The organism is Streptomyces sp. NPDC017095, assembly GCF_044332325.1.
Taxonomy (GTDB): Bacteria; Actinomycetota; Actinomycetes; order Streptomycetales; family Streptomycetaceae; genus Streptomyces.
Map to the genome: position 1 here is coordinate 1 of NZ_JBIROU010000009.1, position 54,392 is coordinate 54,392.

The 54,392-nt window shown below is 72.5% G+C and carries 56 protein-coding genes and 5 pseudogenes (1 of these 61 running past the window's edge); 33 read left to right on the forward strand and 28 right to left on the reverse strand.

The annotated features are described in order from the left end of the window. Window positions 1-110 precede the first annotated feature (110 nt). From ACH4OA_RS18850 to ACH4OA_RS18890, 9 genes are all read left to right on the forward strand, one after another. On the forward strand, window positions 111-755 hold the full coding sequence (locus tag ACH4OA_RS18850; protein ID WP_397969848.1) for an HAD family hydrolase: 645 nt from the start codon (window positions 111-113) through the stop codon (window positions 753-755). A 93-nt stretch (window positions 756-848) separates the two neighbouring features. Then, the gene (locus ACH4OA_RS18855) at window positions 849-1,598 is read left to right on the forward strand and encodes a VC0807 family protein (RefSeq protein ID WP_397969850.1); all 750 of its coding nucleotides are present in this window, start codon (window positions 849-851) and stop codon (window positions 1,596-1,598) included. An 86-nt stretch (window positions 1,599-1,684) separates the two neighbouring features. Next, window positions 1,685-2,917: an MFS transporter gene (locus ACH4OA_RS18860; RefSeq protein ID WP_397969852.1), complete on the forward strand. Its 1,233-nt coding sequence runs from the start codon at window positions 1,685-1,687 to the stop codon at window positions 2,915-2,917. Beyond that, window positions 2,868-4,040: an acetoin utilization protein AcuC gene (locus ACH4OA_RS18865; protein ID WP_397938540.1), complete on the forward strand. Its 1,173-nt coding sequence runs from the start codon at window positions 2,868-2,870 to the stop codon at window positions 4,038-4,040. The genes ACH4OA_RS18860 and ACH4OA_RS18865 overlap by 50 nt, the downstream gene beginning before the upstream one ends. Before the next feature lie 154 nt (window positions 4,041-4,194). Further along, the gene (locus tag ACH4OA_RS18870) at window positions 4,195-5,010 is read left to right on the forward strand and encodes a phosphatase (protein WP_397969853.1); all 816 of its coding nucleotides are present in this window, start codon (window positions 4,195-4,197) and stop codon (window positions 5,008-5,010) included. 128 nt (window positions 5,011-5,138) lie between these two features. Further along, window positions 5,139-5,351 carry a helix-turn-helix domain-containing protein gene (locus ACH4OA_RS18875; RefSeq protein WP_397938558.1) on the forward strand — a complete coding sequence of 71 codons (213 nt, stop codon included), beginning with the start codon at window positions 5,139-5,141 and terminating at the stop codon, window positions 5,349-5,351. Window positions 5,352-5,485: 134 nt separating this feature from the next. Then, on the forward strand, window positions 5,486-5,584 hold the full coding sequence (locus tag ACH4OA_RS18880) for a 30S ribosomal protein bS22 (protein ID WP_003948845.1): 99 nt from the start codon (window positions 5,486-5,488) through the stop codon (window positions 5,582-5,584). A gap of 204 nt (window positions 5,585-5,788) precedes the next feature. Beyond that, window positions 5,789-6,850, forward strand: coding sequence for an NAD-dependent epimerase/dehydratase family protein (locus ACH4OA_RS18885; protein WP_397938536.1), 1,062 nt, complete (start codon window positions 5,789-5,791; stop codon window positions 6,848-6,850). A 14-nt stretch (window positions 6,851-6,864) separates the two neighbouring features. Continuing rightward, the gene (locus tag ACH4OA_RS18890; RefSeq protein ID WP_397938534.1) at window positions 6,865-7,917 is read left to right on the forward strand and encodes a lysophospholipid acyltransferase family protein; all 1,053 of its coding nucleotides are present in this window, start codon (window positions 6,865-6,867) and stop codon (window positions 7,915-7,917) included. 89 nt (window positions 7,918-8,006) lie between these two features. Here ACH4OA_RS18890 and ACH4OA_RS18895 read toward each other — a convergent pair whose 3' ends face one another. The 3 genes from ACH4OA_RS18895 to ACH4OA_RS18905 form a co-directional block, all read right to left on the reverse strand. Then, a complete protein-coding gene (locus ACH4OA_RS18895; RefSeq protein WP_397938532.1) occupies window positions 8,007-9,239 on the reverse strand; it encodes a DUF5667 domain-containing protein in 1,233 nt (410 codons plus the stop codon). A gap of 227 nt (window positions 9,240-9,466) precedes the next feature. Next, a complete protein-coding gene (locus ACH4OA_RS18900; RefSeq protein ID WP_365942099.1) occupies window positions 9,467-10,255 on the reverse strand; it encodes an ECF subfamily RNA polymerase sigma factor, BldN family in 789 nt (262 codons plus the stop codon). Window positions 10,256-10,562: 307 nt separating this feature from the next. Continuing rightward, complete coding sequence (locus tag ACH4OA_RS18905; RefSeq protein WP_397938529.1) at window positions 10,563-11,477, reverse strand: HAD family hydrolase; 915 nt, start codon at window positions 11,475-11,477, stop codon at window positions 10,563-10,565. A gap of 117 nt (window positions 11,478-11,594) precedes the next feature. Between ACH4OA_RS18905 and ACH4OA_RS18910 the strand changes: the two genes are divergently transcribed. From ACH4OA_RS18910 to hemB, 6 genes are all read left to right on the forward strand, one after another. Then, on the forward strand, window positions 11,595-11,876 hold the full coding sequence (locus ACH4OA_RS18910) for a glutaredoxin family protein (RefSeq protein WP_397938527.1): 282 nt from the start codon (window positions 11,595-11,597) through the stop codon (window positions 11,874-11,876). A gap of 280 nt (window positions 11,877-12,156) precedes the next feature. Further along, entirely contained in the window at window positions 12,157-12,933 is a 777-nt protein-coding gene (locus tag ACH4OA_RS18915; RefSeq protein WP_397969855.1) for a redox-sensing transcriptional repressor Rex, read from the forward strand. Next, window positions 12,930-14,612: a glutamyl-tRNA reductase gene (locus ACH4OA_RS18920; RefSeq protein ID WP_397969857.1), complete on the forward strand. Its 1,683-nt coding sequence runs from the start codon at window positions 12,930-12,932 to the stop codon at window positions 14,610-14,612. The genes ACH4OA_RS18915 and ACH4OA_RS18920 overlap by 4 nt, the downstream gene beginning before the upstream one ends. Further along, on the forward strand, window positions 14,609-15,604 hold the full coding sequence (gene hemC, locus ACH4OA_RS18925) for a hydroxymethylbilane synthase (protein ID WP_365873430.1): 996 nt from the start codon (window positions 14,609-14,611) through the stop codon (window positions 15,602-15,604). The genes ACH4OA_RS18920 and hemC overlap by 4 nt, the downstream gene beginning before the upstream one ends. Next, a complete protein-coding gene (locus tag ACH4OA_RS18930; protein WP_397938520.1) occupies window positions 15,601-17,313 on the forward strand; it encodes a uroporphyrinogen-III synthase in 1,713 nt (570 codons plus the stop codon). Before hemC ends, ACH4OA_RS18930 begins: the two co-directional genes overlap by 4 nt. A gap of 161 nt (window positions 17,314-17,474) precedes the next feature. Beyond that, complete coding sequence (gene hemB / locus ACH4OA_RS18935) at window positions 17,475-18,467, forward strand: porphobilinogen synthase (protein ID WP_397949251.1); 993 nt, start codon at window positions 17,475-17,477, stop codon at window positions 18,465-18,467. An 11-nt stretch (window positions 18,468-18,478) separates the two neighbouring features. On the opposite strand, the gene ACH4OA_RS18940 is transcribed toward hemB, so the two are convergent. Further along, window positions 18,479-19,201: a DUF4232 domain-containing protein gene (locus ACH4OA_RS18940; RefSeq protein WP_397969859.1), complete on the reverse strand. Its 723-nt coding sequence runs from the start codon at window positions 19,199-19,201 to the stop codon at window positions 18,479-18,481. Between the two features lie 191 nt (window positions 19,202-19,392). Between ACH4OA_RS18940 and ACH4OA_RS18945 the strand changes: the two genes are divergently transcribed. After that, window positions 19,393-20,769 (forward strand): helix-turn-helix domain-containing protein, encoded by a 1,377-nt coding sequence (locus ACH4OA_RS18945; protein WP_397969861.1) that lies wholly within the window; start codon window positions 19,393-19,395, stop codon window positions 20,767-20,769. Between the two features lie 13 nt (window positions 20,770-20,782). Here ACH4OA_RS18945 and ACH4OA_RS18950 read toward each other — a convergent pair whose 3' ends face one another. The 4 genes from ACH4OA_RS18950 to ACH4OA_RS18965 are packed head-to-tail and all read right to left on the reverse strand — an operon-like array spanning window position 20,783 to window position 23,008. Continuing rightward, window positions 20,783-21,607, reverse strand: a complete 825-nt coding sequence (locus tag ACH4OA_RS18950; protein ID WP_397938513.1) for a DUF4253 domain-containing protein — start codon at window positions 21,605-21,607, stop codon at window positions 20,783-20,785. Between the two features lie 46 nt (window positions 21,608-21,653). Beyond that, window positions 21,654-21,959, reverse strand: coding sequence for a DUF397 domain-containing protein (locus ACH4OA_RS18955; RefSeq protein ID WP_397969862.1), 306 nt, complete (start codon window positions 21,957-21,959; stop codon window positions 21,654-21,656). Window positions 21,960-21,983: 24 nt separating this feature from the next. After that, the gene (locus ACH4OA_RS18960) at window positions 21,984-22,226 is read right to left on the reverse strand and encodes a DUF397 domain-containing protein (RefSeq protein ID WP_397969864.1); all 243 of its coding nucleotides are present in this window, start codon (window positions 22,224-22,226) and stop codon (window positions 21,984-21,986) included. Further along, complete coding sequence (locus ACH4OA_RS18965; protein WP_397969866.1) at window positions 22,223-23,008, reverse strand: Scr1 family TA system antitoxin-like transcriptional regulator; 786 nt, start codon at window positions 23,006-23,008, stop codon at window positions 22,223-22,225. The genes ACH4OA_RS18960 and ACH4OA_RS18965 overlap by 4 nt, the downstream gene beginning before the upstream one ends. 145 nt (window positions 23,009-23,153) lie before the next feature. On the opposite strand from ACH4OA_RS18965, the gene ACH4OA_RS18970 reads away from it, so the two are divergent. Further along, the gene (locus ACH4OA_RS18970) at window positions 23,154-23,567 is read left to right on the forward strand and encodes an ATP-binding protein (protein WP_365873449.1); all 414 of its coding nucleotides are present in this window, start codon (window positions 23,154-23,156) and stop codon (window positions 23,565-23,567) included. 15 nt (window positions 23,568-23,582) lie between these two features. Here the strand turns inward: ACH4OA_RS18970 and ACH4OA_RS18975 are convergent, their stop codons facing one another. Then, window positions 23,583-23,972 (reverse strand): VOC family protein, encoded by a 390-nt coding sequence (locus ACH4OA_RS18975; protein ID WP_397969867.1) that lies wholly within the window; start codon window positions 23,970-23,972, stop codon window positions 23,583-23,585. Window positions 23,973-24,044: 72 nt separating this feature from the next. Between ACH4OA_RS18975 and ACH4OA_RS18980 the strand changes: the two genes are divergently transcribed. After that, entirely contained in the window at window positions 24,045-24,995 is a 951-nt protein-coding gene (locus ACH4OA_RS18980; protein WP_365873453.1) for a YafY family protein, read from the forward strand. A 4-nt stretch (window positions 24,996-24,999) separates the two neighbouring features. Here the strand turns inward: ACH4OA_RS18980 and argS are convergent, their stop codons facing one another. Then, entirely contained in the window at window positions 25,000-26,763 is a 1,764-nt protein-coding gene (gene argS / locus ACH4OA_RS18985; protein ID WP_365873455.1) for an arginine--tRNA ligase, read from the reverse strand. A 150-nt stretch (window positions 26,764-26,913) separates the two neighbouring features. Between argS and lysS the strand changes: the two genes are divergently transcribed. Next, window positions 26,914-28,653, forward strand: a complete 1,740-nt coding sequence (lysS, locus tag ACH4OA_RS18990; protein ID WP_397949262.1) for a lysine--tRNA ligase — start codon at window positions 26,914-26,916, stop codon at window positions 28,651-28,653. A gap of 110 nt (window positions 28,654-28,763) precedes the next feature. Here lysS and ACH4OA_RS18995 read toward each other — a convergent pair whose 3' ends face one another. The 3 genes from ACH4OA_RS18995 to ACH4OA_RS19005 form a co-directional block, all read right to left on the reverse strand. Continuing rightward, window positions 28,764-30,002, reverse strand: a complete 1,239-nt coding sequence (locus ACH4OA_RS18995) for a DUF2637 domain-containing protein (RefSeq protein ID WP_397938501.1) — start codon at window positions 30,000-30,002, stop codon at window positions 28,764-28,766. Between the two features lie 117 nt (window positions 30,003-30,119). After that, window positions 30,120-31,091: a DUF3558 family protein gene (locus ACH4OA_RS19000; protein WP_397969869.1), complete on the reverse strand. Its 972-nt coding sequence runs from the start codon at window positions 31,089-31,091 to the stop codon at window positions 30,120-30,122. Window positions 31,092-31,217: 126 nt separating this feature from the next. Next, a complete protein-coding gene (locus ACH4OA_RS19005; protein WP_397969871.1) occupies window positions 31,218-32,153 on the reverse strand; it encodes a DUF3558 domain-containing protein in 936 nt (311 codons plus the stop codon). Window positions 32,154-32,380: 227 nt separating this feature from the next. Here ACH4OA_RS19005 and ACH4OA_RS19010 point away from each other — a divergent pair, with 227 nt between their 5' ends. Beyond that, entirely contained in the window at window positions 32,381-33,574 is a 1,194-nt protein-coding gene (locus ACH4OA_RS19010; protein WP_397969872.1) for an RtcB family protein, read from the forward strand. 43 nt (window positions 33,575-33,617) lie between these two features. Here ACH4OA_RS19010 and ACH4OA_RS19015 read toward each other — a convergent pair whose 3' ends face one another. From ACH4OA_RS19015 to ACH4OA_RS19035, 5 genes are all read right to left on the reverse strand, one after another. Next, a complete protein-coding gene (locus ACH4OA_RS19015) occupies window positions 33,618-34,418 on the reverse strand; it encodes an LAGLIDADG family homing endonuclease (protein WP_397949267.1) in 801 nt (266 codons plus the stop codon). A gap of 169 nt (window positions 34,419-34,587) precedes the next feature. Beyond that, on the reverse strand, window positions 34,588-35,190 hold the full coding sequence (locus tag ACH4OA_RS19020; protein WP_397969874.1) for a TetR/AcrR family transcriptional regulator: 603 nt from the start codon (window positions 35,188-35,190) through the stop codon (window positions 34,588-34,590). Window positions 35,191-35,212: 22 nt separating this feature from the next. Further along, window positions 35,213-35,401 carry a hypothetical protein gene (locus ACH4OA_RS19025; RefSeq protein ID WP_397938489.1) on the reverse strand — a complete coding sequence of 63 codons (189 nt, stop codon included), beginning with the start codon at window positions 35,399-35,401 and terminating at the stop codon, window positions 35,213-35,215. Further along, window positions 35,398-36,177, reverse strand: coding sequence for an SDR family NAD(P)-dependent oxidoreductase (locus ACH4OA_RS19030; RefSeq protein ID WP_397938487.1), 780 nt, complete (start codon window positions 36,175-36,177; stop codon window positions 35,398-35,400). Before ACH4OA_RS19030 ends, ACH4OA_RS19025 begins: the two co-directional genes overlap by 4 nt. A 52-nt stretch (window positions 36,178-36,229) precedes the next feature. Further along, window positions 36,230-36,568: a YnfA family protein gene (locus ACH4OA_RS19035; RefSeq protein WP_365873471.1), complete on the reverse strand. Its 339-nt coding sequence runs from the start codon at window positions 36,566-36,568 to the stop codon at window positions 36,230-36,232. Window positions 36,569-36,718: 150 nt separating this feature from the next. On the opposite strand from ACH4OA_RS19035, the gene ACH4OA_RS19040 reads away from it, so the two are divergent. Continuing rightward, window positions 36,719-37,168, forward strand: a complete 450-nt coding sequence (locus ACH4OA_RS19040; RefSeq protein ID WP_397970107.1) for a hypothetical protein — start codon at window positions 36,719-36,721, stop codon at window positions 37,166-37,168. 167 nt (window positions 37,169-37,335) lie between these two features. Here ACH4OA_RS19040 and ACH4OA_RS19045 read toward each other — a convergent pair whose 3' ends face one another. Beyond that, window positions 37,336-37,740: a helix-turn-helix domain-containing protein gene (locus ACH4OA_RS19045; RefSeq protein ID WP_365873477.1), complete on the reverse strand. Its 405-nt coding sequence runs from the start codon at window positions 37,738-37,740 to the stop codon at window positions 37,336-37,338. 134 nt (window positions 37,741-37,874) lie between these two features. Here ACH4OA_RS19045 and ACH4OA_RS19050 point away from each other — a divergent pair, with 134 nt between their 5' ends. The 5 genes from ACH4OA_RS19050 (at window position 37,875) to ACH4OA_RS19070 (ending at window position 42,860) form a co-directional block, all read left to right on the forward strand. After that, a complete protein-coding gene (locus ACH4OA_RS19050) occupies window positions 37,875-38,765 on the forward strand; it encodes an NADP-dependent oxidoreductase (RefSeq protein ID WP_397949272.1) in 891 nt (296 codons plus the stop codon). Window positions 38,766-38,853: 88 nt separating this feature from the next. Then, the gene (locus ACH4OA_RS19055) at window positions 38,854-39,942 is read left to right on the forward strand and encodes an LLM class flavin-dependent oxidoreductase (RefSeq protein WP_397938483.1); all 1,089 of its coding nucleotides are present in this window, start codon (window positions 38,854-38,856) and stop codon (window positions 39,940-39,942) included. Between the two features lie 44 nt (window positions 39,943-39,986). Then, window positions 39,987-40,559, forward strand: a complete 573-nt coding sequence (locus tag ACH4OA_RS19060) for an FMN reductase (protein WP_397938554.1) — start codon at window positions 39,987-39,989, stop codon at window positions 40,557-40,559. A gap of 107 nt (window positions 40,560-40,666) precedes the next feature. After that, on the forward strand, window positions 40,667-41,413 hold the full coding sequence (locus ACH4OA_RS19065) for a response regulator transcription factor (protein ID WP_365873493.1): 747 nt from the start codon (window positions 40,667-40,669) through the stop codon (window positions 41,411-41,413). Between the two features lies 1 nt (window position 41,414). Then, window positions 41,415-42,860: an ATP-binding protein gene (locus ACH4OA_RS19070; RefSeq protein ID WP_397938481.1), complete on the forward strand. Its 1,446-nt coding sequence runs from the start codon at window positions 41,415-41,417 to the stop codon at window positions 42,858-42,860. Between the two features lie 152 nt (window positions 42,861-43,012). Here the strand turns inward: ACH4OA_RS19070 and ACH4OA_RS19075 are convergent, their stop codons facing one another. After that, the gene (locus ACH4OA_RS19075; protein WP_397969876.1) at window positions 43,013-43,360 is read right to left on the reverse strand and encodes a hypothetical protein; all 348 of its coding nucleotides are present in this window, start codon (window positions 43,358-43,360) and stop codon (window positions 43,013-43,015) included. Between the two features lie 89 nt (window positions 43,361-43,449). Here ACH4OA_RS19075 and ACH4OA_RS19080 point away from each other — a divergent pair, with 89 nt between their 5' ends. Then, entirely contained in the window at window positions 43,450-44,280 is an 831-nt protein-coding gene (locus ACH4OA_RS19080; RefSeq protein ID WP_397938477.1) for a M55 family metallopeptidase, read from the forward strand. A gap of 207 nt (window positions 44,281-44,487) precedes the next feature. Beyond that, a complete protein-coding gene (locus ACH4OA_RS19085) occupies window positions 44,488-45,375 on the forward strand; it encodes a helix-turn-helix transcriptional regulator (protein WP_365873489.1) in 888 nt (295 codons plus the stop codon). A 39-nt stretch (window positions 45,376-45,414) separates the two neighbouring features. Here ACH4OA_RS19085 and ACH4OA_RS19090 read toward each other — a convergent pair. Then, a pseudogene (locus ACH4OA_RS19090) lies at window positions 45,415-45,810 on the reverse strand (STAS domain-containing protein); the annotation flags it as partial. A gap of 2 nt (window positions 45,811-45,812) precedes the next feature. Here ACH4OA_RS19090 and ACH4OA_RS19095 point away from each other — a divergent pair. Next, window positions 45,813-46,139, forward strand: a pseudogene (locus ACH4OA_RS19095) (MerR family DNA-binding protein); the annotation flags it as partial. A gap of 83 nt (window positions 46,140-46,222) precedes the next feature. On the opposite strand, the gene ACH4OA_RS19100 reads toward ACH4OA_RS19095, so the two are convergent. The 5 genes from ACH4OA_RS19100 to ACH4OA_RS19120 form a co-directional block, all read right to left on the reverse strand. After that, a complete protein-coding gene (locus ACH4OA_RS19100) occupies window positions 46,223-47,557 on the reverse strand; it encodes a Dyp-type peroxidase (RefSeq protein WP_397969878.1) in 1,335 nt (444 codons plus the stop codon). An 18-nt stretch (window positions 47,558-47,575) separates the two neighbouring features. Beyond that, window positions 47,576-48,514: a hypothetical protein gene (locus ACH4OA_RS19105; RefSeq protein ID WP_397949278.1), complete on the reverse strand. Its 939-nt coding sequence runs from the start codon at window positions 48,512-48,514 to the stop codon at window positions 47,576-47,578. A gap of 86 nt (window positions 48,515-48,600) precedes the next feature. Continuing rightward, the gene (locus ACH4OA_RS19110) at window positions 48,601-49,134 is read right to left on the reverse strand and encodes a hypothetical protein (RefSeq protein ID WP_397938469.1); all 534 of its coding nucleotides are present in this window, start codon (window positions 49,132-49,134) and stop codon (window positions 48,601-48,603) included. Window positions 49,135-49,277: 143 nt separating this feature from the next. Then, entirely contained in the window at window positions 49,278-49,772 is a 495-nt protein-coding gene (locus ACH4OA_RS19115; RefSeq protein WP_397969880.1) for a hypothetical protein, read from the reverse strand. Between the two features lie 427 nt (window positions 49,773-50,199). Further along, the gene (locus tag ACH4OA_RS19120) at window positions 50,200-50,763 is read right to left on the reverse strand and encodes a peptide deformylase (protein ID WP_397969882.1); all 564 of its coding nucleotides are present in this window, start codon (window positions 50,761-50,763) and stop codon (window positions 50,200-50,202) included. A 258-nt stretch (window positions 50,764-51,021) separates the two neighbouring features. Here ACH4OA_RS19120 and ACH4OA_RS19125 point away from each other — a divergent pair. Both ACH4OA_RS19125 and ACH4OA_RS19130 read left to right on the forward strand, forming a co-directional pair. After that, window positions 51,022-51,252 (forward strand): annotated as a pseudogene (locus ACH4OA_RS19125) (transcriptional regulator); the annotation flags it as partial. Then, complete coding sequence (locus ACH4OA_RS19130) at window positions 51,249-51,803, forward strand: flavoprotein (protein ID WP_397969883.1); 555 nt, start codon at window positions 51,249-51,251, stop codon at window positions 51,801-51,803. The pseudogene ACH4OA_RS19125 and the gene ACH4OA_RS19130, both read left to right, overlap by 4 nt. Before the next feature lie 40 nt (window positions 51,804-51,843). Here ACH4OA_RS19130 and ACH4OA_RS19135 read toward each other — a convergent pair. Further along, window positions 51,844-52,164, reverse strand: a pseudogene (locus ACH4OA_RS19135) (GNAT family N-acetyltransferase); the annotation flags it as partial. 25 nt (window positions 52,165-52,189) lie between these two features. Here ACH4OA_RS19135 and ACH4OA_RS19140 point away from each other — a divergent pair. After that, window positions 52,190-52,252, forward strand: a pseudogene (locus tag ACH4OA_RS19140) (hypothetical protein); the annotation flags it as partial. Between the two features lie 339 nt (window positions 52,253-52,591). On the opposite strand, the gene ACH4OA_RS19145 reads toward ACH4OA_RS19140, so the two are convergent. Further along, complete coding sequence (locus ACH4OA_RS19145) at window positions 52,592-53,029, reverse strand: hypothetical protein (protein WP_003974483.1); 438 nt, start codon at window positions 53,027-53,029, stop codon at window positions 52,592-52,594. A 535-nt stretch (window positions 53,030-53,564) separates the two neighbouring features. Here ACH4OA_RS19145 and hemL point away from each other — a divergent pair. Then, a protein-coding gene (gene hemL / locus ACH4OA_RS19150) for a glutamate-1-semialdehyde 2,1-aminomutase (RefSeq protein WP_397946791.1) crosses the window boundary here: on the forward strand, window positions 53,565-54,392 show its 5' portion. The gene runs 492 nt beyond the window's last position; 828 of the gene's 1,320 nt are visible here — the first part of the coding sequence; the start codon lies at window positions 53,565-53,567; its stop codon lies off the right edge, out of view.

The following is a 54,392-nucleotide window of genomic DNA, read 5'->3' on the forward strand; positions in this document are numbered from 1 at the left end:
GCCGATGGTACTGCAGGGGGGACCCTGTGGGAGAGTAGGACACCGCCGAACAATTCTTGAGGAAACCCCCGCACTCCGGTGCGGGGGTTTTCTGTGTTTAGGGTGTGCCCATGCGTTATGACCTGGTCATCTTCGACAACGACGGCGTCCTCGTGGACAGCGAGCCGATATCGAACCGGCTCCTGGCCGCGTATCTGACCGAGCTGGGACACCCGACGTCGTACGAGGACTCCCTCCGCGACTACATGGGGTCGGCGATGCACCGGGTCCACGACCTGGTGCTGGAGCGGACGGGCCGGCGGCTGCCGGCGGACTTCGACGAGGTCTTCCACACCCGGGTGTTCGCCGCGTTCGAGCGGGAGCTGCGGCCCGTGCCCGGTGCCTCCGGCGTACTGGAGAAGCTGGCCGCGGACGGAGTGCCGTACTGCGTGGCCTCGTCCGGGAGCCACGAGCGGATCCGGGTGGGGCACCGGACGACCGGGCTCGACCGGTGGTTCACCGACGAGCGCATCTTCAGCGCGGAGGACGTCGGCCGGGGCAAGCCGGCCCCGGATCTGTTCCTGTACGCGGCCGGGCGGATGGGCGTGGCCCCCGAGCGGTGCTTGGTCGTGGAGGACTCCCCGCTGGGCGTACAGGCGGCCGTGGCGGCCGGGATGGACGTGTACGGCTTCACCGCCATGACCCCGCCGGACCGGCTCGCCGCCGCCGGCCATCTCTTCTCGGACCTGGGCGAGTTGCCCGGCCTGCTGGCCTGACCCCGGTCGGCCGTCCCGCCTGACATATGTCATGCCGACGTCCGGACGATCGTTTCTGGTGGCCGGACCCGGCCGGCGGCGAAGCTAGGGGGCATGACGACGCACACGGGGAACCAGGGCCGGACGCCGGGCCCGCTGGACAACTTCAAGCCGCTGCTGATCGACGTGGCGCTGCCGCTCGGGTCGTACTACCTCTTCAAGAGCGCCTTCGGGATGGGCACCGTCGCCGCCCTCGGCTGGAGCAGCGTGGTGCCCGCGGCACGGACGCTGTGGGGCCTGGTCCGCGAGCGCAGGACCAACGCGCTGGCGGCGCTGATCCTCGTCGTGAACGTCGTCTCGCTGACGCTGAGCTTCGTCTCGGGCGACCCGCGGCTGATGCTCGCCAAGGACGGCGCGGTCAGCAGCACGGTGGCCCTCGGCATCCTGGTCTCCGTCCGTCTGGGCCGGCCCATGATGACCGCGGGCATGAAGCCCTTCCTGGTCAAGGGCGACGCGGACAAGGAGGCTGCCTGGCAGCGGCTGGTGACCGGGTCGGCGGCCGGGTCGGCGGCGTTCCGGGCCAAGGAGCGGCTGTTCTCCGTGGTGTGGGGGCTGGTCCTGCTGGCCGAGTGCGCCGCCCGGGTCGTCGGCGCGTACACCCTGCCCGTGGACACCATGGTGTGGCTGGGCTCGGTCATGCTGGTCGGTGCGATGGTGACCGGGTTCGTGGTCGGCGGCGGTCTCGCCGTCGAGCCGATGGAGCGGATGCTCAAGGCCGAGGCCGAGGCCGAGGCCGAGGCCGAGGCCGAAGCGGAGGCGCGGGCCGCCCGCGGGGAGCGGCCCGCGCTGGCCGTCGCCGCCTGAACACCGTCCGGCCGCACCGGAACTGAACAGAATTCACCTTTGGCTGGATCTACCCACAGGTAGCCCGGGGCCCTACTCTCGCCGCCATGACTGATGAGCTGCGGCGCGGCAGGGCCTCGCTGGCGTTCTCCTTCTTCGCCCAGGGCGTCGCCTTCGCCCTGCTGGTGACGCGCATCCCGGCCGTCCAGGACCGGTACGGCATCTCCGACGCGCTGCTCCCGGTCTTCCTGGCCGCCGTCCCGGTGCTCGCCGGGGCGGGCAGCGTGGTCACCGAGAGGCTGGTGCGGCGGGTACGGCCCAGCCGGCTGCTGCGCTGGTCCCAGCCGGTGGTGCTGCTGGCGCTGCTCGGTGCCGGGGCGGGTGGGCCCGGGGTGGCCGCCCTGGCGGTGACGCTGGGCGTCTTCGGGCTGGCGGTCGGGATGCTGGACGCGTCGATGAACATGCTCGGCGTCAGCCTCCAGCGGGCGTACGGGCGCAGCATCATGCTCGGCTTCCACGCCGCCTACAGCCTGGGCGGGATCGTCGGGGCCTCGCTGGCCTGGGCCGGGGCGCACTGGCAGCTCGCGCTGTGGGTGTCGTACCTGCCGGCGGTGGCCGTCCTGCTGCCGGCGGCGCTGGCGGGGAGCCGGTGGTACGCCGACGGGGAGGCGGCGCCGCCGGCGGCGGGGCGGTCCGGGCGGGGCGGGAACGCGGGCCTCGGGCTGCTGCTGCCGCTGTGCCTGGTGATGACCTTCGCGTACATCGGGGACTCGACGGTCTCCAACTGGAGCGCGAAGTACCTGAAGGACGTGCTGGGCGGCTCGGAGCAGCTCGCGACCGTGCCGTACAACGTGTACATGGTGACCACGCTGGCCGGGCGGACGGTCGGGGACCTCGGGGTCCGGCGGTTCGGGGCGGCGGCGGTGGTGCGGCTGGGGGCGCTGGTCGCGGCCGGCGGGTTCGCGGTGGTGGCGCTGGCGCCCGGCGCGTGGGTCGGGATGCTCGGGTTCACCCTGCTGGGGCTCGGGCTGTGCGTGCTGGTGCCGCAGACCTTCGCGGCGGCCGGCCGGCACGCCTTCGAGCAGCACGGTCCCGGCGCCTCGGACGCGGCGATCGCGCGGCTGAACATCTTCAACTACGTGGGTTTCCTGATCGGTTCGCCGCTGGTGGGCGCGCTCGGTGACGCCTGGAGCTACCGGGGAGCGATGCTGGTGCCGATGGTGCTGGTCCTGGTGACACTCGGGTACGCCAGGTCGTTCGCCGCTCAACCGGACCGATACGGTGGCGGGCATGAGCGGCCGCGCACAGCTGATGTGGGACGAGGCAGTAACGGGCTATGACTTCGGTCCCGGTCATCCGATGGACCCGGTCCGGCTGGACCTGACCCGCCGGCTGGTCGGCGCCCTCGGACTCGACCGGGAGGTGGAGGTCGTCGCGGCCAAACCGGCCGGCGAGTCGACGCTGCGGCTGGTCCACCGCGAGGACTACATCGAGGCCGTGAAGGCGGTGTCGGCCGACCCGGCGGCGGCCGACGGGTCGTACGGGCTCGGCACGGCCGACGACCCGGCGTTCGCCGGGATGCACGAGGTGTCCGCGCTGATCGCGGGCCAGTCGGTGGGCGCGGCGGAGGCGGTGTGGCGGGGCGACGCCGGGCACGCGGTGAACTTCGCGGGCGGCCTGCACCACGCGATGCCGGGCGGGGCCTCGGGGTTCTGCGTCTACAACGACGCGGCGCTGGCGGTGGCGCGGCTGCTGGAGCTGGGGGTCGAGCGGGTCGCCTACGTGGACGTCGACGTGCACCACGGGGACGGTGTGCAGGCCGCGTTCTGGGAGGACCCGCGGGTGCTGACCATCTCGCTGCACGAGCATCCCCGCACGCTGTTCCCGCAGACCGGGTGGCCGCAGGAGACGGGCGCGGGCGCGGGGGAGGGCGCGGCGGTGAACGTGGCGCTGCCGGCCGGGACCGGGGACGCCGGGTGGCTGCGGGCGTTCCACGCCGTGGTGCCGGAACTGCTCGCGGAGTTCCGGCCGCAGGTCCTGGTCTCCCAGCACGGGGCCGACACGCACTTCGAGGACCCGCTCGCGCATCTGGCGGTCTCGCTGGACGCCCAGCGGGCGGTGCAGCTCGCGTGCCACGACCTGGCGCACACGTACGCGGACGGCAGGTGGGTGGCGCTGGGCGGCGGCGGATACGCGGTGGTCGACGTCGTACCGCGGTCGTGGACGCATCTGGTGGGGATCGCGGCGGGCCGGCCGGTGGCACCGGAGACGGTGATCCCGGAGGGCTGGCGGCGGGACGTGTTCGCGCGCACCCGGCAGTTGGGGCCGCAGCGGATGACGGACGGGCGGTGGCCGGTGGGCTGGGCGTCGTGGGACGAGGGCTACGACCCCGCCGACCGCCTGGACCAGGCCGTACTGGCCACCCGTCGGGCGGTGTTCCCGCTGCGCGGCCTGCTGGCCTAGGACCTGCCGGACTCCTGGCGTCGTCGCCCGGGACGCGGCGGCCGGGAAGGGCCGGACAGGCCCTGGCGCGGCGGCGGGTGTTCGGTTGGGCCGACCGTGCGCAGTTCCCGCGTTTCCGCCCCGGCCGCGGCCGGGATGGGCCACCATCGCATCCGTGCCGACCGCCGCCCCGCTCCGCGCCCATCTGCTCGCCGCCGGGCTGGCCGGGGTCGTGGGGACCTCGCGGGAGACGAGTCTGCGCAGTTACCGGCTGTTCGCGGCCCGGGACCCGCGGGCGCTGATCGGTCTCGACCCGGAAGGCGCCTGGGCCTTCGGGGACGTGCTCGCGCTCATGGCGCGGCGGTGCGGAGTGTCGGCCGACCCGCGGTGCACGAGCGGGCCGGACGTGATCGACCCGGAGCGGACGCTCGCCGCGCTGGACGCGTTCGCCGGACGGCTCGGGGAGGCGGCCCGGCGCGGCGCTCCCGTGCTGCTGGGCACCGGGCACCCGCGGCGGCTGCTCGGTTTCTACGCCGCTCTCGCGGACGCCTTGTCGGCGGCGGGATGTGAGGTCCTCACCCCGGCGCAGGGCCGCCGTGTCGACATATTGACCCGGTTCGGCCTACGCGCCCATCGTCTCGACTACGTACGAGGGGTTGCCCTGGTGCGGGAACCGGCGGGCGGGCGCCCCGGTGGTGAGCCGGGCGCCCACACCCACTCACCCCTCCCGGTTCGGGTGGCGCTGGAGGCCGCGGCGGAGGCCGGCGGGCCGCTGCCGGAGCTGGTCGTCGGAGATCACGGATGGGTCTGCGGCGCAGGTCAGCTAGGGTTCGAGGCCATTGGTCTGGCCGACACCGACGATCCGGCGCCGTTCGTCGGCGAGGCCGAGGGGCGGGTGTCCGTCGTCGTTCCGGTTGACGATGCGATGCGGTCTGCTCACTACCGTCCGCTGACCCGCTACGTACTCAATCGAGCGTGTCTGTCACGGTAATCCGCCGATGGGTGCACCTCTTCCCCACTCGTATCACCCGCCCCTAGTCTGGGGAGTGAGCACGCAGCGACGAAGAGTCACCGGAGGGGAAGCCGGTGGCCGTCGAGTGCGGAAGGTTCAGGTGTGTCATGGCTGTAGCTGGCGAGAGGCCTCTGAACGAGGTTCAGTTCCTTACCGTGGCGGAAGTCGCCTCGGTGATGCGAGTGTCGAAGATGACCGTGTACCGCCTGGTGCACAGCGGTCATCTGCCCGCGATCCGGGTGGGACGGTCGTTCCGCGTCCCGGAGCAAGCGGTACACGAGTACCTCCGCGACAGCTATGTGGGGGTGGAGACGGCCTGACGGCGACCCCGGACAGCCGGGGACGGCACCTCGATTACGACCTCGGCGCTCGGTTGGGTAGGCTAGCCCCTCGTAGGTCGTGTGGGCCCATGGCGCCCAAACAACCGAGTGATGAGAAGTGAGCGAGGGTAGTCGTGGGCTCTGTTATCAAGAAGCGGCGCAAGCGGATGGCCAAGAAGAAGCACCGCAAGCTGCTCAAGCGCACGCGCGTTCAGCGTCGCAACAAGAAGTAGGCGGCGCCGCGAGGCGAGGCGTGTGGCCCTTCACCCGTGCTGGTGGAGGGCCACAGGCATGTCCGGCGGGGCGCGGGCGTGTTTCCGATGGGGGAAATCGCGCGGCCGGGACACCCGGGGTCCGCACACCGCGACGCCGAACGGCTAGGTTGGCCGCACACGGGAACGCGGGACACCGCTCACGCGGAAGGGAGGGCGCGGATCTTGGGCAGGATCGTGCTCGTCACCGGAGTGGCCCGGCAGCTGGGCGGCCGGTTCGTGCGGCGGATCCAGCGGGACCCGGAGGTCGACCGGGTGATCGCGGTGGACGCGGTGCCGCCGGCCCACCACCTGGGCGGCGCCGACTTCGTCCAGACCGACATCCGCCAGCCGGCCATCGCCCGGGTGCTCGCCGAGACCGGCGCCGACACGGTCGTCCACCTGGACGTCACGGGCACGGCCCTGGGCGGCGGCAGCCGGACCACGGTCAAGGAGACCAACGTCATCGGCACCATGCAGCTGCTCGGCGCCTGCCAGAAGTCGCCGGCGGTGCGGCGGCTGGTGGTGAAGTCCAGTACGAACGTCTACGGTTCCGCGCCCCGCGATCCGGCCGTGTCCACCGAGACGACGCCGCCCAAGTCGCTGCCCAGCGGGGGCTTCGCGAAGGACGCCGTCGAGGTCGAGGGCTATGTGCGCGGGTTCGCGCGGCGCCGGCCGGACGTGGCCGTGTGCGTGCTGCGGTTCGCCAACATCCTCGGCCCGGCCGCCGACACCCCGCTCGCCTCGTACTTCGCGCTGCCCGTCCTGCCGACCGTGTTCGGCTACGACCCGCGGCTTCAGTTCGTGCACGAGGACGATGTGATCGAGGTGCTGCGGATCGCCTCGCACGAGCCGCGCCGGTCCACCCTCAACAGCGGCACCTTCAACATCGCCGGGGACGGCGTGCTGCTGCTCTCGCAGTGCTCCCGGCGGCTGGGCCGGCCCACCGTGCCGCTGCTGCTGCCCGCGGTGACCTGGGCCGGCTCCCTGGTCCGTACGCTGGGCATGACGGACTTCTCACCGGAGCAGATCCGGCTGCTCACCCACGGGCGGGTGGTGGAGACCACCCAGATGCGCGAGACGCTGGGCTTCACGCCCCGCTACACGACGGCCGAGACCTTCGCGGACTTCGCGCGCGGCCAGGGCCCGGGACTGGTGCCCCCGCAGACCCTGGCGGGAACCGTCGACCGGCTCGCCGCGCTGGCCGCGAAGGCGGGCGGCCGGCTCCAGAAGCACGGCGCCAACTGAGGAGAGCGGCAACGATGGCGGACGCCAAGGTCATTCCGTTCGACGACGACCGGTCCCGCGGGAGCGCGGCGCAGCGGCAGGCGCGGCGGCGCGGCGGCAGCGGCCGGCGGGGCGTGCCCGGGGAGCAGCCGGGCGGGATCGGCGCGGTCCAGCCCCTGCCGGGCCACGAGGAGGAACCGCCGGAACCGGCCCGGCCGTCGGAGTCCGGCGCGGACGGCGCCGGGGACGGCGGCCTGGAGCGGCGCGTGGCGGCCGGGCTGGCCTTCCTGCGGCGCCGGCTCACCGGGGAGTACGAGGTCGACGACTTCGGCTACGACGAGGAGCTGACCGACCAGGTCCTGATGTCGCTGCTGCGGCCGTTGTACGAGAAGTACTTCCGGGTGGAGGTGCGGGGCCTGGAGAACATCCCGGCCGAGGGCGGGGCGCTGATCGTCGCCAACCACTCCGGGACGCTGCCGCTGGACGGCCTGATGATGCAGGTGGCGGTGCACGACCACCATCCGGCCGGCCGGCACCTGCGGCTGCTGGCGGCCGACCTGGTCTTCGTGCTGCCGGTGGTCAACGAACTGGCCCGCAAGCTGGGGCACACCCTGGCCTGCGCCGAGGACGCGGAACGGCTGCTGGGCCAGGGCGAGCTGGTCGGGGTGATGCCGGAGGGCTTCAAGGGCATCGGGAAACCGTTCGGCGAGCGCTACAAGCTGCAGCGGTTCGGCCGGGGCGGCTTCGTCTCCACGGCCCTGCGGCAGCGCGCGCCGATCATCCCGTGCTCGATCGTCGGGGCGGAGGAGATCTACCCGATGCTCGGCAACGCCAAGACGCTGGCCCGGGTCCTCGGCTTCCCGTACTTCCCGCTGACGCCGACGTTCCCGTGGCTGGGGCCGCTCGGTGCCGTTCCGCTGCCGACGAAGTGGACGATCCAGTTCGGCGAGCCGATCGCCACGGACGGCTATCCGGTGGACGCGGCGGAGGATCCGATGCTGATGTTCAACCTGACCGACCAGGTGCGGGAGCAGATCCAGCACACGCTGTACAAGCTGCTGGTGCAGCGCCGGTCGGTGTTCTTCTGAGGTCTCCCGGACGGACGGACGGCCGGCGGGTACGGCACCGGGGCACCCCTGCTCGAAGCGGGGCGCCCCGGTGCCGTGGCCGTACCGGGTCAGTCCGCGGCCTCGCCGTCGATGCCGAGGCCGGGCAGCAGGTCCGGCAGGAGCGGCGGGATGGTGACGTCGGGCTGCGGTGCCGGGGACTTGCCGGCCGGCGGGGAGCCGTCGCCGTCGGGGCCGGTCTTCGGCGGGTCGAGCAGGTCGCCCGTGCCGCCGAGGAGGCCGTCGCCGCTGCTGCCGGTGGCCGGGCCGCTCGGGGTGCCGGTGCCGGGGTGCTGGCCGGCGGACGGGTCCTGGCCGGTGGCGCCGGGCGAGGTCGGCCGGTGCCCGTCGGAGGAGCCGGTGGCCGCCGGTCCGGAGCCGCCGCGGTGCCTGCCGTGGCCGGGCGGGGCCGGCGGCTGGGGAAGCAGGGACTGGAGCGGGGCGACCTCTTCGTCTATGGCGTCGAAGACCGAGGACACCTGCTGTTTCACATCGCCCAGCTGCACGGGCAGCTTGTCGCTGAGCGCGCTCCACGCCTCGCGGTGGGACCGGGAGAACGCGGACAGCGCCTGGATCGGGCCGAGGGAGTCCGGATCGGCCTCGTAGGCCGCGTGAAGCAGCCGGTGGCCCTCGGTGACGTCGTGCCGCATCCCGGACAGGGTGCGGCGGATCTCGCCGATGGACTCGTGGTCCAGATGGCCGCCCCGGCCGCGCTCCAGCAGCCGCCGGGCCTCGCTCAGCCGGGTGGACGCCTGGTCGAGGTAGGTCTGGCCGCGCTGGTCGTCGCCGTCGGTCAGGTAGTTGAGCCGGAAGTCCTCGATGCCGCGTTTCAGGCCGTACAGCGAGTCGCCGGGCAGGGCGTCGGAGCTGGCGGCGGCGACCCCGCCGAAGGCTCCGGCGGCCACGCCCACGGTGAGCCCGCCGGCGGCGAGCCCTTTGGTCAGCCTGGTGCGCGGGCGGAGCTTGCCCAGCGGGCTCGCCCGGTGCACGCCCTTGGCCCGGTGGGAGCGCTGCCCGGGCACCGACGCGTCCGCCCCCGTGCCCTCCTGGAGCATGGCCTCCATCGCGGCCACCAGCTGGGCCCGCTGGACGACCTTGACCTCGGGGTCGAGCTGTGGCCGGGGCAGTCCGCCGAGACCCGCCGTCAGGGCCAGCAGCCGGCCCCGTTCGGTCTGTTCCTCGGTGGTCGGCGGTGAGCCCGCCGGACTGTCGGACTGCTCGGCCGCCGTGTCCCGGTCGGACTGCTCCTCCAGGGCCTGGGCGAAGGCGTTCGCCCGCCGGTGCGCCGATACGTTCGCGATCACTGGCGGCACCTCCTCTCGTCATGACGGTCGACTCCCCAGGGGGTCCTGAGGGGCACGTCCGCGACCGGTGCCACAGATCGGGTGATCAGGGATCGGCCGGGACGCGACCACAGGGAGCCTGTATCCCGCACAACGACTGGCGCGGCACTTGGGTTACGGACGGCGGACGGCCGGTTCGGAAAGTCAACGGACCGTCACATAGCGTGAGTTGACTTCACGCCCCGTGCTCAGCGGGCATCGTCCGGCAGCAGCCGGGCGAGGGTGCGTACGGCGCGGTACTGGAGGGTCTTGATGGCGCCCTCGTTCTTGCCCATGACGCGGGCGGTCTCGGCGACGGAGAGGCCCTGGAGGAAGCGCAGCGTCACGCACTCCTGCTGCTGCGGGTTGAGCCGCCGTACGGCGTCGAGCAGGGCGGCGTTCGACAGCGACTCCAGGACGGAGTCCTCCGGGGAGCGCTCCACCTCGTTGGCGTCGAGCATCTCGCCGGTGGTGACCTCCAGCCGGAAGCGGCTGGACTTGAAGTGGTCGGCGACCAGGTTCCGGGCGATGGTGACCAGCCAGGCCCCGAAGTCGCGGCCCTGCCAGGTGAAGGTGCCGATCCGGCGCAGCGCCCGCAGAAAGGTCTCGCTGGTGAGGTCCTCGGCGGTGGCCCGGCCGCCGACGCGGTAGTAGATGTACCGGTAGACGGTGTCGCTGTACTGGTCGTAGAGCCGCCCGAAGGCCTCGGCCTCGCCGGCCTGGGCGCGCTCGACGAGGTCCATCATCCGGGCGCTGTCGCTGTCGGCGGCCGGGCGGCGGGCGGTGGCAGGGCCGCCGGCGCGCCCTCGTCTGCCGACGGCGGCGCCGCCGTCGGCCAGTGCGTAGCACGGGCCCGCGGGCGCGGCGGCGGCGAAGGAGGCGAAGGCGGGGGCGGCGGGCGCGGCGGGGACGAAACCGCGCAGCGTCTCTTTGACCGCCGCGACCGTCGCGCGCAGCGTAGCCAGGCCCGAGGCGTCAACCCCGACGTGTGGGTACACGGGACTCCCAGAGGCAGAGCTTTCATCACATGCAGTGCCGGACCTTTCACCCGTCGTAGCGACGGAGGGGTACCGGATTGCGTCTGAGGAGAATAACGCTTCGTACAGGCCCTGCTACACCGAGTTGCTCAAATCGTCGATTGCGTCGTTTCCGTGGCCGTTTGATGCCTGGTTGAGTGCCGCAACCTGATCGATTGGTGACCGGAAAATCGCGTGTTTGGGTGAACTGCAGGGCAACTTGAACAAGGTGATGTACACGCGCCTTCCGCGGGTGCCGTCGCAGGGGCGCGGCTCGCGCGGTTGACGGCTACCGGCGCCGGCGGCTCAGCGCGATCGCGGCCGCGGTGCCGCCGGCCACCGCGCCGACGCCGGCCGCCGCCGGGATGCCGACCTTCGCCGCCTTGCGGCCCGTGCGGTAGTCCCGCAGGCGCCAGTCCTGTTCGCGGGCGTGCCGGCGCAGCTTGGCGTCCGGGTTGATGGCGTAGGGGTGGCCGACCAGGGAGAGCATCGGGATGTCGTTGTGGCTGTCGCTGTAGGCCGCGCAGCGCGAGAGGTCCAGCCCCTCGGCCGCGGCCAGGGCGCGCACCGCCTCGGCCTTGGCGGGGCCGTGCAGGGGCTCGCCGACCAGTCGGCCGGTGTAGACGCCGTCGACCGACTCGGCCACCGTGCCGAGCGCGCCGGTCAGGCCCAGCCGGCGCGCGATCACCTGGGCGATCTCCACCGGGGCCGCGGTGACCAGCCACACCTTCTGGCCCGCGTCCAGGTGGGCCTGGGCCAGGGCGCGGGTGCCGGGCCAGATGCGGCCGGCCATGTACTCGTCGTAGATCTCCTCGCCGATCGTCTCCAGTTCGGCGACCCGGTGGCCCTTGACGATCGACAGCGCCGAGTCGCGGGCGTCCTGCATGTGCTCGGGGTCCTCGACGCCGGCCAGCCGGAACCACGCCTGCTGCCAGGCGAACCGGGCCAGGTCGCGGGTCTCGAAGAACTTGCGCTTGTACAGGCCCCGGCCGAAGTGGAAGAGCGCGGCGCCCTGCATCACCGTGTTGTCCAGGTCGAAGAAGGCGGCGGCGCGGACGTCGCCGATCACCGGGAACTGCGGTTCCGCGGGCGGGGCGGTCTCCTGCGAGGACTTGCGGGCGGCCTCCGCCGAAGCCTCGCCTGCCAACACGCTCCGCGCCGTGGCGGAGCGCCTACGGGGAGAGAGCCATCGAAGAGCGGCCATGACGCGAGCATAGCCAGTCTGTTCGGAGGTTCCGGAGCCGAGCGGCGGGCGGGGTGTGAACTGCGGGCGACCGGCCGGTGCGGGAGGCGGCCGGGCGCGGCGGCGGGGCGCGCGAGAATGACCGGTATGAGTCCGATCTTCCGACGCAAGGCCGGCCCGCGCGCCCGGCTGGTCACCCTGGTCCGCAAGCCCGGCTGTCACCTGTGCGACGACGCGCAGGCGGTGGTGGAGAAGGTGTGCGGCGATCTCGGCGTGCCGTGGGAGCCGAGGGACATCACCGAGGACCCGGAGCTGCACGACCGCTACTGGGAGCAGATCCCTGTCGTTCTGATCGACGGTGAACAGCACACCTTCTGGCGCGTGAACGAGGAGCGGCTGCGCCGGGCACTGACCGAGTAGTCCAAACTGGCCGGAAAGTCGCTTAGGATCGACGGCGGTTTGGTCTCGGGGGCGGGATTCGTGAGGAGAGTGTGCGGTTTTGCCCCCAGTAACGAAGGAACGCCGCTGCGTGTGCGCCGGTTCCCGCCACGGGCGGGAAAAGTGCGTGACCCCGGTCACTTCTGCCGGGCAAATCGGACACCATCTTTGTGCACGCGTTCACAAAGACATAGCCTGCTGTCGACGGGGCGGTCTGGGGACGTATGACCGCCTACAGCCCCGCTCTACCCGCAGGAGCACCGTGGCAACTGGCCGAACACACCGACCGGCGACCCGTAGCCGAGGGATTCCCGAGGCCACCGTCGCCCGCCTTCCGCTGTACCTCCGAGCCCTCACCGCTCTGTCGGAACGCTCGGTACCCACGGTCTCCTCCGAGGAGCTGGCCGCGGCGGCGGGAGTCAACTCCGCCAAGCTGCGCAAGGACTTCTCGTACCTGGGTTCCTACGGAACGCGCGGTGTCGGCTACGACGTGGAGTATCTCGTCTACCAGATCTCCCGCGAACTCGGCCTGACCCAGGACTGGCCGGTAGTGATCGTCGGTATCGGCAACCTCGGCGCCGCCCTGGCCAACTACGGCGGTTTCGCCTCCCGCGGCTTCCGGGTCGCCGCGCTCATCGACGCCGACCCGGCCATGGCCGGCAAGCCGGTCGCGGGCATCCCCGTGCAGCACACCGACGAGCTCGAGAAGATCATCAAGGACAACGGTGTGTCCATCGGGGTGATCGCCACCCCGGCCGGCGCCGCCCAGCAGGTCTGCGACCGGCTCGTGGCCGCCGGGGTGACCTCCATCCTGAACTTCGCGCCGACCGTGCTGTCCGTCCCGGACGGCGTCGACGTGCGCAAGGTCGACCTCTCCATCGAGCTGCAGATCCTCGCCTTCCACGAGCAGCGCAAGGCCGGCGAGGAGATCGCCGCGGGCGACGGCGCGCTGCCCGCCACCGCTGCCCGGGGCGCGGCCGCCGACGCCGACGCCGACCAGGGACCCGACGGGGACGTGCCCGCCGTGATGCCGGCATGAGCCTCCTCGTCGTCGGACTGAGCCACCGCAGCGCCCCGGTCAGCGTGCTGGAGCGGGCGGCGCTGAGCGCGGACGCCCAGCTCAAGCTGGTCCAGGACACGCTCGCCGCCGAGCCCGCCGCCGAGGCCGCGGTGCTCGCCACCTGCAACCGCATCGAGCTGTACGCCGACGTGGACAAGTTCCACGCCGGTGTCGCCGAGCTGTCCACGCTGCTCGCCCGGCACAGCGGGGTCGGCCTGGACGAGCTGACGCCGTACCTGTACGTGCACTACGAGGACCGGGCCGTCCACCACCTGTTCTCGGTGGCCTGCGGCCTGGACTCGATGGTCGTCGGCGAGGGCCAGATCCTCGGCCAGATCAAGGACTCCCTGGCCCGCGCCCAGGAGCAGCACACCGCCGGCAAGCTGCTGAACGACCTGTTCCAGCAGGCCCTGCGGGTCGGCAAGCGCGCCCACACCGAGACCGGCATCGACCGGGCCGGCCAGTCCCTGGTCACCTTCGGCCTGGAGCAGCTGGCCGTCGGCACGCCCGTCACCGACTGGGCCCGGGGCAAGAAGGCGCTGGTCATCGGCGCCGGATCGATGTCGTCGCTGGCCGCGGCCACGCTCGCGCGCTCCGGTGTCGCCGAGGTCGTCGTCGCCAACCGCACCTTCGAACGCGCCGAGCGGCTCGCCCGGATCCTCGGCGAGGCCGAGGAGAACGCGGTGAGCGCCCGCGCGGTGCCGATGGACGCCGTGGGCGGCGAACTGACACGTGCCGACGTCGTCGTCTCCTGTACCGGGGCGACCGGTCTGGTGCTGACGGCGGAGACCGTCGCGCAGGCGGTCGAGGGCCGCACCGGGCAGCCCGCCGCCGACAGCGGCGCCCCGGCCGTGAAGCCCGCCGCGCCCGCGCGGCACACCGGGCACGGCGCCGACGACAACTGCCCGCTGGACCTGGCCGCCGTACAGCCCGGCTTCTCCCTCATGGGCGAGGCCGCCGTGGCCGGCCTGGACGCGGCCGCCCTGGAGCAGCACGCGGCCTGGGCGGCGGGCGGCACCCTGGACCGGCGCGAGCGCCGCACCCCGGAGGCGGACGCCGAGCTGATCGCCGCGCTCGCCGCGACCGCCGCCACCGTCGGCCGGATCCCCGAGCGGCGCCGGCCCGAGCCGGTCGCCGAGCGGCCCGCCCCCTTCTTCTTCCTGCTGGACCTGGCCATGCCCCGCGACATCGACGCGGCCGTGCACCGGCTGGCCGGGGTCCGTCTGGTCGACATCGAGTCGCTGGCGGACGCCTCCGCCGACGCGCCGATGGCGGCCGACGTCGACCAGGTCCGGCGCATCGTCTCCGACGAGGTCGCGGCCTTCGGCGCGGCGCAGCGGGCGGCGCACATCACGCCGACCGTGGTCGCGCTGCGCGCCATGGCCGCCGACGTCGTCGCCGGCGAGATGGCCCGCCTCGACGGCCGCCTGCCCGGCCTGGACGACCGCCAGCGCGGCGAGATCCGGCAGACCGTGCACCGGGTCGTCGACAAGCTGCTGCACGCGCCGACCGTGCGGGTCAAGCAGCTCGCGGCCGAGCCCGGCGGCGCCGGGTACGCCGACGCGCTGCGCACCCTGTTCGACCTCGACTCCGAGGCGGCCGCCGCCGTCTCCCGGGCCGGAGGCAGCACGCGCGACGAGAACCGAGGGCCGGTATGAGCAACAAGGCACTGCGGCTGGGGACCAGGCGGAGCAAGCTGGCCATGGCCCAGTCCGGACAGGTCGCCGAGACCGTCCGGCAGGTGACCGGGCGGCCCGTCGAACTGGTCGAGATCACCACGTACGGCGACACCTCCCGCGAGCACCTGGCGCGGATCGGCGGCACCGGCGTGTTCGTCACGGCGCTGCGCGACGCGCTGCTGGAGGGCGAGGTGGACTTCGCGGTTCATTCGCTCAAGGACCTGCCGACCGCGCAGCCCGCGGAACTGGTCCTGGCCGCGATACCGGTGCGCGAGGACCCGCGGGACGTGATCGTCGCGCGGGACGCGCTGAAGTTCACCGACCTGCCGCGCGGCGCCCGCGTCGGCACCGGCTCGCCGCGCCGCATGGCGCAGCTCAACGCGTACGCCCGCGCCCACGGCCTGGACATCGAGACCGTCGCGATCCGCGGCAACGTCGACACGCGGATCGGATACGTCCGCGGCGGTGAGCTGGACGCGGTCGTGCTGGCCGCCGCCGGGCTCAACCGGCTCGGCCGCGGCGACGAGGTGACCGACTTCCTGTCGGTCGACACGGTTCTGCCCGCCCCCGGCCAGGGGGCCCTGGCGATCGAGTGTGCCGCGGACCACGCGGACCTGATCGCCGCGCTCGGCGCGCTCGACGACCCGTTCACCCGGGTCGCCGTCACCGCCGAGCGGTCACTGCTCGCCGCCCTGGAGGCCGGTTGCAGCGCACCTGTGGGCGCGCTGGCCGACCTTCCCCCACGCTCGGCTCCGTTCGAGCGGGAGGACCCCCGAGCCGGCGGGCAGTTTGTCAAGGAAATGCGCCTGCGCGGCGTCGTCGGCACGACCGACGGCACCCGCATGGTGCAGTTGTCCACCACCGGTCCCGTGCCCCAGACGCACGACCAGGCGTGGGCTCTCGGTCGCGAACTCGCCACCGAGATGCTCGCCCGGGGTGCGGCCGGTCTGATGGGGGAGCGAGCACGATGAGCCCCACCGCCCTTCCTGCCGCAGGTCCGGAACACGGACACGTCACCTTCCTCGGTGCCGGACCCGGGGATCCGGGACTGCTGACTCTGCGCGCCGTGGAGGCGCTGTCGAACGCGGACGTCCTGGTCGCCGAGCACGAGGTGCTCGACGTCATCCGGACGCACGCCCGACAGGGCGTGTCCGTCGTGGAGACGGACGCCGATCCCTCCTCGGTCTCGCCGCCGGGCACGGGCACGCCCCAGCTGACGGTGGTTGACGGCACGTCAACACCCGTCGCTGTCCCGCCCGCTGTCCGGGATGCCGTTCATCTTGTCATGGAGGCCGCGCGCGGCGGCAGGCGGGTGGTGCGTGCGGTGCCCGGGGACCCGGGACTCGACACGGGCGCGGCGGACGAGATGCTCGCCTGCGCCGCCGCCGGGGTGCCCTTCGAGGTCGTCCCCGGGGTCGCGGCGGCGGTCGGCGTGCCCGCGTACGCCGGTGTGCCGCTGCGGGACGCCGACGGCGCGGACGTCCGGTTCGTGGACGCCCGCACCGCCTCCGGCCGGTGCTGGACGGAGGTGGGCGCGTCGGACGGCACGGTGGTCGTCTCGACCACCCTGGACTCCGTGGCCGGCGCGGCGGCCGAGCTGGTCTCGGCGGGCCGCAAGCCGGACACCCCGCTGACGGTGACCGTCGCCGGTACGACGACCCGGCAGCGCACCTGGACGGCGACGCTCGGCACGATCGCGCAGACGTTGAAGCAGGCGAAGGTGCTGCCGTCGCCGGACGGCGGCCGGCCGGTGATAGCCGTGGTCGGCGAGCGTTCCGCCGCGTCCCGGCGCGACCAGCTGTCGTGGTTCGAGTCCAAGCCGCTGTTCGGCTGGAAGGTGCTCGTGCCGCGGACGAAGGAGCAGGCGGCGTCGCTCTCCGACCAGCTGCGCTCCTACGGCGCGGTGCCGCACGAGGTCCCGACGATCGCGGTGGAGCCCCCGCGCACCCCGCAGCAGATGGAGCGGGCGGTCAAGGGACTCGTCACCGGCCGGTACGAGTGGATCGCCTTCACGTCGGTCAACGCGGTGCGGGCCGTGCGCGAGAAGTTCGAGGAGTACGGCCTGGACGCCCGTGCCTTCGCGGGCATCAAGGTGGCCGCGGTGGGCGAGCAGACCGCCAAGGCGCTGATCGCCTTCGGCGTGAAGCCGGACCTGGTGCCGAGCGGTGAGCAGTCGGCGGCCGGCCTCCTGGAGGACTGGCCCCCCTACGACCCGGTCTTCGACCCGATCGACCGCGTCTTCCTGCCCCGCGCCGACATCGCCACCGAGACCCTGGTGGCCGGTCTGATCGAGCTGGGCTGGGAGGTCGACGACGTCACGGCCTACCGGACCGTGCGCGCCTCGCCGCCGCCGGCGGAGACCCGCGAGGCGATCAAGGGCGGCGGTTTCGACGCGGTGCTGTTCACCTCGTCCTCCACGGTCCGCAACCTGGTCGGCATCGCGGGCAAGCCGCACAACGTCACGGTGATCGCCTGCATCGGCCCGGCCACGGCCAAGACGGCCGAGGAGCATGGCCTGCGCGTCGACGTCATGGCGCCGGAGCCGTCCGTGCACAAGCTGGCGGAGGCCCTCGCCGACTTCGGCATGAAGCGCCGCGCCGCCGCCCTGGAGGCGGGCGACCCGGTGACCCGCCCGAGCGAACGCCGCCCGGGCGCCCGCAGACGCCGCTCGACTACCTGAGGGGACCGGGGGCCCGCGCCCCCGGACCCCGGTCCGCCGCCCCTCCGCCCGCCCCGGCCGGACGGGCGGCTCTCGGCATGCCCCCGGGCGCCGGGCGGGGCCGGCTGCGTCCGACATCGCGTCGGCAAAGGCGCGGGCCGGGCGGGCGTAGCGTAGAAGGCATGACGAAGTACGGATCCTTCCCCGGTACGCGTCCCCGGCGGCTGCGGACCTCGCCCGTCATGCGGCGGATGGTCGCCGAGACGCGGTTGCACCCCGCCGACCTGATCCTCCCGGCGTTCGTCCGGGAGGGCGTGGCCGAGCCGGTGCCGATCTCCTCGATGCCCGGGGTCGTGCAGCACACCCGGGACAGTCTGAAGAAGGCCGCTCTGGAGGCGGTGGAGGCCGGGGTCTCCGGGATCATGCTGTTCGGCGTGCCCGAGGACGCCAAGAAGGACGCCCAGGGCACCGCCGGCACCGACCCGGACGGCATCCTCCAGGTCGCCCTGCGGGACGTGCGGGCCGAGGTCGGCGACGATCTGCTCGTCATGTCCGACCTGTGCCTGGACGAGTTCACCGACCACGGGCACTGCGGGGTGCTGGACGCCGAGGGCCGGGTCGACAACGACGCCACTCTGGAGCGGTACGCCGAGATGGCGCAGGTCCAGGCCGACGCGGGCGCCCATGTCGTGGGCCCCAGCGGCATGATGGACGGCCAGATCGGCGTCGTCCGTGACGCGCTGGACCAGATCGGCCGTGAGGACGTGGCGATCCTCGCCTACACCGTCAAGTACTCCTCGGCCTTCTACGGCCCCTTCCGCGAGGCCGTCGGCTCGTCGCTGCAGGGCGACCGGAAGACCTACCAGCAGGACCCGGCCAACTGGCGCGAGTCCCTGCGCGAGCTGGAGCTGGACCTCGCCGAGGGCGCCGACATGGTGATGGTCAAGCCGGCCGGTCCCTACCTCGACATCCTCGCCCGGGTCGCGGACGCCGTGGACGTGCCCGTGGCCGCGTACCAGATCTCCGGGGAGTACGCGATGATCGAGGCCGCCGCGGAGAAGGGCTGGGTGGACCGGGACCGGGCCATCCTGGAGACCCTCACGGGCATCAAGCGGGCCGGCGCCCGGAACATCCTCACCTACTGGGCCACCGAGGTGGCCCGCACGCTGCGCTAGCCGAGCGCCGTTCACCAGTTGGAGATGCTCGCCAGGTCCTGCTGCCAGAAGGTCACCTTCAGCGTGCTGTCGTAGTAGGCGCCCTTGGCGGGCAGGGTCGGCGTCGCGGACGGGCCGCCGTCGCTGTTCGGGGTCATCCCCTGGAAGGCCACCGTCAGCTTGTGGGCGGTGCTCCCGCCGCTGCCGCTGCCGTCGGCGGCCGACAGCAGCACTCCCGCGTACCCCGACTGGCCCGGGTTCAGCGAGACCACGGCCTGCGGCCGGGTGGACTCGTCGGCCTGCGGCACCCACTGCATCTGGTCGAAGCGCAGGACCGGGTAGTACGGCAGCTCGCACCTCTTGCTCCCGGTGTTCTTCACCGTCAGCAGCATGTGGTTCAGCGGCCGGGCCAGCGACTGGGCGGTGACGGTGGTGTTCGTGCCGTTGCAGAGCACCACGGAGCTGCCGGTGCTCTTGGTCCCGCGGGTGGCGGCGGCGTCCGGCTTGCCGCTGGAGGTGCGGGCCCGGGGCACCGGGGTGGCCTCGGTGGTGGCGTCGCCGGCGCCGGTGCCGGTGGTGGCGACGGCGGTCTTCTCCGTGCGGAGGGCGTCCCCGGACGCCTTCGACGCGCTCGTCTCCGACACCGCCGGCCGGGAGCCGCCCTCGTCCTTCGTGCCCGTCCCGTTGTCGCACGCCGTGAGCGCGAGGGCGGCGACGGCGGTGCCGGTGGCGGCGATCAGACGGATGTGGCGCATACGCATGGCAAGTCCTCTTTCGGGCTGGGCCGGTTGGCGTGCTTGGATGACCCACAGCCTGTGTGCGGACCCGTCCCGGCGGCCAGCGATGGCCGCCAATCCGGGACACTGGAACGCTGAAACCGGCTTTGACCTGCGAAAACAGACCTCCCCTGGAACGCCGGGGTGGGACGAGGGGGACTGGAGGAACGGTGGCGGAGGGCATCCCCGAGAGCGGTTTCAGCGAGCTGCTGCGGGAGTTGAAGGACCGCTCCGGGCACAGCTACGGCACGCTCGCCAAGCGGCTGCACATGAGCACGTCGACACTGCACCGCTACTGCAACGGGGACGCCGTACCGACGGACTACGCCCCCGTGGAGCGGTTCGCCCGGCTGTGCAGGGCGACGCCCGGGGAACTGGTGGAGCTGCACCGGCGGTGGGTCCTGGCGGACGCCGGGCGGGGCCGGAAGGGCACCGAGGGCAAGGCGGAGCCGGAGGCCGCCGAGGTGCAGCAGGCTGCCGAGGCACTGGAGGCGGTGGCGGCACCGGCACCTGCACCTGCACCTGCACCGGGGTCCGTACCGGCATCGGAACCGGTGGCGGCGGGCCGGTGGCGGCGGGGGCGGTCCCTGGCCGTCGGCCGTCGCACCGCCCTCCTGGCCGCCGTCACGGTCACCGCGCTGGTCGGCGGCACGGTGTTCGCCCTGACCCTGCCCTCGGACGGCGGCGAGCGGCGGGGCGACGCCAAGGCCGCCGCGGCCACCGCGGACCCGGGCCCCGGCGCCCCCCGGCACGGCGCCCTCGTCTCGCCGTCCGCCATGAGCCCGAGCCCGCGCCACGCGGCCACCCGTTCCCCCTCGGCCTCGGCCTCGGCCTCGGCCTCGCCCTCCGCCGAGGCCCCGGACCTGGCCCCCGAGACCACCGACGGGTCACCCACGCACAAGCCGGCCGCCACCGCGTCCGCGGGGACGTCCGCCGGGCCGCCCCTCACGGTCAACACCCACCCCTACACCTGGGAGAGCCCCTGCTCGCAGCACTACCTGATCGACCGCCCGCCGACCGCCGTGAACCCGCCGCCGTCGGAGCAGGGCGCGCCGGCCTGGGTGGCCGTGCACCAGGCGGTGTCGGCGGGCGAGCAGTTCGTCACGTTCACCGTGCAGGGCACCGGACGGCAGACGGTCGTCCTGGAGCGGCTGTCGGTCCACATGGCGGGCAAGCGCTCGCCGCTCGCCTGGAACGACTACGCCATGGGTTACCCGGGAGTGGGCTGCGGCGGCGGCGTGCCGACGCGGTCGTTCTCCGTCGCCCTGGACGCGATGCGCCCGTCGCCCGTACCGGCGGCCGGGAGCGCGGACTTCCCCTTCAAGGTGAGCCAGTCGGACCCCGAGGTCTTCTACGTCACCGCCGACGCGTCGGCGTACGACGTCAGCTGGTACCTGGAGCTGTCCTGGTCCAGCGGGAACCGCCACGGCACGCTCGTGATCGACGACGCCGGCCACCCGTTCCGCACCAGCGGCAACAACGGCCGGCCGGCGTACGCCTTTCCGCTGGGCGGTCAGAAGTGGAAACCGGCCTCGGAGTTCGGCTGACCGCCCGCCCGCCTCAGTCCCACCAGAAGGCCCAGCTGTCCGCGCCGGCCAGCCCCTTCGCGTACGACCGGACGCTCCCCGCGCCGCTCCCGACGACCGCGTCCGGGCACAGCGCGTAGTGCTCGGCGGCGAGGACCTCGGCGTCGGCGGGCGTGCCGGGCGGCGCCGCGACGGACATCACCAGGGCGTCCGGCCCGAGCGCCACGACCCGGGCGCCGAACCGGTCCTCCCAGGACCGCAGCACCGCGCAGACACGGGCCACGTCGTGGTCGTAGTCCAGGGCGCCGGTCCAGCCGATCGCCGCCGGTATGTCGGCCGACCGGCGGGCCGGGACGAGGGCGAAATGCGGTTCCTCGATCCACTCCGCCCACCGCTCCGGGTCCCGGTGCAGCGCGTCGGCGACCGTGGCCGCCCGGGTCTCGGGACCGGCGTGCGGCACGCCGGGCGCGGCGAGGCCCGGCCACTCGGTGCCGAACGGCTCGGTCTCGTCACCGGCCCGGCCGTCGGTCTCCTCCTCCCAGTACTCCGCGAGCACGTCCTCGGCCGTGTGGTCCCCGGGGTACGAGGCGTCGCCCGGGAGCAGTCCCCAGTCCTCGATCCCGTCCGGGCAGCCGGCCAGGTCCACGAGCACCGGCAGCAGCCCCGCACGGGCCGCCGACGTGCCGAGGGCCTTCCAGGTGCCGGGCGCGGACGACTTCTCCGCGTGCCACAGCAGGGGTTCGTGCCAGCGTCCGTCGTCCGTCTCGTCTACCAGCCTGCCGGGCGGCAGCCGGAGCCCCAGGGAACGACCGCTGGGATCGGTGGCCAGTCGGGGCAGCGGGTTGGGAAGTGTCGCCATGCCGCCGACTGTAAGGGCAGCCACTGACAACGGAGTTGGCTCCGGGTCACTTGAGAGCGGAGGTGAAGGCGTCCCAGGTGACGGCGCTGACGCACAGGGTGCGGTCCTGGGAGGGCGTCTCCTTGGAGTCCCGGATGTGTACCGCGCCGGGAGAGACGGCCACTTCGAGGCACTGGCCGCCTTCGCCGCCGCTGTAACTGGACTTCTGCCAGGCGACGGCGGCTTCCAGGCAAGCGCCGCCTTCCCTGCTGCTGTAGCTCGACTTGTGCCAGGTGAGGGCGACTTCGAGGCACTGGCCGCCCTCGTCGCCGCTGTAGGTCGACTTGAACCACTGAAGGGCTTGGGCGCTCATTGCTCTCCTAGCAGCTGCGAAGGGTCACTTGAGAGCGGAGGTGAAAGCGTCCCACGTGACGGCACTGACGCACAGGGTGCGGTCCGGCGAGGGCACTTCCTTCGAGTCCCGGATGTGCACGGCACCGGGAGCCACGGCGACTTCGAGGCACTGGCCGCCTTCGCTGCTGTAGCTGGACTTGTGCCAGGCGACGGCGGCTTCCAGGCAAGCGCCTCCCTCGCTGCCGCTGTAGGTCGACTTGAACCACTGAAGGGCTTCGGCGCTCATGGCTCTCCTAGCAGGCTGTCGAGCAGGTCCATCGAACGATGAGTGGTCAGGGCCTGTGTCCGCAGCATTGCATACTTACGCGCCAGGCGGGAAACCCCTTCCGGGTCAGAAACCCATTGGCTGCCGCGCTGCGATTCGGTGTAAGCGAGGTGCTGATGGTCCGGAGTTTCGAGCAGCGCGAACGGGCCGTCCAAGCCGGCATGGTCGGGACTACTCAGCGGCAGTACTTGGAGTGAGACGCAGGGGAGTTCGGCTGCCTCGCGCAGGAAGCGCAACTGGTCCCTGTAGACCTCAGGGGTACCGACTTCGACCAGCAGCGCCGGTTCCCACACCACGAAGCTCAGCGTCGGCGGGTTCTTGCGGTGCAGGATCTCCTGGCGGTCGAGTCGCAGGCGTAGCGCCTTCTCCAGCTCCTCGTCCTCGTATGCCGGGACTCGGTTCCGCAGGACGGCGCGCGCGTACGGCTCGTTCTGGAGCAGCCCCGGAATGACGGCGTTGTCGTACCACGACAACGCGATGGCGACCTTTTCCTGATCCATGTACTCCTCCGCCCACAACGGGAACTGGTCCACCTCCGGCAGGTTGGCCACCCCTGCCGCCAGCATTCCCTTGGTCTCCAGGAACTCGTCGAACAGTTCGGCCATGTCCGGCTTCAGCACCCGCCGGCCCTGTTCGATGCTGGCGACCGTCTCCTCGTGGATGTTCAGCGCCGTGGCCAGACCGGGCTGGCTGAGTCCCTTCGCCCGCCGGGCCGCCGCCAGTTGACGGCCCAGCATCTTCATGGCCGACTGATTCCTCCTCCGTGCAGGCGTCATGCTTGCTGAACTCCCCACGCCGGCCGTGCACCACCCCGCAGCAACCCGTACAAAAACCTTGTACGGGATGACTCACTGAACCACGGTAGTCACCCTGCGCGACATTCGCCCCGTGAACGAGCACATGGAACTCCCCTGCCACCGCGACCGGTTCTACGTCCGCAGCCGTCGCTCCGTCCCCGCCGCCAGGCAGCTCACCGAGTGGTCGCTGAAGCAGTGGGGACTGGAAGGCTGGGGCCGGGCTCCCGATCTGTCGCTCTGCGTGAGCGAGCTGGCCACGAACGCCCTGGTGCACGGCGTCCCGGCGGGGCGGGGCTTCCTGCTGCGTCTGCGGTACGACGGGCACCTGGTCCGGGCCGAGGTGCACGACAGCGGCCCCGGCACCCCTCGGGCCGCGGAGGAACCGGGCGGGCCGGAGAGCGAGGGGGGCCGGGGCCTGCTGCTGGTGGCGGCGCTCAGCGACAAGTGGGGCGTCGGGGAGCGCGCGCCGGGGAAGATCGTGTGGTGCGAGTTCGCCGTGCCGTGAGCGGGCCCGGCGGGGTCAGACCAGGGTCGTGATGCAGAACGGGTGGCCGGCCGGGTCGAGCAGGACCCGCCAGCGGTCCGGCTGGGGCTGGTGGACCGGCTTGGTGGCGCCCAGCTTCAGCAGATGGGCCTCGGCCGTCTCCAGGTCGTCGACGCCCACCTCGATGTGGGCCTGCTTGCCCTGGGCCGGGTCCGGCCACGTGGGCGGGCGGTAGTCGGCCACGCGGGTGAAGCCCAGGCCGGCCGTGCCGTCGGCGCCGCCGAGGAAGACGAAGTCGTCGGTGGAGTAGGTGACGGCGAGGCCGAACATGTCGCCGTAGAAACGGGCGAGTTCGGCGGGGTCGGCGCAGTCGAGGGTGACGGCGGCGTAGCGGAAGACGGGTGCGGGAGTGGTTTCCGTGCTCATGGGAGGACGGTAGGACGTGACCCGGACAGTTCCGGTCCTGGTCGGGCCGGGCGGTATGAAAAACTTCCGTCCGTGCTGAGCGCCTCCGCCCGTCTGCTGCGACTGCTGTCGTTGCTCGCCGCCCGTCCTTCGTGGACCTGCGGGGAGCTGGCCGAGCGGATGGGGGTCACGGACCGCACGGTGCGGCGGGACATCGCCAAGCTGCGGGAGCTGGGGTACAGCGTCGACTCCGACGCCGGGCCCTGGGGCGGCTACCGGCTCCGGGCCGGCTCGCGCGTGCCGCCGCTGATCCTGGACGAGGAGGAGGCGCTGGCGGTGGCCGTGGGCCTGCGGGAGGCGGCGCTCGGCGGGGCGCTCGGCGGGGACCAGGCGGCGCTGTCGGCGCTGCTGAAGCTGCGCCAGGTGCTGCCGGCGCGGGTGGCCGAGCGGCTGGGGGAGTGGGACGAGGCGTTCGTACGGCTGCCCTGGCCCGAGGAGCCGCGGCTGCGGCCCGGGATGCTGCTGGAACTGGCCGCGGCCTGCCGGCGCGGGGAGCGGGTCCGGCTGTCGTACCGCGACGGGCAGGGGCACGGTACGGACCGGGACGTCGATCCGTACCGGCTCGTGCACACCGGCAGGCGCTGGTACTTCGTCGCGCGGGACGTGGCGCGGGGATGGCGGACCTTCCGCGCGGACAGGGTGGAGCGCCTGGTCCCGACCGGCCGGCCGGCCGAGATCGAGGACCCGCCGGACCCGGCGCAACTGGTGTCCCACAACACGGCGAACGGCCCGTATCCCCTGTCGGCGAGGATCCGCCTCCCGCTCCCCCTGACGGAGGCCCGGCGGCTGATCCCGCCGACCATCGGCACCCACCACCCCGACGGCCCGGACGCGACCCTGGTCGACATAGGGGGCCCGGCCCCGGAGGGCCTGGCCCGCTATCTCCTCACCCTGGCCACGCCGCTCCAGGTCGTGTCCCCCGACTCGGTCCGCGAGGCCCTGATCGACCAGACCCGGCGGCTCCTCGCCGCCCACGGCCCCTGAGCGGTCAGAGCTTCTCGGGCGTCCGGATGCCCAGCAGGGCCATGCCCCGGTGCAGGGTGCGGGCCGTGACGTCGCACAGGAAGAGGCGGTTCTCCACCTGCTGCGGCGTCTCGGCGCGCAGCACCGGGCACTTGTCGTAGAACGACGTGTACAGCGACGCGAGCTGGTACAGGTACGCCGCCAGCTTGTGCGGGGCGTACTCCGCGGCCGCCTCCCGGACCGTCTCCGCGAAGGAGTCCAGGTGCAGGCCCAGGGCGCGCTCGGCGTCCGCCAGGGCCAGCTCCGGGCGGGCCGCCGGGCGGACCTCGCCGGCCTTGCGGAGGATGGACCGGATCCGGGCGTAGGCGTACTGGAGATAGACGGACGTGTCGCCGTTCAGCGACACCATCTGGTCCAGGTCGAACTTGTAGTCCCGGTTCGCCGACGTCGACAGGTCCGCGTACTTCACCGCGCCGACGCCCACCTGGGTGCCCCGCTCGGCGATCTCCGCCTCCGACAGGTCCTGGGCCTTCTCGCGGACCACGGCCGACGCCCGCTCGATCGCCTCGTCCAGCAGGTCGACCAGGCGGACCGTCTCGCCCGCGCGCGTCTTGAACGGCTTGCCGTCCTTGCCGAGGACCGTGCCGAAGGCGAGCTGCACCGCCGTCACGTCCTCGCCTAGCCAGCCGGCCCGGCGCGCCGTCTCGAAGACCATCCGGAAGTGCAGCGCCTGCCGGGCGTCCACCACGTACAGCAGGGTGTCCGCCTTCAGGTGGAAGACGCGGTCGCGGATCGCGGACAGGTCGGTGGCCGCGTAGCCGTAGCCGCCGTCCGACTTCTGCACGATCAGCGGGACCGGGTTGCCGTCCGGGCCCTTGATATCGTCGAAGAACACGCACAGCGCGCCTTCGGAGCGGACCGCGACGCCCGACTCCTCCAGCAGGCGGCAGGTCTCGGCCAGCATGTCGTTGTACCCGGACTCGCCGACGATGTCCGCGTCCCGGATCTCCATGTCCAGCTTCTCGAAGACGGAGAAGAAGTAGATCTTCGACTCGTCCACGAACCGCTGCCAGATGCCCAGCGTGTGCGGGTCGCCCGCCTGGAGGTCCACCACCCGGCGGCGGGCCCGGGTCTTGAACTCCTCGTCGGAGTCGAACAGCTTGCGCGCGGCCTTGTAGAGGCGGTCGAGGTTCGACATCGCCTCCTCGCCGGTCACCTCGGCGGCCTTGTGGTCCAGCTCGTGCGGGTGCTCGTCCAGGTACTGGATGAGCATGCCGAACTGGGTGCCCCAGTCGCCGATGTGGTGGCGGCGCACCACGTTCTCGCCGGTGAACTCCAGGAGCTGCGCCACCGAGTCGCCGATCACCGCCGACCGCAGGTGGCCGACGTGCATCTCCTTCGCCACGTTCGGCTGGGCGTAGTCGATCACCGTGGTGCCGGGGTCCGCGGCGGTGGGCACGCCGAGGCGGCCCGTCTCGTCCGCGTACCGCGCGGCCAGGTTCCGGGTGATCGCCTCGTCGGCGATGGTGATGTTCAGGAAGCCGGGGCCGGACACCTCGACGTCCCGGATCACGTCACCCGTCACCACCCGGCCGACGACCTCGGCCGCCAGCTCCCGGGGGTTCGCCTTCGCCTTCTTGGCCAGGGCCAGGATGCCGTTGGCCTGGAAGTCGGCCCGGTCGCTTCGTCGCAGCAGCGGGTCCGCGCCGGCGGCCTCGGGCAGGGTGGCCGAGAGGGCGGACGCGAGGTGCTGCTGGACGCTGTCGCTGAGGGACGTGACCGAGGCCATAGGGAGGGGTGCCGTTCTCCTCGTGGGGATGGATAGACCCGCCCAGTATCCCACGGGGGGAAAAGCGGTTTTCCCGGTCGGCGGACGGTCTGTGAGAATGGAGTGCCACTTCCGTCCAGCTGGGGTGGCACCCCGTTCAGAAAGAAGGACGTGCCGATCGTGGCTCAGAGCACCGAGACCACCGACTGGGTCTCCCGTTTCGCGGATGAGGTCATCGAGGAGTCGGAGCGCCGGGCCCCGGGCAAACCGGTCGTCGTCGCGTCCGGACTCTCCCCCTCCGGGCCGATCCACCTGGGCAACCTCCGCGAGGTCATGACCCCGCACCTCGTCGCCGACGAGATCCGCCGCCGCGGCCGCCAGGTCCGGCACCTGATCTCCTGGGACGACTACGACCGGTACCGCAAGGTCCCGGCCGGCATCGCCGGTGTCGACGAGACCTGGGCCGAGCACATCGGCAAGCCGCTGACCTCCGTCCCGGCGCCGAAGGGCTCCGCCTACCCGAACTGGGCCGAGCACTTCAAGGCCGCGATGACCGAGTCGCTGGCCCAGCTCGGCGTGGAGTTCGACGGGATCAGCCAGACCGCCCAGTACACCTCCGGCGCCTACCGCGAGCAGATCCTGCACGCCATGCGGCACCGGCACGACATCGACGCGATCCTCGACCAGTACCGGACGAAGAAGGCGCCGAAGAAGCAGCAGCAGAAGCCGCTGGACGAGGCCGAGCTGGAGGCCGCGGAGGGCTCCGGCGCCGCCTCCGAGGACGACGGCAGCTCCGGCTCCGCCGGGTACTTCCCGTACAAGCCGTACTGCGGTGCCTGCGGCAAGGACCTGACGACCGTCACCTCCTACGACGACGACACCACCGAGCTGTCGTACACCTGCACCGCCTGCGGCTTCGCCGAGACCGTCCGGCTCGCCGAGTTCGACCGCGGCAAGCTGGTCTGGAAGGTCGACTGGCCGATGCGCTGGGCCTACGAGGGCGTCGTCTTCGAGCCCAGCGGCGTCGACCACTCCTCGCCGGGCTCCTCGTTCCAGGTCGGCGGCCAGATCGCGCCCCTCTTCGGCGGCCAGCAGCCGATCGGCCCGATGTACGCCTTCGTCGGCATCTCCGGCATGGCCAAGATGTCCTCCTCGCGCGGCGGCGTCCCGACCCCGGCCGACGCGCTGAAGATCATGGAGCCGCAGCTCCTGCGCTGGCTCTACGCCCGCCGCCGCCCCAACCAGTCCTTCAAGATCGCCTTCGACCAGGAGATCCAGCGGCTCTACGACGAGTGGGACAAGCTGGCCGCGAAGGTCGCCGACGGCTCCGCGCTGCCGGCCGACACCGCCGCCTACACCCGTGCCGTCGGCACCGCCGCCGGCGACCTGCCGAAGACGCCCCGCCCGCTGCCGTACCGCACGCTCGCGTCCGTCGCCGACATCACCGCCGGACACGAGGACCAGGCCCTGCGCATCCTCTCCGAGCTGGACCCTCAGCAGCCGCTCGGCTCGCTGGACGAGGTCCGCCCGCGGTACGACAAGGCCGAGGCGTGGATCAACACCCACGTCCCCGCCGACCAGCGGACCATCGTGCGCGACCGGCCCGACACCGAACTGCTGGCGTCCCTGGACGAGGCGTCCCGCCGGTCCCTGCGGCTGCTGCTCGACGGACTCGCCGGCCACTGGTCGCTCGACGGACTGACCCACCTCGTGTACGGCGTGCCGAAGGTCCAGGCCGGCTTCTCCGCCGACGCCACGCCCAAGGAGCTGCCGCCGGAGATCAAGACCGCCCAGCGGTCCTTCTTCGCCCTGCTCTACCACCTGCTCGTCGGCCGCGACACCGGCCCCCGCCTGCCCACGCTGCTGCTCGCGGTGGGCCAGGAGCGGGTGCGGACCCTGCTCGGGGACTGACATCGCGCACGAAGAAGGGGCCCTCCTCGCCGGAGGGCCCCTTTTCCGTGCTGCCACCGCCGACGCGGTCTCGCGCTTCTCACGCGGTCGGGCGCTCGCGGTCACGCGCTTCAGGCGATGTGGTCTTCCTGGAGTTCCGCGGTGTGGCGGTTGGTGAAGCGGTTGACCATGCGGTCGGCGTCGCGGGGCGCCAGGGAGAGCCCGAAGGTCGCCTCGACGTCGTCCCGGAACTGCGCGGAGGTCGGGTAGCTGCCGTCTATCGACTTGCGGAAGACCAGGTAGAAGTCCTCCTCGCCCGGCACCGGCTCCGCCGGACCGCCGCCCTCGCCCAGCTCACGGGTGCGGGACGCGCTCACCGGGATGGGGAAGCTGCCGGTCTCCTCCGCGGAGGGCTGCTGGAACTGCTCCGGGGGCTGCTCCTCGTACCACTCCTCGTACTGCTCCTCGGGCGCGTACTGCGGCTCCTGGAGCATCGGGTCGTACGTCGGGTCGTAGCCGCCGTGGTACTCGACCTCGCGCGGGGCCTGGAACCAGGGGCTCTGCTCCTCCGCCGGGGGCGCCTCGGCGGGCCGCTGCCCGGCCGGGGGCTCCTGCTGCGGCGGAGCGGAGGCCGCCGCCACGGCGGGGCGGGCGTCCGCGGCGGGCGCCAGGGCCTGCGGCTGCGGCGCCGGGGGCAGCAGCACCGGCTCGATGCCCGCCGCCGCCAGACCCGCCGGGGCCGTCTCCGCCAGCGGGACGCCGTACCGGGCCAGCCGCAGCGGCATCAGGGACTCCACCGGAGCCTTCCTGCGCCAGGCGCGGCCGAACCGGGAACGCAGCCGCGCCTGGTAGACGAGACGTTCCTGCTCCAGCTTGATCACCTGCTCGTAGGAGCGCAGCTCCCACAGCTTCATCCGCCGCCACAGCAGGAACGTCGGCAGCGGGGAGAGCAGCCAGCGGGTGAGGCGGACACCCTCCATGTGCTTGTCCGCCGTGATGTCGGCGATACGGCCGGTCGCGTGCCGGGCCGCCTCGACCGACACCACGAAGAGCACCGGGATCACCGCGTGCATGCCCACGCCCAGCGGGTCCGGCCAGGCGGCGGCGCCGTTGAAGGCGATCGTCGCCGCCGTCAGCAGCCACGCCGTCTGCCGCAGCAGCGGGAAGGGGATACGGATCCAGGTGAGCAGCAGGTCCAGGGCGAGCAGCACACAGATGCCCGCGTCGATACCCACCGGGAACACATAGGAGAAGTTCCCGAAGCCCTTCTGCAGGGCCAGCTCCCGGACGGCCGCGTACGAACCGGCGAAGCCGATACCGGCGATGATCAGAGCGCCGGTCACGACCACGCCGATGAGAACGCGGTGCATCCGAGTAAGCTGCGGCGCGGCCACTCGTACTCCCCTCCCGTTGCTTGTCGTTGCGCGCAACAGAGTGGCACACGTGTGCGGCGAACGTAGTGCCGGTCGGCCGCTACGGCCCTCCGGTCAGCTCTTCCTGACGGTCGACCCGGCCGCGGACGAACGGGACGAAGACGACTTGGCCGACTTGGCCGGGGACTTCACGGACGCCTTGGCCGCCGCCTTGGCCGCCGACTTCGACGCGGTCCCGGACGGCGAACCGCCCGTCGAACCGCCCGTCGCACCGGACGACTCCCCGGACGGCGACGCCGACGAACTCGCTCCGCCCTCCGCGCCGTTGGCCTTGGACACCGCCGCCACGGCCTCCTTCAGCGCCTTCTCCGCCGACTTCGTCAGATCGTCGGCGTCGGGCGTCTCCTCACCCGCGAGACCGGCCCCGTTGTAGTCCACGGTGACCACGACGTTCTCCACCCGGGCGACGACCGTCTGCTGCTTGAACAGACCTTCCTTCTTCTTCAGGTCGTAGCGCACCGCCGTCGCCTCCGCGCCCGCCCCGGACAGCGGCACCACCTTGACGCCCTTCGCGCCCTCCACCGACTGGGCGTCCTTCGCCTGCCGGGTGAAGTACGCGTGCGCCTGCTCGTCGCCGGCACCCCGGGTGGCGTCCGACTCGAACCGCAGCAGCGACACGTTCAGCCAGCGGAACTGCGAACCCTCGACCCCGTTGTTGTCCAGGCTGTTCCACGAGCAGGAGGCCCGCGCCGACGAGTCGTCCGTGGCACCCTTCTTCGCCGACTCCACGCCCTCCGGCACCAGATCGGCCAGCGTCTTCTTCGACAGCGTGCCGCACGGGTCGGGAATCGTCCCGTACGCGGCGGCCCGCACGGTCGGCGAAGCGCTCACCGACGGCGACGCGCCGCCGTCCGAGGGCCGCGTGCTCCCGGCGCCGGACCCGGCCTTCGCGTCACCGGAGTCCGACGAGCAGCCGGCGGTGATCAGGACCGCGGGCACGGCTGCCGCGCAGACCAGCGCGCGGCGAAGGCGCTTGGCGCGCTGCTGAAGCTGGGCACGGTCGTCTCGCTGGGCTGCTCGCTGCATGGTTCCTTCACTCATGACGCTCGGTGTTCGTGCGGGTTCCTGCGGGGCCACGGTACGCGGTGACGGACCCGTGGGGCCGCCCGCCGCCCGCCGCACGGCCACGGGCGGCCGGGGCCCGCCGGTCCGTCAGCCGCCCAGCGCGTCGTCCAGCCGCGCGGCCAGATCACGGGCCCTGTCCTGCATTTCCTTGCTGTCCGGGACCGCTCCGACGGCCGTCGGCTGCTCCTCGTACTGGATGGTCACGACCACGTTGGACGTGCGGAACACCACAGTCACCGTCCGCTGTTCGGCCGTCGAACCGGACGTGCTCAGCTCGTCGTCCAGATACGCCTCGTCACCGAGGTCGGAGAGCGTACGGGGCTGGAGCTCGGCGGACGGCACCCCCGACTCGGGCGCCGAGGCGTCGGGGGAACCCGAAGTCCCGGACGAGTCCGCAGAGTTCACCCCCGCCTCCGCGGCGCCCCCCGCGTCCGCCGAAGACGAGGAGGAGGACGCCGGGGACGAGGCACCCCCGCCCGCCGCGCCCCGCGACGCGGAAGCAGACGCCGAAGCCGCCGAAGACGCAGACGCCGACGGCGACGGCGACGGCGGAGCCGAGGACGCGCTCGGCGCGGGAAGGTCGGCCGCCGCCTGCTTCTCCTGGAACAGCCGCTGCGCCTGGTCGTCGTCGCTGACCGTGTTGTCGTACGACACCACGCGCTCGAAGTCGACGAAGAGCCGGTCCGTGGCGTCGGCCGACTCCACCTTCCAGTGGCAGCCGACCTTGCGGTCGGTGTCGTAGGTCAGCGCGGCCTCGCCCCGGTAGGCGTGGTCGCGCTGGCCCGGGTCGGTGATCCGCTGGATGCCGGGCAGCAGCGTGTCCAGCGCGTCGTGGCCGACCGCGCCGCAGGGCTCGGGGAGCGTGCGGTACTTGCCGGGCTGCGCGGCGACCGCGGTGGTGCCGGCGTCGCCCGGGTTGGCGTCGTCCGTGGCCGCGTCGTCCCCGGACCCGCTGGTGCAGCCGCTCAGCAGCGCCGCGAGGAGGAGGGCGGCGGTACCGGTCACGTACGCCTTCCGCTGCACGGTCGGGCTCCTCTCGACGGTGGGCGAGCGCTCGGTGGCTCGCTCGGTGCTCCAGTGTCCCCGCTGGTTATTCGCTTGCCGCGGCGGGGCGGACCCTGGAGACAATGTGTATCGCACGCACCGCCGTGGACGCCGGTCCCTTGTCTCTTTTCACCGGCCTTGGCGCCGCTTTTGCGTTGTGCCGCTCTTGAGTCTTTTGCCAGCATTTCCGGGGGAACGAGGAAGACATGTCGTACGTGGAGATACCGGGCGCCAAGGTCCCGATCCGGATGTGGACGGACCCGGCGACGGTCGAGGACGTGGCCCTGCGCCAGCTCCAGAACGTGGCGACCCTGCCGTGGATCGAGGGTCTGGCCGTGATGCCGGACGTGCACTACGGCAAGGGCGCGACGGTCGGCTCGGTCATCGCGATGCGCGGCGCGGTGTGCCCGGCGGCGGTGGGCGTGGACATCGGCTGCGGGATGTCGGCGGTCCGCACCTCCCTGACCGCGAACGACCTGCCGGGCGACCTGTCCCGGCTGCGGTCGCGCATCGAGCAGGCGATTCCGGTGGGACGGGGGATGCACGAGGACCCCGTCGAGCCGGGCGACTTCCACGGGCTGGCGACGGCCGGGTGGCAGGAGTTCTGGGGGCGGTTCGACGGGATCGCCGACGCCGTGAAGTTCCGGCGGGAGCGGGCCGTCGCCCAGATGGGAACCCTTGGCCAGGGGAATCATTTCGTGGAAATTTGTACTGATTCGGAGGGTTCCGTCTGGCTGATGCTCCACAGCGGCTCCCGGAACATCGGCAAGGAACTCGCCGAGCACCACATCGGCGTGGCCCAGAAGCTGCCGCACAACCAGGGTCTGGTCGACCGCGACCTCGCCGTCTTCGTCGCGGACACCCCGCAGATGGCGGCCTACCGCAACGATCTGTTCTGGGCGCAGGAGTACGCCAAGCACAACCGCACGCTCATGATGGCGCTCCTGAAGGACGTGATCCGCAAGGAGTTCAAGAAGGCCAAGCCGGTCTTCGAGGCGGAGATCTCCTGCCACCACAACTACGTGGCGGAGGAGCGGTACGCGGGCATGGACCTGCTCGTGACCCGCAAGGGCGCGATCCGGGCCGGGTCCGGGGAGTACGGCATCATCCCGGGCTCCATGGGCACCGGGTCGTACATCGTCAAGGGCCTCGGCAACGAGCTGGCCTTCAACTCCGCGTCGCACGGCGCGGGCCGGCGGATGAGCCGCAACGCGGCCAAGCGGCGCTTCTCGACGCAGGACCTGGAGGAGCAGACCCGGGGCGTGGAGTGCCGCAAGGACTCCGGCGTCGTGGACGAGATCCCGGGCGCCTACAAGTCCATCGACCAGGTCATCGACCAGCAGCGGGACCTGGTGCAGGTGGTGGCCAAGCTGAAGCAGGTCGTCTGCGTGAAGGGCTGAGGGGAGAGGCCCCCGGCCGGAGCCGGGGGCCTCAGTTGGCCGGTCACCGAGTGCCGGGCACCGGCACTTGACCGGTGCGCAGGCGCCAGAGGCGGAGGGCGCAGCTCTGGGTCGTCCTGCCTAGTGCCTCAGCGGCTGAATCCGGGCTGTTGTACTCGAGCAGGAGCTGGTCTTCGTGCCGAGTCCAGCGGCGCCGCGTGCACGCGGCCCTCATGCCCTCTGGGCGTACCCAGCCGGCGAGCGCCTCGGCGGCTGAACGCTTGCGCTCCAAGCCCAGGCAGTCCGGGTAGTACAGGTCGGCCGCGAGACGCTGGGCGACCTCCATCGTGTACAGCACGTTGTAGACGCCGTCGCGAGTGTTGCGTCGGAGGACGCGTTCGGCGCCTGTCACGTCCCGGCCGTAGCCGCGCAGGCAGGACGCGAGGGCAGTGCTGGCCGTGGTCAGGGCGAGGAAGGGGGTGCCCTTGCCGGTGAAGCCGACCGAACCGTCCGCGTCGATCAGGCCCCGTAGATAGTCACGGCGGGAGAACGGACCGTTCGGCGGGGCGACCGTTCGGGACTTGCTGCCGTAGGGCAGGCCGAGTTCGTTGAGCGTGGTCCTGGCTTCGAGGGAACAGAGAGTCCAGGTCGCCGAGGAGTGCGTCTTGGCGAAGGTCGTGCTCCGGGTGCGCTCGGAGATGTTGCTGTAGTACGGCGTCAGCTTCTGAAACGTCCGCAGCAGATCGATGTCCCGGGCGCCGAGTTCGACGGTCAGGCGCCCTTTCTGCCCGGTTCCCCGTGCAAGGTGTCCATCCGCCTGCAAAAACCCGAACATGTACGCGTACTCGGGGACCGTGAGGTCCATGAACCGGTGGACGTTAGGCTCGCATTCGGCCACGGGAAGCCTCCACTTCCATGGTCGTCAGGCCCTCGGCGGGGCTGCATCCCTGCCGGGGGCCGTCGCGTTGCTGGTGTGTGGCGCGAGCCTAGGGCCGTTGTTCGTGCGCTGATCGGGTGATCGATGAGGTTCGCTCTTACGGGTTACCGTCGGCCGGGCCCAGCGTCTCCAGCCAGTGCAGCAGGCGTTCACCCTCGTGGGTGGTGAGGGCGGGGTCCTGGAGGGTGTGGGTCAGGAGGGTCGTGCCCTGGCAGGCGGCGATCAGGGTGAGGGCCAGGTCGTCCGGGGCGGGGGCGCGCAGTGCGCGGAACTGGGCGGCCGTCCAGTCCAGCAGGCGGCGGAGCACCGCGCCGGCCTCCGCGGCGAGGGTGCCGTCCGCGCGCTTGCCGAGTTCCGTGGCCAGGGTGCCGACGGGGCTGCCGTGCCGGGCGGCGGTGTCGCGCTCGGCGATCCAGGCCGTCACCAGGCCCTTGAGGCGCTCGCGCGGGTCCGGCAGCCGGTCCAGGGTGCCGGTGAGGTCGTCCAGGCGGGCGCGGTGTTCCGCGAGCGCCGCCCGGACCAGCTCGTCCTTGGTCTTGAAGTAGTAGTAGACGTTCCCGACCGGGACGCCGGCCTCGTGCGCGATGTCGGCGAGGGTGGTGCGCTCCACGCCCTGCCGGTGCAGGACGCGGGCCGCGGCCGTCGTGAGCCGCCGGCGCTTCTGTGACGCCAGGGCCCGCCGGTCCACTGAGTTTGTCACCTGACTGACTATAGCCAGGGCGTCACTTCGCGTGCCGTACCGCGTAGATCATGACGAACGCGACGAAGTGGATGCCGAAGAGGAAATAGGCCAGGAAGTACCAGACCTGGCGTTCGTTCCTCGTCTCCTCGGCCAGGCGGCGCCGCTCCAGCGTCCCGGCGGTCCCCGGGTCTGCCGGGGGGCCGGATTCCGCGGGGGCGCCGTCGGTCATCGCGGGTCCCGGTGGACCTTGGTGTTGGACGCCTGGGCGCGCGGGCGCAGGACCAGCAGGTCGACGTTGACGTGGCTGGGCCGGGTCACCGCCCAGGTGATCGTCTCGGCCACGTCGTCGGCGGTGAGGGGCTCGGCGACGCCCTCGTAGACCTTGGCCGCCCTCTCCGTGTCGCCGCCGAACCGGGTCAGCGCGAACTCGTCCGTCTTGACCATGCCGGGGGCGATCTCGATGACGCGGACCGGCTGGCCGACGATCTCCAGGCGGAGGGTCTCGGCGAGGACGTGGGCGCCGTGCTTGGCGGCGACATAGCCGGCGCCGCCCTCGTAGGTGCCGTGGCCGGCGGTGGAGGAGACGACCACCACGACGCCGTCGCCGCTCGCGACCAGCTTCGGCAGCAGGGCCTGGGTGACGTTCAGGGTGCCGAGGACGTTGGTCTCGTACATCGTGCGCCAGTCCGCCGGGTCGCCGGTGGCCACCGGGTCCGCGCCGAGGGCGCCGCCCGCGTTGTTGACCAGGACGCCGATCGTCTTGAAGGCGCCGGCGAACTCGTCCACGGCCGCGCGGTCGGTCACGTCGAGCTGGTAGGCCACGGCGGAGTGCCCGGCCGTGGTCAGCTCCTCGGCGAGGGCCTCGATGCGGTCCTTGCGGCGGGCGGTGAGGACGACGCGGTAGCCGGCCGCGGCGAGCCGGCGGGCCGTGGCGGCGCCGATGCCGCTGCTCGCCCCGGTGACGACGGCGATGCGGGAGGCGGCGGACGGGACGGCGGTGGCCATGGCGGCTCCTGTGGCTGCGGTCGGCGGCGGTCGCGTCCAGCGTAAGTGAGGCTCAGCCGCCGTTTCGCGGGGCCCACATGATGACGGCCATCCCGGCGAGGCAGACCAGCGCGCCGGTGATGTCCCAGCGGTCGGGGCGGTACCCGTCCGCGACCGCGCCCCACAGCAGCGAGCCGGCCACGAAGATCCCGCCGTAGGCGGCGAGGATGCGGCCGAAGTGGGCGTCGGGCTGGAAGGTGGCGACGAAGCCGTAGGCGCCGAGGGCGAGGACGCCGCCGGTGATCCACAGCCAGCCCCGGTGTTCCCGTACGCCCTGCCAGACCAGCCAGGCGCCGCCGATCTCGAAGAGCGCGGCGACGGCGAACAGGGCGGCGGAGCGCAGGACGGGCATGGGGGCAGCTTCGCACGGGCGGCCGGGCCGTACGACGGCGGTGTGGCCGGTGGCGCTGTCACCTGTTGGAGGGCGCCTGGCGGGCGGCTCGCGTGGCATACATGGGTACGGCGGCCGAGCGGCGAGCGAGGAGTGGTGAGGGGCGTGCGGATGCGGGCGTGGGTGGTGTCCGGGGTGTGTGCCGGTGCCCTTCTGGTGCCGGGGAACGCGGTGGCCGCGGAGGCCGGTGTGGTGTTCCACGGTTCGGCGGTGCTGGACGGGGACCGGGCGGAGGTGCTGCTGACCGCGCGCAACGGCGGGTCCGTCGACGTGGCGGACGCCACGGTGCGGCTGCGCTGGTCGGTGCCGCTGGCCGAGGGGCAGGAGCTGCCGGCCCGGTGCGTCCGGGAGGACGAGCGGACGGTGCTGTGCGGGACCGGGCCGCTGGCCGTGGACGAGGTGGGCGAGCGGCTGCGGCTGCCGGTGCGGCTGCGGGAGCGGCAGGCGCAGGTGTCGCTGGAGGTCGAGACGGCGTGGAGCGCGGACGTGGCGGACCAGGACCGGTCCAGTGACCGGACACGGGTGCTGGTCCTGGCGACGGGAGACACGTACGCCTTCTGAACCGGGCCGGGTGGCGTGACGGGGCGGCTTGAAGGGGCCGGCCCGGTCGGGGGCAGTGGGTGGGGGCCGGGTCGGTCGGTGGTCGGAGTTCTTCCGGCCGGTTCGCCGCCCCCGGCGCGGAGGCCGAGGGGTGGTCGTAGGGCTGTCCGGCCGGTCCGGCGGGGTGGCTAGAGGGGGTTTTGCGTGTCGTAGCGTTCGCGGGCCTCGCGGACCTCTTCGAAGTGGGTCTCCGCCCAGTGCTTCACGGCGGTGAGCAGGCCGGCGAGGCTGGCGCCGAGCGGGGTGAGGGCGTAGTCGACGCGGACCGGGACGGACGGGGTGACCGTACGGCTGAGGATGCCGTCCCGCTCCAGCGCGCGCAGGGTCTGGGTGAGCATCTTGGGGCTGACGCCGGCGATCGTGCGGCCGAGGTCGCTGTAGCGCAGGGGGCCGGTGGACAGGGCGGCGACGACGAGGCTGACCCATTTGTCGCTGAGCCGCCCGAGGAGCTGGTTGGTGGGGCACTCGCGCAGGAAGGCGTCGTAGTCGGCGCGGGCCTGTTCGCGGCGCTGGGCGGCGGTCATGGTCGCCATGGGCTCTCCTCGGGGGCAGCTACGCACTTTCAGGTAACTACTTACCGATGGATAGTAGCTCTCCTACGGTGGGCAGTGCGGCCGGAACGGTGCCGCGGAATCCATCAAGTGCCGGATATACAGGGAGAGTTGTCATGCGTGCTGCCGTGGTGAGGGAGTTCGGCGGACCGGAGGCCGTGCGGATCGTGGAGGCCGGGATGCCGGAACCGGGGACGCGTCAGGTGCGGATCAAGGTGGCCGCGGGGGCGCTGAACCCGGTGGACGCGGGCGTGCGCGTCGGCGTCTTCGGCGGGGCCGGCAAGACGCTCGGGCTCGGCTGGGACGTGGCCGGCACGGTGGACGCGGTGGGCGAGCCCACCGCCTGGCGGGTCGGTGACCCGGTGGTGGCGCTGGTGCCGGGCCTGGCCGAGCCGCTGGGCGCGCACGCGGAGTACGTCGTCGTGGACGCGGGCGCGGTGGCCGCGGCGCCCGTCTCGGTGGACGCGGTGCACGCCGGCACCCTGCCGCTGAACGGGCTGACCGCGGCGCAGGCCCTGGACCTGCTGGACGTGGCGCCGGGCGGCTCGCTGCTGGTGACCGGTGCGGCGGGGGCGGTCGGCGGGTTCGCGGTGCAGCTGGCGGCGCACCGGGGGATCGAGGTCGTCGGGCACGCCCGGCCGGAGGACGAGGAGCTGGTGCGCTCGCTGGGGGCGGCGCGGTTCACGGCCGACGGGGTGGAGCCGCGCAGTGTGGACGCGGTGCTGGACGCCGCCGTGCTCGGGGCGCCGGCGCTGGAGTGGGTGCGGGACGGGGGCGCGTTCGTGGCGGTCCGGGACGGTGTGCTGCCGGCGGCGGAGCGGGGGGTGCGCACGGAGAACGTGTGGGTGCGGGCCGACGGGGCGCGGCTGGCGGAGCTCGTCCGGCTGGTGGACGAGGGTGTGCTGACGCCGCGGGTGGCGGAGACCTTCGCCCTGGAGGAGGCCGCGAAGGCGCACGCGCGGCTGGCCGAGGGCGGCCTGCGGGGGCGGCTGGTGCTGGTGCCGTAAGGCGGGGGCGGGGGGCGGAATACCTGGGGTGGGGTGGTCGTTGGAGGGGGTGTAGTTGAACAGTCAACAACTTGGAGCGTGAACGGCCATGCAGTTCGGGATCTTCACGGTCGGCGACGTCACCCCGGACCCCACGACGGGGCGGACCCCGACCGAGCGGGAGCGGATCAAGGCCATGGTCGCCATCGCCCGGAAGGCGGAGGAGGTCGGCCTGGACGTCTTCGCGACCGGCGAGCACCACAACCCGCCGTTCGTGCCGTCCTCGCCGACGACCATGCTGGGCTACATAGCGGCCCGCACGGAGCGGCTGATCCTCTCCACCTCCACCACCCTGATCACCACCAACGACCCGGTGAAGATCGCGGAGGACTTCGCGATGCTCCAGCACCTGGCCGACGGGCGCGTCGACCTGATGCTGGGCCGCGGCAACACCGGGCCGGTCTACCCGTGGTTCGGCCAGGACATCCGGGAGGGCATCAACCTCACCGTCGAGAACTACGCCCTGCTGCACCGGCTGTGGCGCGAGGACGTCGTCGACTGGGAGGGGAAGTTCCGCAGCCCGCTGCAGGGCTTCACCGCCACCCCGCGCCCGCTGGACGGCGTACCGCCGTTCGTCTGGCACGGCTCCATCCGGTCCCCGGAGATCGCCGAGCAGGCCGCGTACTACGGCGACGGCTTCTTCCACAACAACATCTTCTGGCCCGCCGACCACACCCGGCGGATGGTCGAGCTGTACCGCAGCCGGTACGCCCACTACGGGCACGGCACGCCGGAACAGGCGATCGTCGGCCTCGGCGGGCAGGTGTTCATGCGGCACAACTCGCAGGACGCGGTCCGGGAGTTCCGGCCGTACTTCGACAACGCGCCGGTCTACGGCCACGGGCCCTCGCTGGAGGACTTCACCGAGCAGACCCCGCTGACCGTGGGCTCCCCGCAGCAGGTGATCGAGAAGACGCTGGCCTTCCGCGAGTACGCCGGCGACTACCAGCGCCAGCTCTTCCTGATGGACCACGCGGGGCTGCCGCTGAAGACCGTGCTGGAGCAGCTCGACCTGCTCGGCGAGGAGGTCGTGCCGGTGCTGCGCGAGGAGTTCGCGAAGGGGCGCCCGGCGGACGTGCCGGAGGCGCCGGTCCACCCGTCCCTGCGGGCGGCGGCGCCGAAGGAGACCGTGGCGTGAACGGCACGAAGGACACGAGGGACATGGCGGAAGGAGACCGTGGCATGAAGCTGGTCGTCGTATCGGCGGGGCTGAGCGTCCCGTCCTCCACCCGGCTGCTGGCCGACCGGCTGGCCGCCGCGGTCCACCGGCGCACTCCCGTGGACCTCCAGGTGGTCGAGCTGCGCGACCTCGCCGTCGAGATCGCGCACCACCTCACCAACGGGTTCCCGGGCAAGGCACTCGCCGCCGCGCAGGAGGCGGTGGCGGGCGCCGACGGGCTGATCGTGGTCACGCCGGTGTTCAGCGCGTCGTACAGCGGGCTGTTCAAGTCCTTCTTCGACGTGCTGGACAAGGACGCGCTGGCGGGCAAGCCGGTGCTGCTCGGGGCGACCGGGGGCACGGGCCGGCACTCGCTGGTGCTGGAGCACGCGCTGCGGCCGCTGTTCGCCTACCTGCGCGCCGTCGTCGTCCCGACCGGGGTGTACGCCGCGTCCGAGGACTGGGGCGCGCAGGGGCTGGCCGAGCGGATCGAGCGGGCGGCGGGGGAGCTGGCCGTGCTGATGCCCACGGCGGCCCGGCGCGCGGAGCCGGACGTGGTGCCGTTCGCCGAGCGGCTGGCGGCGCTGGGATCCTGACGTCAGCCCGGATCTCGGTGAGAGAGCGGTAAAAAGGGTGATCGTCGGCTCGACGGGCCCCGCTCGCGGGCCGGCGGTCTTGGCAGACTGGGGGTGTGCCCCCGACTGTGCTGCTCGCCGAAGACGACCGTGCCATCCGCCATGCCCTGGAGCGTGCCCTGACGCTGGAGGGGTACGACGTGACGGCGGTCGCCGACGGCGTGGAAGCGCTGGCGCAGGCCCACAAGAACCCGCCGGACGTGCTGGTCCTGGACGTGATGATGCCGGGCATCGACGGCCTCCAGGTCTGCCGCGTCCTGCGCGCCGAGGGCGACCGCACCCCGATCCTCATGCTGACCGCGCTGGTGGAGACCGCCGACCGCATCGCGGGCCTGGACGCCGGCGCCGACGACTACGTGGTCAAGCCGTTCGACGTGGAAGAGGTCTTCGCCCGGCTGCGCGCGCTGCTGCGCCGCACCAGCCCGGCGCCCGCCACGGGCACCGGTCCCGGCGGCGGGGCCGGGCCCGGCGCGCTCCCGGCCGAGGTTCCCGTACGGGACGCGCAGTTCTCCGGCCGGCAGCTGGAGGCCGCCGGGCTCCGCATGGACCTCCAGGCCCGCCGCGCCTGGCGTGGCCGGCGCGAGCTGGAACTGACCCGCACCGAGTTCGAGCTGCTGGAGCTGCTGGTGCGCAACGCGGGCATCGTCCTCGACCACTCCACCATCTACGACCGGATCTGGGGCTACGACTTCGGCCCCGGCTCCAAGAACCTCGCCGTCTACGTCGGCTATCTGCGCCGCAAGCTGGACGAGCCGGGCGCCCCGCAGCTGATCCACACCGTGCGGGGCGTGGGCTACGTGCTGCGGGAGGACTGAGGTGGGCCGCCGCTGGCGGCTGCCGGGCCGGCCCCGGCCGAAGCTGGTCTCCCTGCGCACCACGTTCGCCGTCTCCTTCGCCGCCGTCACCGCGGCCGTCACGATCCTCGTCGGCATCCTGTCCTACGGCTCCGCCGCCCGGCTCGTCCGCGTCGACCAGCAGTCGGTGTTCACGCAGGTCGTCCAGGACGTACGGGACGAGGTGCGGCAGCATCCGATGAGCCCGGACGACTTCTCCTCCTCCCGTCCCGGGCACGACCTGGTCCGTCCCGCCCGCACCGACGTGCAGGTGCTCGGCGCCCGGGGCCAGATCGTGGACCACGGCAGTCCGGTGCTCCCCGTCACCGCCGCGGACCGGGCGGTCGCCGTCGCCCGGCCGGCCGGGCAGGTGGTCGCGCACAAGGACGTACGGGTGGACGCGGACCTGTTCCGCATCGCCACCGTCTCGCTCGGCGAGGGCCGGGGCGCGGTGCAGGTGGCGCAGGAGTTCAGCGACACCGAGGACCTGCTGCGGGCGCTCCAGCGGCGGACGCTGATCCTGATGGCCGCGGTCGTGGTGGGCGCCGGGCTGTTCGGCTGGTGGCTGGCCCGGCGGATCACCCGCCGGCTGGTGATCCTGACCTCCGCCGCCGAGAACGTCGCCCGCACCCGGCAGCTCGGCATCCAGGTGCCGGTGGCCGGGCTGGACGAGGTGGGGCGCCTGGGCCGTGCCTTCGACCGGATGCTGGGGCGGCTCGCGCAGTCGGAGGAGGACCAGCGCAGGCTGGTCCAGGACGCGGGCCACGAGCTGCGCACCCCGCTCACCTCGCTGCGTACCAACATCTCGCTGCTGCGCCGCATCGACGAGCTGCCGCCCGCCACCCGGGAGGAGCTGGTCGCCGACCTCTCCCAGGAGGCACGGGAACTGACGGACCTGGTCAACGAGCTGGTCGACCTCGCCGCCGGGCAGTCCGACGCCGAGCCGCCGCAGCGGGTGGACGTGGCCGACCTCGCCGAGGACGTCGTCGGGCTGGCCCGGCGCCGTACCGGTCGGGACGTCGTGCTGCGCGCGGGCGGTGACACGACGGTCCAGGGGCGGCCCGGGTTGCTCCAGCGGGCCATCTCCAACCTGGTGGAGAACGCGGCCAAGTTCGACCGGGACGGCACGGCGCCGATCGAGGTCTGCATCACCGGTCCGGCCCGGCCGGGCACGGTACGGGTGGCGGTGCGGGACCGGGGGCCCGGGATCGCGGACGGCGATCTGGTCCGCATCTTCGACCGCTTCTACCGGGCCGCCGACGCCCGCTCGCTGCCCGGCTCGGGCCTCGGTCTGTCCATCGTGCGCGAGGTCGCCGGGGCCCACGGCGGGGCGCCGTTCGCGTACCGGCGCGAGGGCGGCGGCTCGGTCATCGGCTTCACGGTGGGCGGCGGGCTGGTGAGCGGGGGCGAGGACGGGAGCGGTGACTGAGGCGCCGGCGGGCGTCTAGGGGCGTCGGGGGGCGTCGAGGGGGCGGAGTCGCCGGGACGCTGACTTGCCGGGTCACCGGGGCACGGGCTCACCGGGTCGCCTGCGCGCTGGCTCACCGATGGTCGCCTGCGCGCCGGGCGGGTGGTCCGCGGTCAGGCGCCGTTGCCGCCGCTGCCGCCGTACCGTCCCGCCGCGGGCCGTACGTCACCGCGCCCGTCGCCCCCTATGGCGCCCGCCGCGCCCCGCCGGGCCGTCATCAGCAGCCAGGCGAGGTTGCCCGCCGCCGCGCCCGCGGCCACCGTCGCGGCGATCACCCCGCCGGTGGCGAGGCCGTCGCTGAACAGGTGCGGGCGCCGGTCCAGGCTGTGCAGGCCGAAGCCGCACAGCTCGTACACGCCGACGGCGGCGATGGCCAGGCTGACGGCGAGCACGGTCAGCGTCGGCGCGAGAGCGCGCGCGCGGACCTCCGTACCGGGCTCCGGCTCCGTCGTGTCCTGCATGGGTCCCCCGATGGAACGGGCGTGTGAACGGCCCGGTAGCTGTTGGCTGTTGGGAACCTACAATACGTAGCGCCGTTAAGGTCGACGCCGTGCGGATCTACATCAGCGTGGACATGGAAGGCGTCACCGGGCTCGTCGACGCGGAGGACGTCCAGCCGGGCGGGCGGGACTACGAGCGCGGCCGCGCCCTGATGGCCGAGGACGTGAACGCGGCCGTACGCGGCGCGCTCGCCGCCGGCGCGACCGGCGTCCTGGTCAACGACGCCCACGGCCCGATGCGCAACATCCTCCCCGAGGCCCTGCACCCGGCGGCCCGCCTGGTGCGCGGCCGGCCCAAGCGGATGGGCATGCTGGAGGGCCTGACCGGGGAGTACGACGCCGCGCTGTGCGTCGGCTACCACGCCCGGGCCGGCACGCCGGGCGTGCTCAGCCACAGCTTCATGGGGCACGAGATCGAGGACATGTGGCTGGACGGCCGCCCGGCCGGCGAGATCGGGCTGGCGCACGCCACGGCGGCGGCGCTCGGCGTGCCCGTCGTGGCCCTCACGGGTGACGACGCGGCGTGCGCGGAGATGACGGAGTGGGACGCGTCGGTGGTGACCGTCCCGGTGAAGTACGCCCGGGACCGGTTCGCGGCCGAGCTGCGGCCGGCGGCACAGGCGCGCGCGGCGATCGAGGAGGCGGTGGCGGCGGCGCTGACCCGGGTCCCGGACCGCCCCGCGCCGCCCGTCTCCGAGGCCACGCTCACCGTCCGCTGGCAGTCCGCCTCGGTCGCCGCCGTCCTGCTCGGCATCCCCGGGGTGACGGCCGACGACGCCAGGACCGTGCGCGCGACCGGTCCGCTGCCCGCGCTGTACCGGCAGTTCGGGGTGTGGACGCGGGTGGCGACGTCGCTGACCAACCAGCCGCCGTACTGCTGACACCCCGGCCCCCGTCGTACGGCGAAGTCGCTTCCGTCCGGCCGGTGTTGTGACCCGGCCGCCCGGTGGCCCCGGTGGTCCGGGCCGGCGCCCCGCGCGCGACCGGCCGTCGTGAGGGTGGTCATCACACGACCACCCTCGGGCATCCCGTTCCCGCGGCCGGGCAGGCAGGATGGACGACGACCGCCGCACACCCGGGAGGTATCCATGGACGGGTCGACCGAGCTGGGAGACTTCCTGAAGTCCCGCCGCGCCGCGGTGCGGCCGGAGGACGTCGGGATCTCGGCGGAGCCGTCCCGGCGCCGGGTCACCGGGCTGCGCCGCGAGGAGCTGGCCCTGCTCGCGGGCGTCAGCATCACCCACTACACCCGCCTGGAACAGGGCCGCGCGGCCGGTGTCTCCGACTCCGTGCTGGACGCGGTCGCCCGCACGCTGCGGCTCACCGAGGACGAGACCGTCCACCTCAAGGACCTGGCCCGGTCCACCGCCCGGCGCCGCCCGGCCGTGTCCCGCGCCGAGCAGGCCACGCCCGCGGCCCGCCAGCTGCTCGCGGCCATGACGGACGTACCGGCGCTGCTCCTGGACCGCCGCAGCGACGTCCTGGCCTGGAACCGGCTCGGTCACGCCCTGCTCGCCGCGCACCTGCCGTGGGACGGCCCGGACACGCCCGCCGCCCGGCCCAACCTGATCCGGATGCTGTTCCTGGACGAGCGCTACCGGTCCTGGTACACCGACTGGAAGGAGGAGGCGCACCTCGCCGTCGCCTCCCTGCGCCTGGTCGCCGGCCGGCATCCCGACGACCGCGCGCTGGCCGAGCTGATCGGCCGGCTGTCCATCCAGAGCGACGAGTTCGCCGCCCTGTGGGCCCGGCACCCGGTGCGCACCTGTACCTCCGGCACCAAGTCGCTGCGCCACCCGGCGGTCGGCACCCTGGAGCTGAGCTTCGAGAACCTGTGCCTGCCGCGCACCGCGGACCACCGCCTCATCACCTACACGGCCGAGCCCGGCACCCCGTCCGACGCGGCCCTGCGCCTGCTGGCCGCCACCGCGGCCTCCGCCGCGACGGAGGACCTGCCGGCCCTGGACCCACGCTGAGCCGTGGCCCGGCGCGGCCGGCCCCCGCGGGGATGGCGGTCAGTGGCCGCCGGCGAGTTCTCCGGTGAGTGTCCCGTGGATGCGGGCGCTGGCCTCGTTCAGGCCGATGATCTCGACGGTCTTGCTGCGCTGGGCGTACTTGGCCTCGACGGCATCGAGCGCGGCGACGGAGGAGGCGTCCCACAGGTGCGTGCCGGACAGGTCGATGACGACCTTGCCGGGATCGCCGGCGTAGTCGAACCGGCCGGCGAGGTCGTTGGCGGAGGCGAAGAACAGCTCGCCGGTGACCCGGTAGACCACCGTGGTGCCGTCGGGGCCGGTGACGGCGGTGACCTCGGCGAAGCGGGCGACGCGCCGGGCGAAGACGGCCATCGCGGTGATCGAGCCGACGACGACGCCGACGGCGAGGTTGTGGGTGGCGACCACACAGGCGACGCCCCTCCGCCCGCTCCCAGGGCGGCTTCCGCCTCTATACCGAGGCCGACGTGGCCCGGCTGGTGATCATCCGCCGGATGAAACCGCTCGGCTTCGCGCTCGACGAGATGCGCGCCCTGCTGGAGGCCACCGACCGCCTCGACTCGGGCGAGGAGCTGCCCGCCGGGGAACGCGAGGCCCTGCTGGCGCGGATCCGCGGTTTCGAGCAGGCCGCCCGGCGGCGCGTCGAGGACCTCCGTACCCAACTGGCCAGGGCGGAGGAGTTCGCCACCACCCTGGCGGACCGCCTCACGGCAACTTCCGCACCCGCCCCGGCCGCCGTCGCCTGAACCCCTGCCCCAGGGTTCCCCTCGGGGTTCCCCCGGGCGCGGGGCGATGGCCGCACGGTGCCGGGGTGCCCGTCGTCGCGCTGTCAGTCCCGGAGATCGCCGAGCCAGCGCAGGGCGGTCAGGCTCGGCAGGAAGCAGTACTCGCCTCCCCGGGTGACGACGAATCGCGGCAGCGGGGCGAGGCACCGGCGCAGCGGGCGCCGGGGAATGGTGTAGCCGGCACACCCGTCGTGGGGTCCGGTGACGGGGTCTTCGGCGTCGTTCGCGCCGAAGAAGACACCGTCGTTCATCCATTGCGTCTGGACGAACTCGAACTGCCGCCCCAGGTGCGCCCCGACGAACGCGAACATGAGGCCGCGGTCGGCGCCGTCGTCCTCCAGTACTCCTTCGGGCAGCGGCGGGCCGTAGACCGCGCCGCGCCGGATCATGCGGTGCAGCCGTACCTCGCCCGCCACGGAGGCGTCGCGGGGGTTGGCGCGGCGGATGTGGCTGCCGCCGGGCGTCGTGAATCCCGCCGGATCGTCGGTCTCGTACAGGAAGGTGTTACGGCGGTGCGGGTCGGCGCCGAGCGCGGGATCGTCGGCGTGCGGCGCCAGTGCGAGGGGAGCACCGCTGCGCCAGCGCCCGAGGATCTTCGCGGCGATCAGTTCCTCGTCCTCGGGCCCGGTGGAGTTGTCCTTCAGATAGCGCCGGAACGCGGCGACGTTCTGGTGCAGCTTGCGGAAGACCGCGTAACTGCCGTTGCGGCCCAGCACGGTGGGCCGGGGGCTCTGCACACCGCCGAGTTCGTCGCGATGCCCGAGGACGAACTCGCCGGCTTTCAGCGGTACTTCCAGCCGGTTGGAGCCCGGGATCCCGCTGCCCTCGACGGCCGGATGGCTGACGCCGTCGCGATAGCCGAAATGCTCGGTCTCGGTGGGCAGCGCGTAGCAGTCCTGCCGCCATACCGCCGTCACCCCGGCGAGTTGGTCGTAAGCGGGGCGGGCGCGGTCGATCGCCGCCTTCAGGCGCTCGGGGTCGGGCGCGACCGCGGTGAACACCACATGGAGGCCGGGGCCGCCCAGCGGCGTCTCCCAGTGCTCCGGGCCGCTGTCGCCCACATCGCCCAGCGTCCTGGCGCGGGCCGCCATCCCCTGCCGGAACTCCCAGGAGAACGTCTCCAGTGCGGCGCGCGGCACCCCCAGCGCCTCCAGGCCACGGCAGGTGACGGCCACACTCACCCAGGTCTCCCCCAAGGGGCTTACCGCGTCCGCCGCGGAGGTCACCGCCGTACTCGCGCGCCGCATCAGCTCCCGCCCGTGCGCCCGGTCGTCGATGCGGAAGGCGAGATAGGCCGCCGCGTAAGGCGTCGGCCGGCCGCCGAGAACCCCGCGCTGGATGTCCGCGAGGTCCAACGTGTCCTCGGTGTGCACAGGCACGGCCGGCCTCCCGTGGCTCTACTTGGAGACGAGGTTGCGCCAGAAGTTGCGCAGACTCTCGTCCCCGCCGAACAACGAGCTGAAGATCGTCGAGTCCGCCAGCAGCAGATCGCCGGCGCGCTCGCCGCCGGGAGGCATCCACAGGAACATGTTGAACTCGGTGTTGCCGGCTTCGGTGAACGGATGCGGCCTCGACCTGTCGATCGGCTGCCTGGCCAGCACGTGGACGGTGTCCGACTGGCCGGGGGTCACGTCGTAGTGCGGCAGGTGCATGTGGAAGTTGAAGTTCACCACGCCGTCCAGCCAGTCCTTCGTGTCCAGGTCCCGGACCGTGGACAGAGGGACGATCCGGTTGTCCTCGCGGGTCGCCGGGCGCAGCCCGTACCGGTTGGTCACCGGCACTCCGAGGCCCCGCATCAGATCCCTCACATAGGTGGCGAACCGCTGTTGGCGTGGCACCAGGGGATCGCCGTGGTGGCGGTATTCCAGCTCCCGTACCGCCGGGTCGTCCGACGCGCCGACGTCGTGGTGCGGGCCGAGGACGAGACGGGTGTCCTCGCGGGCGGTGAACGCCCGTAGGGCCTCGATCTCCCCGGGCTGTGCCGTCTGCCCGGTGACCGCGTGGTCCAGCCCGAACACGAACAGGACGTCCGTGTCGTCGAGCACCCGCTCGTCCAGCGGGGTGAAGAAACCCGCCTGGTCGATGCGCTGGTACACCGGCACGGGGTGCCCCGTGACCTCCTCGACGAAGTCCTGGAACGGCACCCAGGCCCAGAAGAACAGCTCCAGCGATCCGGCGACGCCCTGCTGGAACCGGTACGGGTCGGACCACTGCGGGTCCTCGTACGCCGGCCACGCCGTCCGCCTGACCTCGGTCATCGTGGAGAACCGGTTGTCCAGCTCGGCCGGGTTGCGGCCGGCCTCGGCCGGATAGCTCCACGAGACGTAGATGCTCACGCGCCGCCCGCCAGGGGTGTACTCCCGCGGAATGTGCCTCTGGTTGTACGTGCGCGCGGTCCTGACCTCGCTCATTGCCACTCGTCTCACTGCATCTGGTCGAGCATCTCCGACAGGGCGTTCTTGATCCGCAACGCCTTCTTGATCTCGTCCGCCGTCACGTACGGATACTCGCCGTACTCGATGAAGCTCGGACAGTGGTGTTCCCGTACGAAGCGCACGAACGCCTCGGGGTTGGTCTGCCAGTCCTCGGGAAACCCTTCGAGGTTCTCGAAGGTGGTACTCACACCCAACTCACTGAACAGCGCGACAGCGTCCTCGGTGTACTTGTCGAAATCGGTGTCGAAGATCCCCTGGTACAGGAAGCGCGTGTCGTCGTCGAAGAGCACCCAGCGCAGATAGTGCAGCTTCAGGGGCGCGAGAAAGTGCGGGTTTAGCTCCACTGCCTTGGCAAGGGTATGGCCGTGCTCCCGTATCGCGTCGGCCCTGCCCGGCTTGACCTTCGCGACGATCGTGAAGCCGTAGCAGGCAGGAGTCCTCGGATAGACGGGGCCGTACTTCCCCTGTTCCAGGTGGTCGGTCTCCTTGGGGATGACGACTGCCTGAGGCTTGATCTCCATGTCCGTGCCCTTCCGCATCCGGGGCCGGGACCGGTCCGTCTACAGCGTGGCACTCGACAGCCGGGGGCGCCTGCCGAGCGGCCGGGCTGATCAGCGCGATCGGGCTGCGGCGAGGTCAGTGCGTCACCGCGGCCTTGTCGAGGTCAGTGCGTCACCGCGGCCTTGAGGAGCACGATGAGCAGCCCGAGCGTCAGGTTGACGGCCCCGGTGACCACCACCGCGCGGCGGGCCGCCCCCGCGCGTACGGCGGCGACCGTGGACCAGCCGACCTGACCGGCCAGCGCTGCGCCGAGGGCCAGCCACAGCGCCCCTCGCGAGCTGATGCCCAGCAGGGGAGTGACGGCGACCGCCACGGCCGGCGGGACGGCCGCCGTGACGATGGGCCACTCGGACACGCACGCCCGCCGGATCCGTCCCGCGCTCACGGACACGTACCTGACCCGTGACCCGAACAGCCGGGCGAACACGTGGGTCGCCCAGAACACCAGCCCTGTGCCCAGCAGCAGGAGTACGAGTTCCAGCCGGGGGCGGGAACCGAGCGAGCCGGTCCCCGCCCCGACCACGACCGAGGCCGCGAGCAGCGAGCCGTACACGGCACCCGTGTAATCCCGCCCCTCCACGGCATCCGCATGCGGCATGGGCGGCCTTCGCGCAGGAGGCCGATCTTCCATGACCCCAGTGTGGTCACTGGTGCGGTGTGCCGCACGGCCACGGCCGCGCGCGGTCAGTGCCGACGGGCGTCGTCGGCGCAGGTCGGCTCCGCGGCAAGACGGAGGTGAAGACCGCCGTCCCGATCGGGCTCGGCATGGGCCGCGGTCTCAGTGGAGAGCGGGGACACGGGCGGAGTCCATCGCTGGTGGGTGCCTGGTACGGGCGCTGGCGACCTGTCCAGGGGGCGGCCGGACAGGTGTGGCGAGGCAGCCGAGGGCGACGGCGGACCGGTCCGACGGCTCGTGTTCTCGGCATGGCAATCCGGAGCCGTGTGACCTCGGTCCTCGTGAAGTACCTCTGTTGCTTGAGAAAGCCGCGGAAGTACCGACGCTGTTTCCGAGCCGGCCGTCCCCGTCACTCGTATGCCCAAGCTCGTCCGGTCTGTCGGTACTCCTCCACGGGGATCGGTTCGACTCCGGTTCGCATACGAGCCGTGTACAGCAGACCTTCGAGGTGGTCGGCCTCGTGGTGGATAAGGCGGGCAAGGCCCCGTTCGTAGACGGTAGAGGTGGTCTCCGCGGCCAAGGTGGTGGCCTCGACGGTGATTCGCAATGGGCGAGGGACAAGCCCGCGGACGTCGAAGAAGCTGAGGCAGCCTTCGTACTGCTCGTCCGTCTCCGCCGAGTGCTCGGTGATCCGCGGGTTGAGCAGGATGACGGCCGGAGCGTCGTCGGGCGGAAGGACGACGGCGGCGGCGCGGGCGATGCCGATCTGCGGGGCGGCGATGCCCATGCCCTTGGCGAAGGGGTGGACCTGGCCGATGCGCTCGATGGCGGTGAAGAGTTCGTCCACGATGCGCTCTGCCTCTTCGCGCTCGGCGGGCAGGTGGAAGGGACGGGCCGGTTCGGTGAGGATGCCGGCCCCGCGCTGGACGACGCCGAGGTCTCGCATGCGCTGGCTGGGCCGCACCTCAATCACCTGAACTCCCTTGTTCTGCTGCGCCTTCTGGCCGTGCTCGGAACCGCCGTTCCAGACGGTACCGAGCGTGCAGGGCGGGTGTGGTCGTGATCCATGCGCATTGCCGTAGCCCTGCGTCGTCGCTGCGGACGGGTGGGGTGCGCAGCGGGGAGGCTTCGGCGGTCATGGACGTCTCCGTGCCCCACACGACGGGATCGAGGCCGGTGGGGAAGACGAGCTGGAGAGCTGTTCGGTGGGCAGGCGTACGGCTCGCTGGAACCAGTTGCCCCACGCCGCGCCGCACCATGGGTCGAGGCGGCCCGCGCCTACAGCCGGCAGGGGCGCCCGGCGGACGCCTACCAGGCCCTGAGGATCGCCGCGACCTGCGCCGCCCAGGACGTCCGCCGCCCCGACGTCCGCGGCCTGGTCGCCGACATGGCCGCCCGCGACCGCCGACGTACCCTGCCGGAGCTGCATCACTTCAGTCGCCGACTGGGAGGCCCCGCGTGACCGGACCGACCGCCCTGGACAAGAAGCCCTTCCTGTACGTCGTCGTGTGCGCGAGCGGTGTCGCCGGTGACGTCGGCAAGCTGATCACGGCCGCCCAGGAGGCGAACTGGGATGTGGGCGTCATCGCCACCCCGCAGGGACTCGGCTTCCTCGACGCGACGGCGGTCGAGGCGCAGACCGGTTACCCGATCCGCTCCGCCTGGCGCTCACCGGGAGACCCGCGCCCCCTGCCCCCGGCGGACGCGATCGCCGTGGCTCCCGCCACCTTCAACACGATCAACAAGTGGGCCGCCGGGATCTCCGACACCCTCGCCCTGGGCATCCTGTGCGAGGCGTACGGCATGGGCATCCCGACCGTGGCCCTGCCCTACCTGAACTCCGCCCAGGCCGCCCACCCCGCCTACCGGCAGAGCCTGGACCGGTTGCGGGGGATGGGCGTCCTGATCGGCTCGGGCGAACCGCACCGGCCGAAGGCCGGCGGCGCGGCGGACCGCTTCCGCTGGGAGGAAGCCCTCGAACTGCTGGCATCCGACGTCGACACGGCACGGTGAGGCCCTGCGCACCAGGAACGCAGGGCACATCATTCCTGACTCAGTCCCGCAGGTCTCTGACCATGACCGCGTACACCGGTGAGTCGGCGAAGGGTTGCTGCTCGCCGACTCTGGCGTATCCCCACGTCTCGTAAAGCGCTTGGACCTTGGGGTGGGTGACGTCGATCAGCGGCACGGCGGGGTCTTCCGTACGTTCCTTGAGCAGCGCCTCGTGCAGGCGGTCGGCAATTCCCTGCTTACGCCAGCCTGGGCGCACCATCACTTCGGAGACCGCGTAGGTGGAGGAATAGCCGTTGTTCGGCTCGTACGCGGTGGAACGCCACCATTCGCGGCCAGGGGCGAGCGGGGCGCCGTAGGCGAATTCGCATGCGGTGTTCCACCTGCCGGTGGGGGACGGTCGCGCCGGCCACCCCGGCGGAGCCCCGTACGACCGGCTGATCGCCACGTGCGGCCTCCGCAGCATCCCGCCCGCCTGGCTGGAACAGATCCGGCAGACTGCGCGCGTGGTCGAGTGTGCGCTGGATGAGGGTCTGGTCGAGGATCGCGGCCGGGGCCTGGGAACCGATGTGAGCGACGCCGGCATAGACGCGCCACCTTCCTCGCGCGCGAGGAAGGTGGTGAGACCCGCACCCGCAAGGCGATCGACGACGCCTCCACGGAAGCGGAAAGCGACCTCCCGGCACCCAGTGCCCCCAGAGAAACCTAGGTGCGCTGGCCGTCCGATGGCCCTCCGGGCACTGGAGAGGGCGGGGTCGGGAAACCCCGCCCGCACCCACCGGAACCCCGGCTCAAGGCCAGACCAAGCAATAAGGCTGATGCCCCGCCTCGTGCAACCGATGGCTGAAGTCCTGCCATTCGTGCAGCAGTTGGTACACGTTGAACGCGTCCCGGGGGCCGCCGCGGTCCGGGACCGTGGACCAGATGAAGGCCGCCGCGCCCACCGCCTCCTCGCCGATGCCGCGCAGGGGGTCGACGACCGTCATGGGGAGTTTGACCACGGCGTAGTCGGGGTGCAGGACGACCAGTTCCAGGGGCGGGACCTTGTGCAGGGGGACGCCCTCGATGCCGGTGAGGACCATCGCGGCCATCGTCTCCGGCTTGATCTTGGTGAACATGCCGTTCATGCCCAGCTCGTCGCCGCCGAGTTCCTCGGGTCGCATCGAGATGGGGACACGGGCCGCGGTCGCGCCGTCCGGTGCGCCGAAGTACTTGTACGTCACCCCCACCCGACCACCATTCCTGCTCCCCGCCCGGAGGCGGTCGGCCCGGTGGTCGACCCGGCGGTCGATCTGCCGGTCGTACCGCTCGGGCTCTCCCGGTGCACCCTGTGCCTGACGTGCGTCGGTCTGTCGTGTCTCGGTCGTTTCCTCCGCGTCGCGCCGGTGCCTTCCCCGCCGGGCACGTCGAGGACCCAGGTCGTCAGTCCCCTCGCCCAGTCCGCCACCGCGATGCATATCTCCACCCGACTGCTTTTCTAGGACGCGTGGCCCCCGCCGCGCAACCCGATCATCGTGTCAGTGACCTCCCCCGCGGCCGTCCGCCGAAACGTACGGTGGAACAACACGCCGCGCGGGAAATTCCCGGCCCCTGATCATTACGTGCGCAGGAGCTGTGTGTATCAGTTCTCAGTCTCGCAGACGAGGGATGGCACCGCTTCGATCTTGAGGGCGACGGCACCGCGGCCGGGGCGCGGCCTACCCTGAGGAGGTCCCCCCGCAACCGGAGCCCGAGAAGCCGGAGAAGCCGCACGTCATGAGTGCCATGAGCGAAACGCCCTATCCCTACGACGCGCCCGTGTCACAGGCGCTCTTCGACCGCGCCTCCGTCGTCACGCCGGGCGGAGTGAACTCCCCGGTGCGCGCCTTCCGCGCCGTCGGCGGCACGCCCCGGTTCATGGTGTCGGGCACGGGCCCCTACCTCACCGACGCCGACGGCCGCGAGTATGTCGACCTGGTCTGTTCCTGGGGCCCGATGATCCTCGGACACTCCCACCCGGAGGTCGTCGCCGCCGTACAGGAGGCCGTCGCGCGCGGCACGTCGTTCGGCACGCCCGGCGAGGGCGAGGTGGCGCTGGCCGAGGAGATCGTCGCCCGGATCGAGCCGGTGGAGCAGGTGCGGCTGGTCAGCAGCGGCACCGAGGCCACCATGTCGGCGATCCGGCTGGCCCGCGGGTTCACCCGGCGGTCGAAGGTGATCAAGTTCGCCGGCTGCTACCACGGGCACGTGGACTCGCTGCTCGCCGCGGCCGGCAGCGGTGTCGCCACCTTCGCGCTGCCCGACACGCCCGGCGTCACCGGGGCCCAGGCCGGCGACACGATCGTGCTGCCGTACAACGACCTGGAGGCCGTGCAGGAGGCATTCCACCGGCACCCCGGTGAGATCGCCTGTGTGATCACCGAGGCGTCGCCGGGCAACATGGGCGTCGTGCCGCCGGACCCCGGGTTCAACCAGGGTCTGAAGGACGCCTGCCGGAAGAACGGCGCCCTGTTCATCTCCGACGAGGTGATGACCGGTTTCCGCACCAGCCGCGCCGGGTGGTACGGCGTGGAGGGCGTGGCGCCCGACCTGATGACCTTCGGCAAGGTCATG

What these genes read in the sequence shown, in the direction of transcription:
- ACH4OA_RS18850 (WP_397969848.1), top strand. Translation starts at nt 111, where the DNA reads ATGCGTTATGACCTGGTCATCTTCGACAACGACGGCGTCCTCGTGGAC.
- ACH4OA_RS19040 (WP_397970107.1), top strand. Translation starts at nt 36,719, where the DNA reads ATGCGGGCGTGGGTGGTGTCCGGGGTGTGTGCCGGTGCCCTTCTGGTG.
- ACH4OA_RS18865 (WP_397938540.1), top strand. Translation starts at nt 2,868, where the DNA reads ATGAGCGGCCGCGCACAGCTGATGTGGGACGAGGCAGTAACGGGCTAT.
- ACH4OA_RS19075 (WP_397969876.1), bottom strand. Translation starts at nt 43,360, where the DNA reads ATGCAGGACACGACGGAGCCGGAGCCCGGTACGGAGGTCCGCGCGCGC.
- ACH4OA_RS18960 (WP_397969864.1), bottom strand. Translation starts at nt 22,226, where the DNA reads ATGAGCGCCGAAGCCCTTCAGTGGTTCAAGTCGACCTACAGCGGCAGC.
- ACH4OA_RS19050 (WP_397949272.1), top strand. Translation starts at nt 37,875, where the DNA reads ATGCGTGCTGCCGTGGTGAGGGAGTTCGGCGGACCGGAGGCCGTGCGG.
- ACH4OA_RS18905 (WP_397938529.1), bottom strand. Translation starts at nt 11,477, where the DNA reads ATGGCCGCTCTTCGATGGCTCTCTCCCCGTAGGCGCTCCGCCACGGCG.
- ACH4OA_RS19045 (WP_365873477.1), bottom strand. Translation starts at nt 37,740, where the DNA reads ATGGCGACCATGACCGCCGCCCAGCGCCGCGAACAGGCCCGCGCCGAC.
- ACH4OA_RS19055 (WP_397938483.1), top strand. Translation starts at nt 38,854, where the DNA reads ATGCAGTTCGGGATCTTCACGGTCGGCGACGTCACCCCGGACCCCACG.
- ACH4OA_RS19110 (WP_397938469.1), bottom strand. Translation starts at nt 49,134, where the DNA reads ATGGAGATCAAGCCTCAGGCAGTCGTCATCCCCAAGGAGACCGACCAC.
- hemB (WP_397949251.1), top strand. Translation starts at nt 17,475, where the DNA reads ATGACGAAGTACGGATCCTTCCCCGGTACGCGTCCCCGGCGGCTGCGG.
- ACH4OA_RS18920 (WP_397969857.1), top strand. Translation starts at nt 12,930, where the DNA reads ATGAGCCTCCTCGTCGTCGGACTGAGCCACCGCAGCGCCCCGGTCAGC.
- ACH4OA_RS19010 (WP_397969872.1), top strand. Translation starts at nt 32,381, where the DNA reads ATGTCGTACGTGGAGATACCGGGCGCCAAGGTCCCGATCCGGATGTGG.
- ACH4OA_RS18855 (WP_397969850.1), top strand. Translation starts at nt 849, where the DNA reads ATGACGACGCACACGGGGAACCAGGGCCGGACGCCGGGCCCGCTGGAC.
- hemC (WP_365873430.1), top strand. Translation starts at nt 14,609, where the DNA reads ATGAGCAACAAGGCACTGCGGCTGGGGACCAGGCGGAGCAAGCTGGCC.
- ACH4OA_RS19030 (WP_397938487.1), bottom strand. Translation starts at nt 36,177, where the DNA reads ATGGCCACCGCCGTCCCGTCCGCCGCCTCCCGCATCGCCGTCGTCACC.
- ACH4OA_RS18965 (WP_397969866.1), bottom strand. Translation starts at nt 23,008, where the DNA reads ATGAAGATGCTGGGCCGTCAACTGGCGGCGGCCCGGCGGGCGAAGGGA.
- ACH4OA_RS19115 (WP_397969880.1), bottom strand. Translation starts at nt 49,772, where the DNA reads ATGCCGCATGCGGATGCCGTGGAGGGGCGGGATTACACGGGTGCCGTG.
- ACH4OA_RS18890 (WP_397938534.1), top strand. Translation starts at nt 6,865, where the DNA reads ATGGCGGACGCCAAGGTCATTCCGTTCGACGACGACCGGTCCCGCGGG.
- ACH4OA_RS19015 (WP_397949267.1), bottom strand. Translation starts at nt 34,418, where the DNA reads ATGGACCTCACGGTCCCCGAGTACGCGTACATGTTCGGGTTTTTGCAG.
- ACH4OA_RS19025 (WP_397938489.1), bottom strand. Translation starts at nt 35,401, where the DNA reads ATGACCGACGGCGCCCCCGCGGAATCCGGCCCCCCGGCAGACCCGGGG.
- ACH4OA_RS18950 (WP_397938513.1), bottom strand. Translation starts at nt 21,607, where the DNA reads ATGGCGACACTTCCCAACCCGCTGCCCCGACTGGCCACCGATCCCAGC.
- ACH4OA_RS18930 (WP_397938520.1), top strand. Translation starts at nt 15,601, where the DNA reads ATGAGCCCCACCGCCCTTCCTGCCGCAGGTCCGGAACACGGACACGTC.
- argS (WP_365873455.1), bottom strand. Translation starts at nt 26,763, where the DNA reads ATGGCCTCGGTCACGTCCCTCAGCGACAGCGTCCAGCAGCACCTCGCG.
- ACH4OA_RS19085 (WP_365873489.1), top strand. Translation starts at nt 44,488, where the DNA reads ATGGACGGGTCGACCGAGCTGGGAGACTTCCTGAAGTCCCGCCGCGCC.
- ACH4OA_RS18995 (WP_397938501.1), bottom strand. Translation starts at nt 30,002, where the DNA reads ATGCACCGCGTTCTCATCGGCGTGGTCGTGACCGGCGCTCTGATCATC.
- ACH4OA_RS18910 (WP_397938527.1), top strand. Translation starts at nt 11,595, where the DNA reads ATGACCGGTATGAGTCCGATCTTCCGACGCAAGGCCGGCCCGCGCGCC.
- ACH4OA_RS18940 (WP_397969859.1), bottom strand. Translation starts at nt 19,201, where the DNA reads ATGCGCCACATCCGTCTGATCGCCGCCACCGGCACCGCCGTCGCCGCC.
- ACH4OA_RS19035 (WP_365873471.1), bottom strand. Translation starts at nt 36,568, where the DNA reads ATGCCCGTCCTGCGCTCCGCCGCCCTGTTCGCCGTCGCCGCGCTCTTC.
- ACH4OA_RS18955 (WP_397969862.1), bottom strand. Translation starts at nt 21,959, where the DNA reads ATGAGCGCCCAAGCCCTTCAGTGGTTCAAGTCGACCTACAGCGGCGAC.
- ACH4OA_RS18875 (WP_397938558.1), top strand. Translation starts at nt 5,139, where the DNA reads ATGGCTGTAGCTGGCGAGAGGCCTCTGAACGAGGTTCAGTTCCTTACC.
- ACH4OA_RS18860 (WP_397969852.1), top strand. Translation starts at nt 1,685, where the DNA reads ATGACTGATGAGCTGCGGCGCGGCAGGGCCTCGCTGGCGTTCTCCTTC.
- ACH4OA_RS18975 (WP_397969867.1), bottom strand. Translation starts at nt 23,972, where the DNA reads ATGAGCACGGAAACCACTCCCGCACCCGTCTTCCGCTACGCCGCCGTC.
- ACH4OA_RS19060 (WP_397938554.1), top strand. Translation starts at nt 39,987, where the DNA reads ATGAAGCTGGTCGTCGTATCGGCGGGGCTGAGCGTCCCGTCCTCCACC.
- ACH4OA_RS19000 (WP_397969869.1), bottom strand. Translation starts at nt 31,091, where the DNA reads ATGCAGCGAGCAGCCCAGCGAGACGACCGTGCCCAGCTTCAGCAGCGC.